Below are 55,884 nucleotides of genomic sequence, written 5' to 3' on the forward strand. Positions count from 1 at the left end.
TCAGCTTGCCGGCAGTGGCACGTTGATCAGTCCGGCTCACGCCGGAGAGCATGGGACCAGAGCCGTCCAGTTACACCACTGCAGTGGGCACGATCAACTAGAGCCCAAGATTACAATCCCAATCAACGAGAATGGAAGCGTAGATATCCACAAGACCGGACAGCCCCGAATGAGAAGGTTGGAAAGCTGGGTTCGAGAGTATCCCGGTCATTGGCTTTGCTATCATCACCGCTGGAAGCATAAGAAAGCAATATAGCGCTAATGAACACAATTTTAGCCTCAACAGGGAGCTGACGTTTCGACGCTTTTGGCACAGTCCCTGCCATCGGACGAAGCGATAGCGTTCGGAATGGCCCGATGCGCTTGGTCAATGTGTGGGGGAACCCGCGCTTATGCTTTACGTTCCCGCAATTTTTAATTTTGGCCACACTACTCTGGTTTGCCCTTCGATGGTGAAGCATTCTCCTCGCGCCAGCCCTCATGCCACGTCGTGAATTCCTCTCGAACATCGGTCGCTTAGTTTGCGATTAGTCAATGCGCGTGTGTGCCCTTCTTTCCAATCTGGCCCTGCACATGCTTGTGACACAGGAGTTCAGGAATGGCCGGAAGTTACGCTCTTTCCATGCTGAGAAGCATGGTATTTGCCGTTGGTATAATTGGTCTTGTGTTCGGACCGCTTGAGGTCACTGAAGCGGGGCAAGCAATAACACCTTCTCTCGCGCCAATGATTAGCCGTGTCATCCCGGCAATCGTAAGCATATCCGTGCGCGGAAAATCCAATGACGAGCAAGGTGACACTTTTTACCTTACACCGGGTGTCCAGAACAAGTCGCGTCCCTCCGACACCTCCGCCGGGCCGGTTTCTGAACTGGCTGGAACCGGGGTGATAGCTGACGCTGCGAACGGGTATATCCTCACGAACAATCATGTGATCGAAGGCGCCACATCGATCAAGGTGACACTTGCCAGTGGCGAAACATTTGACGCGGCCGCGATCGGGGTGGACGTTGAGACGGATCTGGCAGTGATCAAGATCCCCGTCGACGGATTGAGTGAGGCCGTGTTCGGAAATTCCAGCGACTTGAGAGTCGGCGACTATGTGGTTGCCATAGGAACCCCGTACGGCCTTGGCAAGTCGGTAACATTCGGCATCGTCAGCGCACTCGACCGGTCCGGACTTGGGCTGGATTCGCAAGAGGGGTTCATCCAGACCGATGCATCCTTGAATCCAGGAAATTCAGGCGGCGCCCTTGTCGACCTGGAAGGAAGAGTTGTGGGGATTAACACGGCAATCCTCGGGCCGTCGGGAGCCAACATCGGGATTGGATTCGCCGTACCCATCAATTCGGCGAGCGTGATTATGCGACAGCTCATCGCCCATGGTGAAATCCGCCGAGGTCAGCTTGGCGTGCAGGTGCAGGATAACAATTCTCGATGGCCATCCGCCAGGATGGCATGAGCTAGAACTGTCGACGTGCTGGTTCCGTCCCCAACGACCTCACCGGTCTTTTCCGCCGCCGAGCGTAGCATTCTGGCGCCCAAATTTTCTTCTGTATCCTTCAGGTCGAATTCTTTTGCGATGGTGACACCGTCGTTACATACAATCGGAGCCCCCCACTTCTTCTCAATGAGCACCGACTTCGACCGAGGGCCTAGCGTGATCCGCACCGCGTCGGCCAGTCTGCTTGCGCCTTGCAAAACCTTGCCTCGAGCTTCGGAATGGAAAAGAACCTGTTTGTGCGGCATGGAAAATCTCCTCGATTGTCCCCATACAATGACTGGCACATCGCGTACCAATGACTCGAATTGCCGCCAATGAAATTGATCCACCTCAAACGCCTTGTTTCATTTGCCAGCACTGAGTTTCTAAGTCGTCGGCCCGCCGAGCGGTGATCGCGCGCGGTTGGATATCCCAGTCGTTTGGTCAGTGCCTTCTGATTGAAGCGTAGCTACGCATTGCGGCAAGCAATGGGGCAATCAGCGACCATGGGCCTTGATGTACGCAACGAGATCCGCGATCTCGGACCGCGTCAGGGAAAAATTTGGCATACGAGAATTATGCTGGGCTGCGAGGAAGGTCGAAAGTGACTGATCATCGAAACGGTCCGACCGCCGGATTTGCGCGAAGGTCGGGATTTGATCGCTGCCTTGCTGCTGCTGCGGAGAGACGACGTGACATCCAGTGCACCAACGTTCGGCAATCTTTTGGCCATTCCCGCGATCGGCAGCCACACTCCCGCCCACGCACGCTGCCAAGAGCGTCGCTGAAGCGATAAAACATGTCTGTGCGGATCCTGACAACATCATTCCCTCGCTCTAGGTTAAACTCACCTGATCGCATCCCTGGCACAGCAAACTTTGGCGTGTCGCGGTCAATGGCCATTGCGCAGATGAAGTCATCGAAAGCCTCTTATTGATTGACGCGATGATACTGGAGAGTTGTTCAGGTGCCTTGATCTTCGTCAATGTCTGGAGCGAGACGCTATGTGTGCGGCGGTATCCGCGCGACTGCAGACGGATCCCGGCTTTCCTCCTCAGTGGTCGAGATCTCGGTCAAGGAAGGGTTCGTGACACTGAACGGAAAAGTTGACACCCCTCTTGACCGGGATGCTGCAAGGGTCGCAGCGGAAGCATTCCCGGCGTAAGAGGCGTCTCGACCAATATCAACATCGGCCACCACATGAGAGGTCGGATCGGGCCAGCGCCCTGAATTGACAGTTGTCAACAAGCCCACTTCGATTCTGGATCGCCTCCGAACACACAGTTTCAGGCCAGGATCCGGATCACAGCTGCTGCGGGAACGTTCTTGAAATCCCATTTTAACGGACATCAATGACCCGTTCCCAAGATACGGTAAGTTCTTAGCTATCCAAGAAGGAGTTCGGAGCCATGAGCATAAATACCGTCATGTGCGTCTTTAGCGTCGACGAATGGGAAACGGACGTTAAGACAGCTATCGAGTTCTGCGAGACCCAAGGCGCCCACCTGAATGCGGTCGTAATATGCATGTGCGCAGTTCCGCCAGTTGCGGTCTATCCTGTGACGACGACGTGGCTCGACGAACAACAAAAGGAAATTGATCGCCTTTCTGAAGCGGCAACAGCAATTCGCGAAGTTCTGGAACGGTCTGACTTGTCATTCGACATTCAAGAAATTTACACCGAGTTTGCATGGGCAGATCACGACATTGCCCAACATGCCCTCTATGCTGATATCATTCTGGTTGGCCCGGAGGCTGCCGGCAACGCGGCACTACAGCGGCGGATTATCGACGGCGCCCTATTCCAGTCGCCGACACCAATTCTCCTAAACCCTCGCCGGCAGGCAGTAAGCTCTTTCCCCTCCTCGGTCTTGCTCGCCTGGGATTCGAGTGATGAGGCAGCGCGTGCCACACGCCAGTCAATGGAGTTCCTGAAGGGATGTGAGGCGGTGCATGTAACGATGGTCGATCCGGTCGCTCGACGCTATGCGAATGGTGAGGAACCTGGAGTCGAGATCGCCACGTTTCTTTCACGGCACGGTATAAAAGCCGAGGTCGACCGAATTGCGAGCGGACATCTCAGCGTAGATACGGCCTTGCGCCAGCACGCCGTCGATGTCGGCGCCGACATGGTGGTCATGGGCGCCTATAACCACCCGCGACTTAAGCAGCGACTGTTCGGCGGCGTCACCCGTTCGATGTTAAAGAGTTGCCCTGTCCCGCTGTTCTTGGCACGCTAGTAAGCAATCGCCTAACTGAGACGGCCGGGAGGACCTCAAAAAACGGACGGCACCGTCAATTGAGAAGTTGGCGCAGTCGGCTCGAAAGCTCCTGCGCTGTATATGGCTTCTTAAGCCAGCTGGATATGGGCAGGGAACGTTTTGCTATACTCGGCTCTGCGTATCCGGATGTGAATAGCACTTTGAGGTCAGGCCTGTATAGCGTGGCCTGACGCGCAAGCTCGTCACCGGTCATTCCGCCCGGCATGACGATATCGGTAAATAGCAGATCGATCGGCTCGGTGCTTGAGAGCAGTTCGAGTGCACGCGTGGCATCAGGAGCTTCCAGAACTGAATAGCCAGCATTCACCAGCCGCGCGACGACGACCCGCCTTACACGCTCGTCATCCTCCACCACCAGAATGTGCTCGCTTCCGCCAGCCCCGTCTTCGCCGCCCGATGTCTTTCCCAACTGTGGAGTGACTTCAGCACCCACGGCAGGCAGATAAATTCTGACTGTTGTTCCCTTGTCCAGTTCACTGTAGAGCTGGATGTGTCCACCGAGCTGCTTCACAAAGCCATAGACCATGCTGAGGCCAAGGCCAGTCCCCGCGCCGATCCCCTTAGTGGTGAAGAAAGGCTCAAATGCGCGGTTCTTTACTTCCTCGCTCATTCCTTCTCCCGTGTCCGTCACTGCGACGAGAATATAGTTGCCGGGCTTCACTTCCGGATACATCTGTGCGTAGTCCGCATCGAGTTCAACCCGTGAGATGTCGAGCGTGAGACTACCACCACCCGGCATCGCATCTCGAGCGTTCAAAGCCAGGTTGAGCAAGGCGGCCTGAAGCTGTGACTTGTCCACCATGGCCATATGCTTGCTGCCCCTGATACTCGTTCGAAGCTCGATCGTTTCGCCCAGCGATCGTCTCAGGAGCTCAGAAAAACCCGACACAAGTGAACCGACATCGGTACTCTCCGGCTCGAGCGGCTGACGCCGACCGAAGGAGAGCAGCTGGCTCGTCAACTTTGCTCCGTCGTGTACGGCATCCTGAGCCTCGCGAAGCAGTTCGTGCTGGTAGTCGCCTTCCAACAGCGACTCGAGCATTTCGAGATTGCCACTGATCACCGTTAGGAGATTATTGAAGTCGTGAGCCAAACCTCCGGTCAACTGCCCTACGGCCTCCATCTTCTGAGACTGTCTAAGCTCTTCCTCGATGCGCTGCCGGCCGGTCAAGTCGCGAACAAATCCAGTAAATATTCGTGTTTCGTTCGAAACCGCTTCGCCGACCGCCAACTCCATCGGAAACAATGATCCATCCTTCTTGCGGCCCTTGACCACTCGCCCAAGACCGATGATCCTGCCTCTACCGGTGCGAAGGTAATCGGCGATGTACCTGTCGTGTTCCTCTCGGAAGGGCGATGGCATCAGCATGCGAACGTTGCGGCCGATGACTTCGCGAGAGCTGTAGCCGAACAATTTTTCTGCCGCACTGCTGAACGAGGTGATGGATCCGGACTCGTCGACCACGACCATTGAATCCGGGACTGTGTCCAGGATAGATCGAAGGTGCGCTTCGCGTTCGGCGAGATCGTCCTGGATTTTTCTGGTCTCCGAAACATCCGTATTCGTCTGAATGACCACCGGTGAAGAGGACTTCGCGTCGAAAACGACCCATCGCGTCGCGATCGTCATCGGGTGGCCATCCTTGTGACGATGCACAATGTCGCCTTCCCACGATAAGCCGGCAAATACGTCCCGGCGGATGTCTTCGATCGGCCGCGGCAGCTTCGTACGAAGCAGCCGGTGAACGACTTGCCCCACCGCCTCGGCACGCTTCCAACCATAAAGCCGCTCGCTACCGGACGTCCAGTGACTGATAACCCCATCCACGCCATGAATGATCACGCTCGTGTCATCGAATACGCGAGCAATGACATCGAGATCCTGCGCCGGAGCGAACGGAACGGTGGCATCCACTGGCATCGTGCCTTACCTTTCAATGACGGCAGCACCTTAGAGTATCATTGAGCTCATTATCGACGTCAGCATCGCCCTCTCCAGCCCGCAGTACAAGCGCCGACTTCTTCAATACGCGTATTTCGTGTCTTCGACCCGTCGAGAGAATGCCTTGTCCAGCCAGTTTCGTAACGGTCCGCGAGACCGTTTCAATCGTCAGACCGAGGTAGTCAGCAATATCCAGCCGGGTCATCGGGAGGCTGATCACGTCCCTGGCAAAACCCAGAGACGTGCTCTTGTGTAACTGGGCCAAGAGGAAGCTGCAAAGCCGTTCTTCCGCACTCTTGCAGGACAACAGGACCATCTGATCCTGCGCGGCGGCGACCTCGTCACAGAGTTGTGAGAGAAGTATGGGTCGCAGGTCAGGACGAGCCAGGAGTTGCTGGTCGAACGCCACTTTCGTCTGGCGCTGAAAGTGGACGTCGTCCAACGCCTCTGCACTGTAAAGATAGCGGTTCTTAAAAGAGACGCCCACGATGTCTCCCTTGGTCAAAAAGCCCGTGATCACACGACGTCCATCGTGAAGTTGCCGGCAGACGCGCAGATTTCCCTCGCGGATGGCAAAGAGATGCAGGGCGCGATCGCCTTCAAAAAAGACGATCTGACCAGCCGTTGCGTGCTCCAGGGGACTGCGGTCAAATAGTGTGGCCAGCGTGCAGGGCTCGCGTATCGCCGCAGCTTCCTGAAACAACGGTCTTATATTCGCCAGCATGATTTGCTCCCTCCAATCATGAGGCTGCAGTAAACAATGCTAGCGTTACGGCCGGATGCCTTTTCGGTGCCAGTTTGTCTAAGTTTTGTAACAATCTGTGACATATTGAGGACAGCGGACGTGGTGTTATCTTCTATACTACCCTGCGTCCTTTTTTAGCTTTTCGTTCCCGAACGATCAGTCCATCGCAGCGAGGCGCAAGCCGTGGTTGTGGGTGACGTTTGACGACGTTGTACCCTCTTCACGATTGTCTGCATCAACTCGAATACGTCGCTCGCCGCGCGAGTATCAACATTGCCTGTAGGCTCGCCAGCGAGAACCAGCGATGGCTCCATGGCGAGCGCTCGGGCAATCGCCACCTTGTTAACAGCCGCCCGACATCGCGACAATCGTCTCGCCATCTGGAAAGGCCAACCCAATCAAAAAGCTCGTCTACGCGCCGCGGCTGTCGCGCGTAGCGATGCAAGAGAGCGAGCGCGAACGCACCGAGGCCGGCCTCCAAGAGCGACCTGGCAAAGCCAAGAACGCCGCGCTGGTGTAACCGGCCCATGGCAGAATGAAAATTGCCTTCCGGCAGGAATGATTTGACATCGGTCAAAGTCTTTCTGGCAGATCAGCAATTAAGGTACGTCCGATATCCGGAGGAGCGTCGATGACCCTGCCTGCCCTAACATCGTCGGAGCTGAAAACACTATCGGTCGCCGTGCAGAACTGGTATCGCCACTACTGCGTACCCCTCGATACATCGGTATCTTGCCTCGTATGCGTGGCGGCGATTGAGATTTACCATCGCGGCGTCGTCAATGTTGACGATATTTCCGGGATCCTTATTGCGCGGCTTTCACCAGGGTCTGCCGCTACCCAAGCCGTTTCCGACACCATACACTAAGGGCTCGGCACGTTCGGCCAAGCCGCCAATGGACACTGGTTCCGTTCCAGGGCGTACTCGGCCGAGGCCAGCATTGCTGTTCTAGTCGATCTGCTTTGCCATTCGACCAGAAACATCATCCTGAAGATTCCATGGAAAAGATGCGGAGAGATATGCGCCGGTGGAACCTCGTCTAGCTTCAGCGAACCCATCTCCCACCAGTTTCTGTGCGCCGCAACAAAGTCCGTGCGTGGAGGTCGGCAAATTCCTGGCAACGTCCTTCAAGCACGACGCGTCGCGGGCATCGTTTCGATGGCCAGTCTTCCACTTGAAGGCAAACTTTGGGGTTCCGTCTCATCGAGTCGACTTTGCGCATTGAAAGACCCTAAAAGCGACGCTCGCCTCAAACGCGAAATAAACAGGAACGACGTAGGGCTGTTTTCATTACTACAAGCCAAGAGACCGAAGTGCGCACTTTTCAGCATGTCCAGGCATTCTCTATATGTCAGTTTTCCTAGGGCCGTCGACATTGCGATCGCTCCCGTTCACGGTCCATCTTTGATCGATCTTTGCAGGTGAAAGTCGGACCGGGCCACGTCGCTGGTCGGACGATACATAAGGACGCTGATGACCGCAGCGATCATCACAATGAGTACTAGCAGCAACGCATGGTCAATGAAGAGCCAACGTAGCAATTTCAAGCCATCCCGAGCGTGCATTGCAACCCCACCAATTCCAGCAGGGCTAGTTTCGGCCGTATTAATTTCTGTTGGCTCCTCCATCAACCGCGGACCGCGAGATTGTTGGTCACGCTTACGACGCCCGGAATCGACCAGGCCGCCCGTTCCGCGGCAGTCCGTTCCCGCCAACCCGTGACGCCGCCCTTCAGGGTCACGTTGCCATCCAGGACGGCGACTTCGACACGTTCCGCCTCGACGTCGGCATTGCGTTTGAGCGCCCCTTCAATGCGCTTCTTCACATCGGGGATTGAGGCGGAAGGTTTGATCGAGAGGACGTTCGTCACACCCACAACACCGCCGAGCTTCATAACCGCCCGCTCTGCCGCAACCCGCTGGAAATGCCACTGGACCTCGCCAGTCAGCGTCACCCAACCCTTCTGAACTTTCACGCCGATCGCGCCATTCGGCAAGAGCGCATCCCATTCGATGATATCCAGCGCGCGCGCCGCGATCTCGTCGTCTGCATGTCGCTTGTGGCCCTGGAACCTGACTTCAAGCGTCTCGGCGAGGGCACGCACGCCTTTGACCCGCTTTACCGCCATTTCTGCGGCGATCTTTTCGGCATAGCTACCGACATGGCCGGAAAGTGTGACGACGCCCTCTTCAACCGCGACGCCGATATTGGCCGCATCTATGCTCGGGTCGAATACGAGTTCGTCGATGATATTTTGGCGTAAGGCGAGATCGTTCATGACATTCCTCCATTGAACAATACTCATCGAGGGCAAGCCTCACGTTTTATGATCCTCTCACTTTCACCGCACTACATTGCGTGTGATCAAATCATCAAAAATAGCGCCTCAGCGAGCATCTGTGCAGCATTATGTGCCCGGAACCCGGTGCATGAAATCAGAGACTTACATGGCCGCGCGGACAATTTTCCGGTGCGCTGAGCAGCCCTTCTCAAATGGTCGAACCAGACAGAGCTCTTTGTTGGTTCCCCTCGCTATGGTGGTACGCCCGCGACAATTGTCATGCAGGACGTCACGTCGATCGGGATATCGTTCAGGATGGTTCCAGTTCAAACAACATCATGCGGGGGCTTGCCGATGACCTCTTTGATGCTGGATGCCGCTGACGAACGCAGGCGTGATCTCGACAAGAAGATAGCCGAACCATGTCGCGTGACCTCGGGCCTTTGAGCGACGAGCGCGTGCTCGAACCAGGACAATTGGCAGCGCAACTGTCAGCTGGTGCATGGGTAAGCCCTTGCCCCAAGAACGTAGGTCGTCAGGTGCCGCGTCCGCTCAGGATCTCATTCTCGGCCATTGCGCAAGCGCATGATTGTGGGCCCGTTTTTTGAAGCCCAACATGTCTAAATCTCGTGCAAAATAGCGCCACGCGGCGGCAAATGGCTCCTCACAGCCTCCTCATGCACACCTCAGGAGACCCGACCCTCTTGCCAAGCATGCACCAGCAGGGCCGACAGGACAGCGTGCAGGACGACTGCTGGCCAAAGCAGAACGCCCATTGGTCCGTGAGCGAGACCGAGATAGGCGAGGTACAGCGTCACGATCGTGCTGTAGAAGAGCATGCCTTCGAGGGGCCGACCCCGCCAGCAGGCGATCCCCAGTCCGATCAGCGCCATGCCAGCGACGCGCGCGGCGGCGACCGCGACGCCCACCAGCGCCTCCCCAAGCAGCAACTCACCGACGAGCGCGGGAATTGCGACCAACGCGAGACCGGTCACGATTTCACCGATGGCCGCGACAGCAATTGTGTGGTTGGTCACGCCGATCCTCCTCTCTGACACTCCGGTCAGGACGACGCTTCAGCACTAACATGGCGGCAGCGGATAATAGCCGCAGCCCGACGGAGGATAATAGGGTCGATAATAGGGGCGGTCGTAGGTGGCTGCGGCGGCGCCGGCGGCGGCCGCACCGTACCAGGCTCCCCGATACGCAGTGCGACGCGCCACGCCCGCAAAGGACATCGGCGTTCTCGGCATGCCAATGATGTCGATGAAGATCGATGCCGGGCCATTTGCTTCGGCAAGGTTGCCCTCCAGCACATCCACCTTGAACGTCAGGTTCGTGCCTTCGAGCTTCGGTTCCTTCAGAACGACGACGGCGTCCTCGACGCCGGACGCGTCCTTGTTCAGCACCGAGACGGTGGCGTTCGGCGGATCCTTTTCGAAGCTACCGCCCTGAGCCCACTCTTCCAGCAAGTGCGCGGTGAGCGCATGGCCGGCGGAGCGGACCGGCCGGTCGGCAAACAGAATTGAGTTGCTGGAAACGCTCGTCAGAGTCAGCGTGTCGCCCTTTAGGGTCGCGCCATCGGAATTCATCACGATCAGAGAGGGGACGAGTTCGGTCTTCTGTGTGCTCGATGTGCCGATGGACTTCGTCGCCGGAGCGGTGATGGCGTTTTCGGCTATTACTGTCGACGATGTGAGAACGCCGAGCGTCGCAGCGACCGCAAGGGTGCTGAAGGTGTGTTTGAGGCTCATTGGTTGCTCCTCCCTAGCTCGAACACTAGCTTGTCGATCTTGCCGGTGAACTTGAACGGCGTATCATAGCGATACTCCACGAGCGCGACGCCTGTGCGCGTGTCCTGGCCGACGTCGAAGGTCTCGTCCTCCGGGAACGTCACCGGGATGCCGTGTTCCAGCGAGTTGCGAGCTACTTCTTGTCCGTCAACGGAGAGGATGCCCATACCGCCTGTACCAAGATTGGTACCGTCCGCCTTGTAGTCGAAGGTGATCCGGTGCTTGCCTGCTTCCAGCTCGGGCCCTTCCCACATGGTCCGCTTCAGGTCGAGCAAGTTGTAGAGGAACACCACCTTGCCTCGTCCGACGCCAAAGTCGCCCTTGCTCAGGAACAGGCCGTAGCCGCCGAAGCGACCACCCTCCGTGACGATCATGCCCTCTCCACCGCCCTCGGGAATGTCGACATCGGCGGTGATAGTATAGGATTTGTTCCTGATGTCGGGCGCCGCAGTCGCAGGGACGCCACTCAGTTCGCCCGAATAGGAGAACTCGGTGCGCCCCGCCGTAAGGTTTGGGCGCAGCGTGTTCCAGCGAGCAAGTGTCGAGTTGTCGAGCGGCAACACATTGTACTTCTTTGCCTCGGAGTAGAAGAGGTCCTGCATCTGCTTCAGCTTCTCTGGCATGGCAGCCGCAAGGTCGTTGGCCTGGGTTGGATCATCCACTACGTTGTAGAGTTCCCAGTCGTAGCCGGTGATGACGTCAGGCGGCGTCTTGGTGCTGAGTTCCCACGGCAGCGTGGCCGGTGTCGTGGCAGCCACCCAACCGTCGTGATAGATGGCGCGGTTGCCGAGCATCTCGAAATATTGCGTGTCATGCCGGGTGGGGGCGTTCGCGTTGGCCTTGTCCCAGGTGTAGACCATGCTCACACCTTCGATCGGGCTCTGCGGAATGCCGTTGATCATGTCCGGCGCCGGAATGCTCGCTGCCTCAAGTATGGTCGGCACGATGTCAATGACGTGATGGAACTGGCGCCTTACACCGCCGGCATCAGTGATATGGCCGGGCCACGACATGACGACGCCCTGCGACGTTCCTCCGAAATGCGAGGGTACCTGCTTGACCCACTTGAACGGCGTATCCATCGCCCAGGCCCAGCCGGCAGCATAGTGCGGGAAGGTTCGTTCCGAACCCCAGAATGGATACCAGAGGAACTGGTCCTTGACCGGCACCGAGACACCGTTGAAGGTAGTGAACTCGTTCGGAGTGCCGTTGACCATTCCCTCAGCGCTCGCGCCATTGTCGCCGCCGATGTAGATGATCAGCGTGTTATCGAGTTCGCCGAGATCATCAACCGCCTGGACGACGCGTCCGATCTCGTGGTCGGCATAGGCGAGATAGGCACCGTAGATATCCGCCTGCCGGGTGAACAGTTTCTTCTCCTCGAAACTTAGTGAATCCCATTGCGGCAGGCCATCTGGCCAGGGCGTAAGCCTGGCGTCCTGAGGCATGATGCCGAGCCGCTTCTGGTTGGCAAAGATCGTTTCGCGCACCTTGTTCCAGCCATCGTCAAACAAGTGCATATCGCTGATCTTCTTGATCCATTCCGGCGTCGGATGGTGGGGCGCATGGGTGGCGCCCGGCACATAGTAGACGAGCCATGGCTTGCCGGGGGCAATCTCCTTCAATTGCTTGATGTAGCCGATCGCTTCATCCGCCATTGCCGTCTCCAGGTTCCAGCCGGGATTGCCGTCGAAGGGGTAGATTGCCGTCGTGTTGCGGTACAGGTTCGGTTGCCACTGACTGGCATCGCCGCCGACGAAGCCGTAGAAGTAGTCGAAGCCCATGCCATTCGGCCACTGGTTGAAGGGGCCGGCTTGGCTTGACTGGTAGGACGGCGTGTTGTGGTTCTTGCCAAACCACGACGTGGCGTATCCGTTCTCCTTCAGGATGGTGCCGATGGTGCCCTTCTCGATCGGGATAATGGAATCGTAGCCGGGAAAGCCTGTCGCGATTTCACCCACGACGCCGAAGCCGACCGAATGATGGTTGCGCCCGGTAATCAGCGCAGCCCGCGTCGGTGAACAGAGCGACGTGGAGTGGAAATTCGTGAAGCGAAGCCCCTCCTTGGCAATACGATCCATCGTCGGCGTGGGAATAACGCCGCCGAAGGTGCTGGGCGCTCCGAACCCCTGGTCATCCGTCATGATGAGCAGCACGTTGGGCGCACCCTTGGGTGGCACGACGCGTGGGGCCCACCATGGCGTCGATTCGGATGCCTTCTGGTTGATCACGCCACCGAATTTCGGGTCAGGTGGCGGCAACTGCTGTCCGGTAATCGTTGTCGTCGCGCCTGGCGAACCCAGCGTTCCGGTGACCTGCTGAGTCAGTCCCGTTGTGCATCCGAGACCAACCAAACCCGCACATACAAGCAAACTGCGAACGATTGTCATCTCGGCAGCTCCCCTCAAGCGTCACAACCGGATTTCTCGCACACAATATTTTAGGGACCGCTAAACTAGCATGCAGGCGGGCCCGCGTCGAGCGATGCTTGTGTTACCCTACAGCGTACGTCTTGCGCCAAAGACAAGCCTCTGCGGCTCGTTCCGTATTCCAATCGATCAAGGATAGGGTCTGCGGAGCGGCTGCTAAAGGTATGAAACGCGTAGATAGATTGGAATGGCTAGCGTGTCCGTCTTGCCCAGACCTTACTGCTTCGATCATCCTTCAGTGATCGGATGCTCCGCTCGTCGCGCTGCTATGGGAGACCCTTCTACACCCGCTAAACACGATGGGAAACCTCGATACATGACGGTCACCGTCCCCCGACTAACGACTAAGTTCCCGCAGGATGGCGCGCGTCAGTTCCCCGCTTCCGAAGATGACATACCGTTTCTGCGCCGCGTTCAGGTCGACAGTCTAGCCCAAGCAATGCAACACCCTTCTATCGCGTGGGTGTCGTTCTTGATCTCCGCAATTCGGTGGCCTAGGTGCTCCGCCTCGCAAAGAAATCGACCCTCTTCTTCAGAAGTCCGGAGATTGCATGTTCGAAGGTTTCGGTTCCGGCTAACCGAGTGCTTACGCACTCTTCTACCAAATAGCGCCTGAAGACAGACCACCTAAAATATAGCTACATGATGCCTCACATGTGAAAACAAGAATGTTGCACTTTGCGGCATGTCAAAGTTCGTCTTCGCGGTTGCTTTTAAGATTAGAACGTCGAACCGTAGAAGGAGGCTTCCCATGACAGATGTATTTCTGCGGCAATTTGTGTTAGACGAGCTCGAATTCGAGCCGAGCATAAACGCAGCACATATTGGTGTTACGGCCGAAGGTGGCGTCGTCACGCTCACCGGACACGTTGCAACCTATGCTGAAAAGGATGCCGCCGAACGTGCGGCGCGGCGCGTGACAGGTGTACATGCCATCGCTCAGGAAATAGAAGTTCGCCCCTACGGCACACACATCACGGCCGATGACGAGATTGCCAGACGTGCAGTCAGTACGCTCTCATGGCGCACGACGGTTCCAAGGGACGCGGTTAATGTAAGGGTACAGAATGGCTGGGTGACCCTCGAAGGCAAGGTTGAATGGCAGTATCAACGGAAAGCGGCAGCAGATTCCATTCGCGATCTCGCCGGTGTCGTTGGGATCTCCAACCTTATAACCGTCGCTCCACGGGCAACATCCGGTGACGTCAAACGACGGATCGAAGAAGCGTTCCGACGGGACGCGGAACTTGAGGCCCGAGCTATTCGAGTAAACGTCCTTGATGGCAAGGTCACTCTTGATGGAACAGTCAAACGTTTATCCGAGCGCAAGGCCGCCGAGAACGCTGCTTGGTCGGCCGCCGGCGTGAAGTCGGTGGAGGATCATCTTCGCATTGGCTAATGCGTCAGGGAATTCGGGGTATTGCCGTAAAGCATCGCGCCCCGTTTCCTGCCCCATAATCACAGAATATTAATACTGCAATCACGCCAATTCGAGCGTGAAGGCGATGCATCAAACCGTACCCTTTGCTGGCATGCCTTCTCCGGTGGCGCCAACAAAAAAATCTCGCCGTCTCTAACCGAAACTCCTTTTTACACGGACCCAAAGAAGCCACAGCGACTTGATGCCCTCGCCGTCCTTGGCGCCATCCTTGTAGACGGAATAGAAGTGACCACAGGGTGAAATTTTCGAGTTGGCAATTTCGTTGTCCCGCGCCTGGTAGCGATGCCGAACGCACCCGTCGCCGGTATTGCGGATGTCCTTTCAGATCAATCGCAGCCCGGAAAGTGCCGGACCCGGTGTGTTGCACATCATGTAGATAAGCTTGTCTCGGTAGCTTCCCTCCGTTTCCGCTGCCGTGAAATGACCGTCGACCACGAAATCATGTAGTTCGATGAAGCTGTGATTGATTTCAATAGCCCGTAGGCTCCCACCGCCATTGACCACAGAGGCACCGGCGCCTCGAATGACCACGGGCTTTCCCGTCTCGCCTGGACGAACAGACCTGATGTCTTGCAGGCAGAGCCCGGGAGCCAGAATAATGGTATCCCCCACTTTGGCCGTCGCAAGCGCTCGCTGGATGGTCAGCCACTCATCTTTTCCGTCGGATTATGGACCGCATTGATCGTTGCCGCCTCGGTGAAGCGGGCCTCCCGCCAGCGTCGCAAAGGTGAAAAGTCCCAATAAGCCCGGTCTTTGGGGCGATCTCGCTCCTGTGAGGATCGAGTTTCCTCGGTAGCTGGTCAGTCCGGTCCGTGAACGGTCCTGTCTGTGCCGACGAAACCCGCTATTGCCACGTCACTTTGCGCTCGGCCACCAAGATGGCCAGTTCCACTGCGAGTTCTTCGATGCTGAAAGGCTTCAAAAGACGCCGAACCCTGCAAAAACGGTCGGGAATGCCGCTTTCATTGCCGGCTGTAGCAAATACGAACGGCACCCGTGCTTGATCCAGCCTGTCTGCAACGGGGTATACCAGATCGCTACCGAGATGGATGTCCAGGACGGCGATATCGATATTTCTAGCCTCCAGGTTCAACAGGCTGCTTTCCAGATCAGGAAATGGGCCGATCACCTCGCTGCCCTGGTCTTCAAGCGCAAGGGTTACATTGCTTGCCTGTAAGTAGTCGTCTTCGACCACAAGAACACGCTTGCCGACTAGGTCGATGAAATTCATCTGGCGCTCCCCGGTCCGAACGAAATCGCCGTATGCATGAGTATCGACTTTATGCCTCGATGCAGGCACGAGCCTGAACGTTAAGTATGTTCATCTTTTGACAAGTTTGTCCGTCGGCTTTTCCGCGCCGGGACACGTTCGTCAAGCACGGCGCGGAAGCCTGGCATAGGCATGATGTCTGATCCCAGCCACCAGGCTTCCGCCCATCCTCTCAAGAGGACAGCTTCATATTAGGCTGCACTCACGTGAGCGCCAAGTTGGACTAAGGTCCATGCAATCAGCAACGCCTTGTTGACCAGGTTTCCCTTTATTCGTCTGGAGTTTCCGGAGCGGAAGTCTCCAGCGAACCTCGGATCTGGTCGATCTTCCCGTCCGCTTCGCCAACGCCGAGGATTGCCTTTGCCTGGTCAAGAACGGCAGGGCTGACTTGCCCTGTCTTCGTTGCGGATGCCAGAGCATCCTCCAAGGCCTCGTCACCCAAGATCGGGTCATCGACCGACGGCTCAGTTCCGTTATCGATCTCATACTGGGCATAGGCAACCGCGTAGGCCGCAATCGCGGTCATCTTCGGGTCAGACGTGTGCAGATAGGCCTTGTAGTTCCGTTTCAGCGAGTTGAGACCAGCAAGCTGTGCGGCAGTGTTTTTCTCCTGGGTAGCAGTGGTTGGCTTGTCAGCTTTTGCGGACTGCGATTTCCTACCAGCGTCACTGAAAGACTTACTCGCGTTGCCCTGAGATTTCGCGTTGCCATGAGTTGAAGCCCCGCTCTTGCTGCCGCTGTCTCCGTGTGTGCCGTTATTTCCCCGGCTACCGCTGCTTCCGTGGCTGCCGCCACTGCTGCCACCACCGTTTCCACCCCCGTTCCCGCCGCCGTTTCCGCCGCCTTTTGCCATCGCAACGGTGTCGAACCCACCAACGGCAAGCGGGAACGTTGCAACAGCGAGGGTGAGTACCGCCGTGGAGGCCAATGTGGTGATGCGCATCGTCTGGTCCAATCAATATATGCGAGTAAAATCGCGTGCTTCGCTTGTTTAAGATGATGACAATCTAAACGGTGGTTATTGATTGCACATCGGACTGAGGTCCTATCTGGATCGGACAATGGTCCTGTTTTGCCTTCTATCGTGACAATGCCGGACTCAAAGCATTCCCGCCCGGGATACTCCAAGAAACAGGTCGAGCGCTGGCTGGAGGGCATTCGCCGCCTCGCCCGCGAACTGGAGTCCGCATAACAGAGTAACGCCCGGCGTGGCTTGCCGGGCGCGGAAGGAAACAAGAGTAACATTGGGTCCGCTCAATATAGCCCTTCCGCCGCCCACCCTACAAGCCCGCCGGTAACGCCTTCGAAAGGCGGACCGCATGCAAGGCAGGTATTGATATGCGCGGCGGGCGCTCCATCCCCGCCAAAAATGCCCCATTGCCGGGGCCGCTCTCTCCCGCCGAATCTCAAAGCGTTGCCTTTTTGGAAATATTTCCCCGCTAACCGCGCATAGTCGCTCGTGCCGCCACCAAAGGAGGCGCGCCGATGGCCGATGACGGAAGCGGCATTGTTCAGTTCCCGGTTACGATGCGGGAATTCACGTTCGGCCCGCGCGAGGCGATACGGCGCCGCGAATGGCTCATCCCCGGCCTTGCCATGAAAAAGCATATCTCCGAGTTGGTCGCTCAGACGTCTACGGGAAAGACGAGCTTTACCGTGGCCCTCGGCATGCTCGCAGCCTGTGGGCGTCAGTTCGGGCCATTCAAGCCGCGCCGAAAATTGCGGATTGCAGCCGTCTGCGCCGAGGAGGACTACGAGGAAGCATACAGGAGGGTCGGGGCGACAGCCGATTGCTTCGATATCGAGCCTAGAAGGGATTTCGCGGATGGCACCTTCAAATACGTCCAGTTCGCGAATTCTCCGCCCCTTGCCATTGCCGACAAGCGCGGCAAGGGATCACCGACAAGGGCCGCCGATCCCCGTCGGCCCCGGACTGATCTGCGTTCACGGATCGATGAACCACGAGGCCTTGCAAATGAGGCTCGATTATATCGCCAGCGATCCGCGCCCGGAACGCGAGAAGGAGCGGAAATGGCTTTGCCGCTGTTTGGAGCGGGGCCAATGACGCTGTGGGCGGCTGGCCGCCATGCTCGCCGCCCTCCATTTCGGGATAGGATTAAACGCCATGTCCCCAGGTAGCGATATCATTGCCGACCTTGCCGAGCGCCGCCGATCAACGCCGCGCTGTTAGATGGATCGCACGACTAACGCGGTTGGCCCTTGGCCCCATCAGGCGGAGAAACGACGCGCTCCTCAAACGGTGCCGCGATGGCCGAAGAAATGGAGCGCGCGATTGCTGCCTCTACGTCAAGCATGCTTCGGCCATTCAGGTTGATGTTGTAGTCGCCGGACCATACGACGGCGCGGTCAGCCTGCCGCACGAGCCGGGCGAGTGATCGCAGGTCGTCTCCTTCGCGCTGGAGAGTTCCTTGCAGCAAATACACCGCACTGTCTTCGTTCGCCGCGCCATCTAGCACCGCAACTTTTGTGAACTTGCTGAGGTTGACGATAATGGAATTCCGCAGGCCGTTAAGATCGGGGGCTGAAAGCTTGCTGTCGCTATCGGATCTGAATTGCTCAACATAAATTGTCGACCTGCCACCAACCATCACGGGTTCTTTCAAGGCTGGGTTGTCCCGCTCTGCAAATGACGCAAGCACGACCGCAGCAAGAACGATTAGTCCCGCCACGACCAGAATCCATCGGAGAATTCTGCTTTCCCGTTTTGGCGGCTCGGACGCTTGCACGAGCGATGGCTCGGAAGCGGGTGCGGCAGAATCCACCTGCCGTTCACCTGCGACGTCTTCGATACCGGACACGCTCCCGGAGAACGTCATTGAAGGGGCGTACCCGCCGCGCGGAACCGTTATCAACACCTCGTCCGCCGCGCCCGCCGTAAGATAATATCGTTCGAGCGCGCTGCGGAGTTGGCTTGCTGCATCCTGACGCAAGGGTCGTTCTGTGGATTGAAATTGACCCCCCGTTCAAAAACGGCTTGTGCGATGGTGAAGGCCTTCAGATGGCTCGCTCGTCCCTCCAGTTTTTCGTGGACTATAAACTCCAAGAACCTCCGCCCTCGATCCGGTATGACAAAGTCAGAACTCGATAGGATCCGATCGAGCTGTTTAAGAACCTCAACAGGCGATGGTTCGGCGTGTACGCTTGGAGTGTGAATTCTCATCGGGTCCGCCTTCCGATAAAATACAACTAGAGGCGCAAGGGAACAGGCCACGGTAGCCGCGAAAAAGTGTCCCGAATTAACAATGCTAACCCACCCAAAAGGTTCAGCTAATTCAGCAGCCCCTCATTTGAGGCGGAGATAGAGCATACGGTAAGTTACTTCTTTAAAGGGCATCGCGGCGCTACCCTTGGCAGTGGGGTCGAGGGATTGCTAATGGCTAGCGATCAAGAGGAGATCGAGGGTAGTCGCGGTAACGCGCAATCTGGATTACGACGGTTGATGCTCAAGCTGCCTCAACACCGCGCAAGACTGGCGACATTGGCTGGACCTCTTGACCCGGCGCGTCTGCGCGATCTGTTCGAGATATATGATGAGGCGTGTATTGCGCTCGATGGCTTTAGGCGCAGTTCCGGGAGTGAACTTATTATCGAGGAATACGAGAGTGTCTGCGCCGAACTCGAAGCCGATGTCGTGCGGGAACTCGCATGAAGATACTGACATGCGAAGCGTCGCACCACGAATGGCGAGGCCAGACAAACGAAAGGCTCCAGAGGGATTTCACTTCTCGGAGCCTTACGTTGGATCGCTCGTGGTTCTAGCTTTTCGCTTCCGTCGCTTTCACGCCTTGGCTTGAGCTTGGAACGCTGCGAATGACCTTCAATAATATTGCTACTAAAGAAACCTGAAATCAAGCCAGCATGGCTGACCTATCTGCAGCTAATAGGCGTTGCGCATAATCTGTATTGAGTTGGATCCTCCTTGCTCGCAATCTGTGCGAGATTCGCTATCAATCGAGGGAGGGTCGCGTGGGTCGTGTCTTCCGATCACGCTGGATGAAAGAGGGCTGCGGCTATCAATCGTTGTCGGCTACGCCGGTGCCGCCTTGCATGCTTGGACGGTATGGAACCGCTTTCGGGATGCCTATGATCGCTCCATCAAGAAGGAAGTTACCTATCGGTGCGCCGCCCACCTAAGCGATGCACAGCTTCGGCCTTACATGAACGAGATGGGCAATATCAACGTTCAGAAGCTTTGCCTGACGACCGACGATTCCTACGTCGCGCCCTATGAACTCCAAGCGGTGCGCGATGGCACCATGGACTTCAAGCCCTACGCTCAGGGATGTTGAATTGGCGCCCCGTCCGCCCGTGAAAAGCAACTATGTTATCTTTCCGAGCTGACATCGATCGCCGGTCTCGGCCTAAACCGGGAATAGCTTGCCGTATAGGCGGGCCAGCGGGGTTGACGCCACCGCGCAAAGAGACCCCACGACATCCCTCAGACGAACCATCTGATCTCAGTCTGCCTAGAGCGGGGATGGAACTGCCGGGTGGCCACTTGCTGATTTGATCGAGCGCAATGAAATCTGATCAAAGAAAACTATCCTGTTGCAGCCTCAACGCACCTTGGAGGATACGATGAACGAACCTGGCTGGCAGGATCCGCTGATGGTCACACTTGGAGTATCGATGTTCGCGATCCAATGGTTGCTGCCATCCACGTTCGGTGACCCGATAGCAGGCGACCGATTGGCATGGGCACTCATTCTCACCGGTATTGCAATGTCGCTGATCGCGGTTGGAGGCATCCTTCTTCCGGGCCGGTGGGAGGCCCTGATCGAGTTTGCGCTCGGGATCTGGATGATGGTTCTCCCGTGGGTGGGCGACCCGTACGTCGATCCGGTCGCAGCGACCTGGATCATCGTCATCGCTGGAGCGATCACCACCATAGTATCCGGCGTCTCAGCGTTCTTTCCGGCTCCACCGCGCCGGAAGCAGGAGTAACCCATGAAGTCCATGCGTTGCGAGCAACACAAGCACTTTGGAACTAGGCCGTTCCTAGAGGTGATGAGAGGACGATCGCAAAGCCTAACCGAAAGGCGAATGGTCTGCATATTTTTCCGGACTTCATAGGTGGGTCGTCGGGATGAAGTCAAAATCGACATTCTCGACTCGACCGATGGCAGCGGACCTTGGTTTGGCGACGTCGGTGTCACCTGCGAGAGGAACGAAGACGCCGCCGAAACAAGGAAATCACGCGGGTCTTCGAACGCCGGTCGAAAATCGTTCAGGATGCAGACCATGGATAGCCGGGAAAATGAAGTCACCTAATGACGTCGAATGGCATACGCGTGAGGAACTGGAGGCTAGAGCCGCATGGCGGACCTGAGGGTGCAGGCGCGGTCTCTTAGCGCAATTCATTCCAACGGTCGTGTTTCCGATGACCTGAAGACGATCAGCGATAGTTCGCAAGAAAAGGCGTGTGAGTTGCTCCGGTCGGGCTTTTACGGCATTTCGTCTTCTGAATCTTTGCTCAGGCGCGCGCGATACGGTCCTAACCTGATCAGTCATGAGCAGCGCGCGCCGGTTCTCCGTGAAATCTGGTCGCGCGCAAATAGCCCTCTGAACGCCCTTCTGCTATCACTGTCACTCGTATCCTATTCCCTTGGAGATATCCGCGCCGCGATCGTCATATCGGCGATCGTCATTCTTTCCGTCGGCATGGCCTTCATCCAGGAACACCGCTCCAGCAACGCTGCCGCGAAGCTTCGCGCCATGGTGCGGTCCCTTGCGACCGTTCACCGTCCTGAGGGCGCGATCGACAGAACCGAGGAGATCGCTGTCGAGGATCTCGTTCCAGGTGACGTTATACAACTTTCGGCCGGTGATCTTATTCCTGCCGACGTGCGTCTTCTGACGGCGACCGACCTCTATGTGAACCAATCCGCCTTGACCGGGGAGACAATGCCTGTCGAAAAGCAGGCAATGTGTCGCCCTCATCGAATGGAAAGCCCACTGGATCGAAAAAACCTCTGCTACGTAGGATCAAACGTCGTGAGTGGGTTTGGTCGCGCGCTGGTCATCAAGACAGGTGCCAGCACATTCTTTGGAGCGTTGGCCGAAAAGGTTGTAGCGCAACAGGAGAAAACCGCTTTCGATCGTGGGATCAATCGCTTCACTTGGCTTATGATCGGCGTCACGCTCGTCCTTGCTCCCCTCGTCTTTGTCATCAATTGGGTGACCAAGGGGGACTGGCTTCAAGCCCTGCTCTTTGCGGTCGCTATCTGCGTTGGATTGACACCAGAGATGCTGCCGATGGCGGTGACCATCAATCTCGCCAAAGGTGCTTTGGCCATGGCCAGGTCGCGGGTCATCGTCAAGCGTTTGAACGCCATCCAGAATCTCGGCGCAATGGACGTCCTTTGTACAGACAAGACTGGAACGCTCACGCAAGACAAGATTATCCTGAAGCAGCACGTCGACATGCATGGGAGGGATTCACAGAAGGTCCTGCATTACGCCTATCTCAACAGTTACTTCCAGTCGGGCCTGAAAAATCTCCTCGACATTGCGGTTCTGGAGCATGGCGACGTGCACGACGCTCTTGGAGTAGACGAGCATTTCGAAAAAGTCGGGGAGATACCGTTCGATTTTTCCCGGAGACGCCTGTCGGTTATCGTTGCCGATCGGCAAGACAGGCATGTGCTGATCTGCAAAGGAGCCGTTGAGGAGATATTCAGCGTCTCGACGCACTACGAGGATGCGGGAACGATTGGAACCCTGGATGCGGGACACCTGGAGACAGCAAAGAAAGAAACTGTAGTCTTGAACAAGAGCGGCTTTCGCGTCGTCGCGGTCGCCTACAAGGAAATGCAAGCGATAAAGACGAACTACAGCGTAAAGGACGAATGCGCTATGGTGCTTCTTGGGTATATCTCTTTCCTCGATCCACCGAAGGAGAGTGCGCCAAAGGCCATCGCGGCGCTAAAAGCCAGCGGCGTACAGGTCAAAATCCTCACAGGAGACAATGAGGTCATCACGCGAAAGATCTGCGGTGACGTTGGTATCGAAGTCGAGGATGTTCTTCTTGGTCCCGACCTTGAAAAAATGGACGATCACGCGGCCAGGACCGCGGCGGCTTCAATTCATGTATTTGCAAAGCTGACACCGGCTCAAAAAGAACGCATCGTCAATCTCCTGCAGGCAAGTGGCCGTGTCGTCGGTTTCTTAGGGGATGGAATCAATGATGGACCTGCGCTGAAGCGGGCGGATGTGGGGGTTTCCGTCGATAGCGCCGTCGACATCGCCCGTGAGTCGGCCGACATCATCTTGCTTGAGAAGAGCTTGCTGGTGTTGCGCGACGGCGTACTGGAGGGGCGAAGAGTATTTTCGAACATCACCAAGTACATCAGGATGAGCGCAAGCTCAAACTTCGGTAATATGTTCAGCGTCCTTGGGGCAAGTATTTTTCTGCCATTCATGCCCCTGACGGCAATTCAGGTCCTGACTAACAATCTGCTTTATGACATCTCTCAAACGGCCATACCTACGGACAGGGTGGACGAGGATTATGTATCCTTGCCAAGGCGATGGGACATCACCGGTGTTTTCAGATTCATGATACTGCTCGGACCGGTCAGCTCGATCTTCGACTATCTGACCTTCGCCGTCATGCTGATTTCGTTCGGAGCGTGGACCAATCCGGCACTATTCCAGACGGGGTGGTTCGTAGAATCGTTGCTCACTCAGACCTTGATCATTCATATCATCCGAACCGCGCGCATACCATTCCTTGAGAGCGTTGCCAGTCCAGCCCTTATCGTTACAAGTCTTCTCATAGCAGTGGTGGGTATTGCCTTGCCTTTCACAGGCCTCGGCGCGGCTCTCGGTTTCGTATACCTTCCGCTTCTTTACTGGCCATTGCTCGCAGTTATCCTTCTCCTCTACGCACTCCTTGCCCAATTGGTGAAGGTCTACTTTGTCCGCAGATGGGGCCCTTAAGACAGGAATGATCGTTGAAAACGCAATGACACCGTCGCCGATAACGATAGGCGAGTCCGCCACGGTCTTCGTTGCAGCGAGCCTCATGCTCCCAAATCGGATTAGCGGCCTTCCTATCGTGGACGATGACGGTGTGCTGATCGGTATGATCAGCGGAAGCGACTTCCTGAGGCGCCACGAACTCAAGACCGACCGCAGAAGATCATGGTTGCAGATTTTTCTGACAAGCCCAGGCAAAATGGCCGATGAATACGTTCGCACCCACGGCCGCCTTGTAAAGGAGGTGATGAACCCGCACCTGCTCGTCACAACTCCCACGGCAGCTCTTTCTGACGCTGTGCTCCTAATGGAGCGAAACTGCGTCAAACGGTTGCCAGTTGTTTCGGAGGGCAGACTGGTTGGCATCATTTCGCGATCCGACCTGTTGCGCGCGCTAGCGAGAACGCAAAACCCCTCCGTGCCGTCGGTCGAAGACACGAAGATCCAGGATGCCGTCGAGGCCGAGCTTGCGAAGCAAACCTGGAGCAGAAACGGACTCATCCGCTGTCAGGCGAGAAATGGGATAGCCGAACTTGCCGGTACCATCTTTGACGAACGCGAGAGGCTCGCTGCCAAGGTCGCCGCCGAGAACGTACCAGGCGTGAAATCGACAACAGATCACCTGATCTGGCTCGACCCCACTACGGCGTCGCCCTGCCACCACCGGCAGGCAACGAGGAACGGATTTAATGGTTGCTGTCGAGCGGGGCGCGAGGAGCCACGACTAAAAACGAACCAGGCTCCTCGCAAATGTCTCGGTATCTCATCCCCGCGACAGCGAGACTCTAGCAAAGGCGTGGTAAACAAACTCCTACTGCGCTGAGAAATCGGCGACACGGGCTGGAGCTTGGGAAAATTGCAGGGTCGCTCCGACCAGCAGCTGATTGGGCGAGGCGAGGTCGTCATCTCCACGAAATCAGCGCCCGACACATTCGGATCCGAAGCTGATCCTATGGTTACATTAGCAAAACACGATCTGCGAAATTACAAACGTTTGCTGTAAATGATATCCCAGATTGATCTCCATCAAGGAAGCCTTCGTTCCCTCCCCTAAACTTCCGCAGCTAGTATCGGTGAACCATTCAGGACCTGAGATCGTCTCTCCACGTCGATGCTGGTCCTGCTTTCGAGGCGGATTTTGCGAATGCTCATTGGCTGCAGCATGTTTGAGAGAACAAGGCGCGATAAGGAATTGAGCGATCGGCCTTTCGCGCATGGACTTGCGGCAGTGTTGTCGACCCATGAGCAAGCCGGTCAATCCGGTGTCCTTTTTAAAGCTAGCTACGGGACGCTTTGGATACGCAACCCACGACCCCGACCGTATTCATTGGCTCGAAGTCAAAAAGCTCGACTGCTGCAGCCGGATCGTCTTCCTTCGGAAAGGTGAGACGGTCGCTCGATCAAGAAGAAGAGCGATAAAGAGGGAAGGAGACAGACAATGCTGTCCACTGATCGGGATTCCAAACCGGGCGGCGAGCATTTCGCCGTTCCAACCCAAGGGGAAGTCGAAGGAAAGCTCATGGTGTCAGAATTGGTCGCTGTCGCCTGTCTCCAGGAACTCTTGAGGAAGGAACGTGCGCCAGTCATCGAAAGGGTTCGGCGTCGGATCCTGCGTGATCTGAAGCACCGCTGCCGCACGCTGCAACTCACCGCGGATGACGAAAAGACGACCGGTGACTATGCACTGCAGATTCTGGCTGCAGCTGTGGATGAAGCGAGATCCAGATAGAGTTACGGACAAGCGGGGATCCCCATGAGCAAGGACGTGGGCGTTGCTTTCAATGTCGGTTCATCGAGCGTGAAGATTGGCATGTTCGACATTGGCTCCGGGTGCGCGGAGCGTATTGGTCGCGCGACGTTACTCTTGGGTCAGCATCCACGGCTTAGATACCAGGTAGCCGACGAGGTCGAAGATATCGCACTACCTGCGGCGGAAAGCAGCTTCGGCACCAGGGCAACTTCAACCGTTCTTGATCGATTGTTGAACGGTGATTTTCACATTGGATTTGTCGGCCACCGTGTCGTGCACGGCGGGTTGGCCTTCAAAGGACCTGTGCTTCTGAACGGCAGCGTCATATCGCAAATCCAAAACTTGGCCCCCATGGCACCCCTTCACCAGAAACAGGCGCTGGATCTCATCGACGCTGTCTTTTCCCTATACCCCCGTGTGGTGCAGACAGCCTCGTTCGACACGGCCTTCCATGCCTCTCAATGCAGCCTCGCGAGCCGGTTGGCCATTCCCAACGCTATGCACGAAGCTGGCATACGGCGATACGGATTTCATGGTCTCTCGTATAAATATGTCGCAGGGTTCCTCAAGAAATTTGCGCCTTACGCCGGCGGCGGCAGAGTTGTGTGCGCCCATCTCGGATACGGCGCCAGTCTTTGCGGCATGGTCGATGGGGTCAGTATTGATACCAGCATGGGCTTTTCCGCTCTCGACGGCATCCCGATGGCAACGCGCCCAGGAGCGCTCGATCCAGGCGTGTTGATCCATCTGCTCAGATCGCAATTTCCCGATGCCGACAAACTCGAAGATTTTCTTTATCACCGGTGCGGCCTTCTTGGCGTCTCGGGAATAAGCGGTGATACCCAGGTCCTGCTAGAGGACTTCCGGCCGAGCGCCAGGGAAGCACTTGATCTGTTTTGTTTCAGAATTGCCGGAGAGATCGGTCGGCTTGCCGTATCGATCGGGGGCATTGACGCGCTGGTCTTTACAGGCGGCATCGGCGAACACCAGCCCGAGATCCGCAAAGGCATCGAAAGACACCTGTCATGGATGGGGCTTACGCTGAACGAAGCGGCCAACAGAACAAACGCACCCGTCCTTAACGCCAGGGACAGTGCTGTTGCAGCGTTCGTCGTCCACACAGACGAGGAGCAGGTCATCGCCGACGAAGCACTTGCTGTCATCAATCAACACCGACTTCGTTGAAGGAGTTCGAAATGGGAGACAACATCGCAATGCTCGACCAGGAGCTCGGGCTCATTGACCGCTATTGGCGCGCCGCAAACTATCTTTCGGTCGGTCAGATCTATCTCATGGACAACCCGCTTCTTAACGAACCACTGAGGCCCGAGCAGATCAAGCCACGGCTCCTTGGGCATTGGGGAACGACGCCGGGCCTGAACTTCATTTACGCTCACCTTAACCGCATCATCAAACACCGCGGCGCAGATATCCTTTACATATGCGGCCCGGGTCACGGCGGACCGGGAATGGTCGCAAATACCTATCTGGAAGGGACCTACAGCGAGGTGTATCCGGAGGTAACGGAAGATGCCGACGGCCTACGCAGGCTCTTCAAGCAATTCTCGTTTCCTGGCGGGATTCCGAGCCATGTGGCGCCAGAAACGCCCGGTTCGATCCACGAAGGCGGCGAGCTTGGCTATGCTCTCGTTCATGCTTTTGGGGCCGTCTTTGACAATCCGGGCCTGGTCGTAGCCTGCGTCGTTGGCGACGGAGAAGCCGAAACCGGCCCTCTGGCTGCCGCCTGGCATTCCACCAAGTTTCTCAATCCAGTCCGCGACGGGGCGGTCCTACCGATCCTGCATCTCAACGGTTACAAAATAGCCAATCCGACAGTCCTCGCCCGCACACGCGATGGCGACCTCGAAAGCCTGTTCTGGGGCTATGGCTACCAGCCGATATTTGTCGAGGGACATGACCCGGCAGAGATGCATCGGAAAATGGCAAAGGCCCTCGATGAAGTTTTTGATCTCATCGAAGCCCTCCAAAGGGATGCCCGCTCGGCCAGTGAGTATGAAGGCGTCCCACGATGGCCAATGATCGTCTTACGCAGCCCAAAAGGCTGGACCGGTCCGAAAGAGGTCGATGGCAAGAAGGTGGAGGATTTCTGGAGAGCCCATCAGGTTCCCGTTTCAAACTGCCGCGCCGACGAAGGCCATCGCAAGATCCTCGAAGACTGGATGCGAAGCTATAAGCCAGAGGAATTGTTTGACTCCCGCGGCCGCCTGAAGGAGGAGCTGCGCGAGCTAGCACCCAAAGGCGAAAAGAGAATGGGTGCGATAACATTTGCAAATGGCGGGCGACTGCGAACGGAACTCATCCTCCCGGAAATTGCGCAACACGCAGTCGAGCTCGGCGATCGCGGGTCGAACCTGATGCAGTCGACGGAGGTTCTGGGACGGTATTTGCGTGACGTCCTTCGCCTCAACGCCGCCCACAGCAACTTTCGTATCTTCGGACCTGACGAAACCGAGTCCAATCGTCTCGGGAGCGTTTTTGAGGAAACGGACCGGGTCTGGATGCAAAAGATCGAGGACTACGACGTTCATCTTGGCCGCGATGGAAGGGTCATGGAGGTCCTCAGCGAGCATCTCTGCCAGGGTTGGCTCGAGGGCTACCTTCTCACCGGACGCCACGGATTCTTTTCGTGCTACGAAGCGTTCATCCATATCGTTGACTCGATGTTCAACCAGCATGCAAAATGGCTAAAGGTATCTCGCGAACTGCCGTGGCGAAAACCGATCTCATCACTGAACTACCTTCTTACGTCGCATGTCTGGCGGCAGGACCACAATGGCTTCTCCCACCAGGACCCCGGCTTCGTGGATCTCGTCGCAAACAAGAAATCTGACATCGTTCGAATTTACCTTCCTCCTGACGCCAACACCCTCTTATGGACCGGTGATCACTGCCTTCGCACCTTTAATCGCATCAATGTGATCGTGGCTGGAAAACAACTGCAAGCACAGTACTTGTCGATGGATGAAGCCATCTTGCACTGCGAGGCTGGCCTTGGCGTCTGGGACTGGGCGAGCTTCGAAAACGATACCCTGACCCCTGACGTCGTGATGGCATGCGCCGGCGACGTGCCAACGATGGAAACGCTTGCGGCGGTCATGCTTCTCCATGAAGCGATTCCTGAACTGAAGATCAGGACCGTCAATGTCGTGGACCTTTTGAGCCTGCAAGATCCGGATCAACATCCCCATGGGATGGACCATCAGAGGTTCGATGAAATTTTCACGGCCGACAAGCCCGTCATCTTCGCTTATCACGGCTATCCGAGTCTCATTCATCGCTTGACCTATAGACGGACGAACCACGAGAACATCCATGTGAGAGGCTTTATAGAGGAAGGAACGACGACCACGCCGTTCGATATGGCTGTTATGAACGAAATCGATCGGTATCATTTGGCACTGGAGGCGATCAGACGGATTCCAGGTCTCGCCGTTAAGGTGCCGGACGAGGTGCAGGCGCTGAATGCCAAGCTTGTCGAACATGCTGCTTTCATCAGGCAATACGGCGAGGACATGCCAGAGATTGCTGGCTGGAGATGGCGGCGTGTGGAGCACTGAGGCTATACGCCGCGGTTACCGTCACTGATCTGAACCGTTCAAACTGTATCGCTTTGGTAGAGGTTTCCGCTGCCTTTTCCTGGCTAGAAAAGGCACGGAAGAGGCTGAAACGAAGTCGGCTCAGTACGACTGACAAATGTGACAGTCATCGGATTGTAGATGCCCACAAGTTCGTAGAGTTCGCGGGTGATGTCGTCCGCCTCGCCGGCGCGTATGGCAATCACCCCCTTCCTCGTGGCCAGTCATCGCGGCTAGGATGACGCTCCGCCGTGTTTCGATATGCCGCCGCCTCCCTCCGCCCGACCTCTGTTTGCAGTCGCGGCTGTAGCAACTGGAAGCTCGACGACGGACAAGCCGCCAAGCCGACAGGCAACCTTAGTGTGGTGCAAAGCCGATTCTTGGAAAATGATCACGAGGAGGTTTTTCCCGTCCCAGCTTCAATTCTATGTCTTAGCGTGTGAAGCATCTTCCACTGCCCCACTCGCAGCAAGCCAGATGGTCACTGCCGCTGCCCCTGCGTCAGGACTGCCGACTACGCGCCCACCGATATAGCTGGCCCGCCCAAGCTTTGGCCGCATGTCAATCGTTCGTCGCATGCCCCCCTCTGCCGCCGTCACGGCTCGTTCCCATGCTTCCTTCAGAGGAAGTCCCGCGGCGATTTGCTCCTCGAACGTTGAGGCCGCGGGTTGCAATGCGTCTACCATTGTGCGGTCGCCGGGCCTTGCTCCGCCCAGTTCGGATATCGCCTGGACGGCGGCCGCAAACGCAGCGGCGACATCGCTCGCAGACGGCTCGTCGATCGTAGCCAGATGCCTGGACGCCCGCATCAGTCCGGCAGCGTAGAAGGGACCTGAACTCCCAGCGATTGCTCTTCTGACACGATCGGCGGCTGTAGATAACCCTTTTGAGACGGAAGAGAATGCGCCCTCCGGTAGGTCCAGGATGGCCTCAGCCCCGCGACGCATGCTCGCCCCGAGATCGCCGTCACCCGAAATTCCGTCCAGCGTGGCAAGGTGATCTTCCGCTGCAATCAATGCGCGTGCGGCGGAGGCAAATATCTCCTGCAGACGCCGGCCGGCGGGTGAGACGTTTGCTTGATCTTCCTGCGCCACAATCGGGAGATCGTGCGGACTGGGCACTGCCACCAAGGGCTCCGCGTTCACAAGGCCGCCGCCCGGCCAGGCTTGCGCTTCGACCGGCATATCGAAAAACGGCAAGTCTCGAGATGTCACAGGCATGACCGACAGTGAAAATCCTTGCATATCGAGCGCTGATAGGAACGTGCCAGCCCAGGCCCGTACAACCGTCACCCCACCCTTGGCGAGGCTTCGTAGTGCGCTTCTGGCGAGGATTGCAAGCTCTAGCGGCGGCGTTGAACCGAGCCCGTTCACGAGCAGAACGGCCTCGTCTCCTCTCCGGACCTTGCCGTCAACCAGGATCGTCTTCAAAGTCAGTTCGACCAATTCATCGGCGCTCGCAATCTCCATGCGGAAAACTCCCGGCTCGCCGTGAATGCCGAGCCCAACCTCGACTTCCTTCTCTCCAAGGACAAAACCAGGTTTCCCGACGGAGGGGAGGATGCAGGTTCCGAGCGAGATTCCCATCGAGGAAACCCGCTGTGCTGCATCTCTCGCGATTGCGGCCACAGCCGCAAGGCAATGTCCTTGAGCCGCTGCGGCTCCTGTTATCTTGTGAACGAGAACCGTGCCGGCGAGGCCGCGCCGTCTGTCTGGAGCTACCGTATCGCGCAAAGCGGCATCGTCAGCGACAACAACAATCTCGACCGGAATCCCCTCTGCCCTCGCGATTTCGGCTGCAAGTCCAAAGTTCAGCCTGTCGCCGGTATAGTTCTTGACGATGAGCACAGCACCGGCCGGCCCACTGACGGCCCTGATGGCAGACAGTACGGCGTCGGAACTCGGCGACGTGAAGACGTCACCCGCAACCGCAGCCGTCAACATGGATCGGCCCACGTAACCTGCATGTGCCGGTTCATGTCCGCTTCCACCACCAGAGATCACGGCAACGGGACGAGCCGCTGCGTCTGGCAGGCCGGATTGTATGACGATGTTCTCGTCGGAAAGAAGGGCAGTGCCAGGCGATAGCGCAACGGCACCCTCCAGCGCTTGCCGGACGACCTCTTCCGGGCGATTTATCAGTTTCTTCATCTGCACTCCTGATTGACTCGACTTTTGATTTCCGTGGTGATTGGGACCTGGCTAGTACCTACGGACAGGTTCTGGCAAGAAGACTTGGCAGGGCACTGCGGTGGGCTCGAAGCCGCGCGCGTCCCTGTAACCGGTGCTCGATAATTCGGGCGGCAATAGAAGCCGGCCATGCAAGGCTGAAATAGAGCAATGCCGTAAGCGCGAAGACGTGCAACGGAAGGAAACTCTCAGACATCAGTTCGCGTGACACCAAAGTCAGCTCAGGAACAGATATTAGGGCGCAGATCGAACTGTCCTTCATAAGAGACACGAGATTGATCAACAAAGGTGCTACCGTCTGCCGGATGGCCTGCGGCAATAGAATAAGCCTGAAGGCTGCCAGTGGCGTCAGACCGGCAGCAAGAGCAGCCTCGCGCTGACCAGCGGAAATTGCACAGAAACCGGCACGAAAAACCTCCGCCAGGTAGGCCGCATAGACCGCGGAAAGCCCGAGCGTACCGGCCATGAATGCCGACAAGGTAACGCCCGCTCCCGGAAGAGCGAAATAGAGCAGATAGAGGATCACAAGAATGGGCACGCCGCGAGCAACCGTAATGTAGACGCGCGAGACCAGTTGCGGAACAAGTGCACGCCGCGAGCGCAGGTACTCGATCAACATGGCCAGCATGACAGCCAGACAGAATCCTGACGCGGTTAAAGAGAGGGTCAGGTGAAGTCCGTGAAGGAGACGCGGACCCCAGTCAGCGATGTTGTTGGAAATGATTTCAATGAACATCATCCAATCCCCAGTTTCTGCTCGATCAGGGCGACGGACCGCGCAACGACGCTGGTCAGGATCAAATAGACAGCGGCAGCACCGGCGTAGATCAGTGTCGTCTCGAAGGTTTCGTTGACGAGCTGTCTTGCATTGAAGAGGATCTCGGGCGCGGCGATGGCCGCGACCAGGGACGTATCTTTGACAAGCGAGACCGCGTAGTTTCCGATGGAAGGGAGCGCCAGTCTCAACCCCTGCGGGACCACGATCAGCCGGAATGCAGCGAACGGCGTGAGGCCGATTGACGCCGCTGCCTCGCTTTGCCCGACCGGGACGGATTGAAATCCCGAGCGGAAGATATCGACGCAGATAGCACCGCCGATCATGCCTAATCCGGCGACGCCCGCTGCGATTGAGGACAGCCTGAGCCCGAGCGACGCCAGACCGAAGTAGAGAAGAAAGAGGAAGGTCAGGCTCGGAATGTTGCGCAGGCTCTCGACATAGAAACGGATGGCGATCCGCAGCAGGCTGTTGTCTGACAGAAATTCACTGGTTGCCAGAGCGACGCCGATAATGAGAGCCACGATGAGCGATCCAGCGGTCACCTCGATAGTTACTGCCGCTCCTGAAACGAGTGCTCCTGCAAGCGTGCCAGCAAAAGTGTCATCCATGATCCCGTCCCCCAAGCTGCAGGCTCGCAAGAAACTGCTTCAGGCGGGGCGTTTGCGGGTCATCCAGAACCGTCTTGGCCGGACCTTCCTCAATGATACGGCCGCCATCCATGAAGATGATGCGATCGGCAACCTCGCGCGCAAAGGCAATTTCATGCGTGACGAGCACCATCGCCCGACCTTCTTGCGCGAGTTCCTTTATGACTGTCAGGACCTCCCCGACCAGTTCCGGGTCGAGCGCGGACGTCGGCTCGTCGAAAAGCAGCAACTTCGGCTGCTGGGCAAGCGCGCGGGCGATCGCAACACGCTGCTGCTGTCCGCCAGAGAGCCGATGCGGCATATCATCGGCCTTCTGCGAAAGATGGACCTTTGCGAGCAGTTCGCCAGCAAGCTTGTCCGCCTCTCGATGCTTCAGCCCCCTAACTTTTATCGGCTGCAGTGCCACGTTGGCGCGAACTGACAAATGTGGCCAGAGATGGAAGTGCTGGAAAACCATGCCTATGTCGGCTCGTTGCGGCGCCATCTCACGTTCACTCATCAAACGCCCGTTCCTGCGACGACCGATCAGTGTCCCTTCCAGGCGAATTTCGCCTTCGCTTGGCGGCTCGAGGAAATTGATCGCTCTTAAACAGGTCGATTTGCCCGATCCACTGGGGCCAATCAGCACAACGCGCTCTCCCCGACGCAAATTAAAGGAGATGCTGTTGAGAACCCTCAACGGTCCAAATGACTTTCCGAGGTCTTTAACCTCAAGAAGCACGTCGGCGGCCATCGTGACCTCCTTTTCTGTGAAGAGCGGCCGTTTTACCGGCCGCTGATGTTCAATGGTTACAAACCGGTGGTTTCCAATCGGCAGGTCGGTCGACGCCTGCCCTGAAATTCTCTGCAGACGGTGTGTAGTTTGCCTCGCTGATATTGCCGTAGAGCTTGCCGATCGACTTGATCTGGCACGAGGCCCATAGGCCACGGATCTCCTTGCTCAGTGCCGCCGCCAGGTCTGCATTTTCCTTGGATAGACCGAACACATATTGACGCCCGAGGCCGGTCAGGAGTGGGAAGTCAGGGTTGTTATCGGTGAAGGCCAGGTTGACGAGACCCCAATCAGGGTTCTTCGACAGCGCATAGTCGATGACCGGTGGGTCTCCGACCAGCGCTTCGACACGACCAGCCAGCAGGTCGCGCAGCGCAGCATCAGTGCTGTCGTAAAGCGATAGCTCCAGGCCCGGGATCTTCCTGAGCTCCGGCAGGAAGGAGAATCCCGTCATCGATCCGACCTTGCGGTTTTCCAGATCCTTGAGGCTATGCCACCCAGCGTCCTTCCTGGAGGTGATACCATTCTGGAAATAGCCGGTCGGGTCGCTCATCGACAGGGTTTCGGCCCGTTGCTTTGTCCAGGCGACATTGCCTCCGATGACATCCACACGACCTGTCTGCACCGCCGCAATTGCGCCTGACCACTCCATCGGAACCGGCCTTATTGTCAAACCCAGCTTTTCGGCAGCAATCTGCAGGATGTCGCCGTCATAGCCGGCAAGTTTTCCACCGCGCGCCACCAGCCCCGGCATATCACCAGTGATGGCGACAGAAAGAACGCCCGGTTCGGCAAGGTGATAAGCCGGCTCGGCGGCAAACGCAGAGCTCCATTGAAGGCTTGCCGTCAACGCAAGCGCTCCTCCAAGCAGTTGAACGAAGGAATATCGCACGTCTGTTCCCCTTTCTTTTCCTCTTTCAGGGTTGGCCCGCCGGCGTGAGTGCCGGCTGGAATCGTGTCATGGACAGGCCGGCAATCGAAGTCGGCGAGTGACCATCAAGACAAAGTTCGCTAAGGACTGCGCCCACGGCTGGCCCCAGCTGGAAACCATGACCGGAAAAGCCAAAGGCATGAAAAAGACCGCTCACGTTCGGACTTTCCCCTACAATCGGAAGGCCGTCTGGCATGCGCCCCTCGATGCCGGTCCAGCTGCGGACGAGGAGAACATTGGCAAGCTGAGGCACCATGGCGATCGCCTCGGCAGCAGCTTCCATTGTCACGTCAGCCAGAGGTCGGGCTCGTTGCAAGTCCCGATCGGCAGAGCCGAGACCTGCCCCGAAAATGACGCTGCCATGGGCTGCCTGGCGGATGTAAATACCGCCTCCGCAAATTCCGAGATTCGGTCCGATAAAAGGTGCGATGGGTTCTGTCACGCACATGTTCGGCGCCATGACTCCCTCTTCGACATGATCGTCGAATTGCGCAGCGAATGCCGAACCCCAGGCCCCCGCCGTATTAACGAGGCGCCGCGCCTTGACAGGAACCGGATCGTTTTCGAGATGTAAGACAAATCCTTCCGCACAAGTGGCCGCGGTTCTGACGGCTACACCCTCGCGAATGTGAGCGCCCCAGGCCCGGGCGGCGCGCGCGAAGGCAGGCGCCACAAGACGTGGATTTGCCTGCCCGTCCTCGCCGCAAAACGAACCACCCGGATAGTGCCCGGAAAGATAGGGGAAGCGGCGCTTCAGATCGCTGGCATCGAGGATTGCAGCATAGATGTCGTGCTCGGCAAGCAACCGCTGATGCGCGATCAGCTCCATCATATCCACGTCATTGCGGGCGAGTTTCAAATGGCCGGTCACCGCGAACTCACAGCTGGTGCCAACCAGTTGCTTCAGATTACCCCAGATGGCGCGGCTGCGCCTCGACAGTGGGAGCTCCGCCGGATGGCGTCCTTGTTGACGCACGCCACCATAGTTCACGCCGCTAGCCTGGGCGCCGCACCGCCCTCGCTCCAGCAGGACCACGGATGCGCCTTTCAAAGCCGCGTGCAGTGCCGTGGAGCACCCCGCAAGGCCGCCCCCGATAATGGCGAGGTCATAGAGACTGGTCATGACAGTCCCTTTGCAAGCTCGCAAAGTGGAACCGGCTTGATCGGAGCCTGAGCGCGGATGCGACCAACAGACTCGATCGGGACGCCACCGGTTGCCGCAATAAGCTCAGCCGTGGCTTGTCCGCAGATACGGCCCTGGCACCTGCCCATGCCCACGCGACAAAACGCCTTTATCCGATTGATCTCGGTCTCGCCTGACGCAAGCACTGCCTGCCGGATTGTGCCGGCCGTCAACTCTTCGCAACGGCATACCGTAACCTCGTCGGGAATTTCCGAAGCCTTCGCGTGCGGATACGCAAAGACCTTGTCCAGTGCCCTCCTGAATCGCGCCGATCTCTCCACAAGTCGACGATCGCGGCGCAAACGCGCGTGGGCACCATATCCAGCGTCGACGAGCAATGCAGAGGCAGCAATTCTTCCTGTTAACTCCGCAAGCCCGCTGCCTCGAACTGACATCCCATCGCCGGCAAGATAGACGTTCGATATCGTCGAGCGCCCGTCGAGATCTGCGCGTGGCAGCCATTGCCGTTGTCCCGTGTCGAAATCGAATTCAGCGCCGAGCAGATCCGCGATTTGAGACTCGGCTTTTAAACCATGCCCGATCGCTAGCGCATCGCAGGCCAGGATCCTCTCGCGCCGGCGGTGCCTGAAAACCAATGCGGCGACTTTTTCATCAGCGCCACAGATCACTTCGATGGGTTCGGCGCCCTGATGAATGGCAACGCCTCGTGCCCGCAGTGCAGCCATGTAGTAGAGACCTCTGACGAAGATGGCCTTGCCGCTCGCCAGTGCTGGAACATGGCGCCAGGCACGATGCGGTCTGCCCGTCTCGAGAACGGCAACTACGCACGCGCCTGCCAAGGCATATTGGTAGGCGACGAGATAAAGTAACGGACCAGTACCCGCAAACAGGACGCGGCGGCCAACGAGGGAAGCATCTGCCTTTAGGGCGACCTGAGCGCCGCCGAGACTGTAAACTCCGGGAGCAGTCCAGCCCTTAACCGGAAACAGGCGATCCATCGCCCCCGATGCGATGACGAGGCTCGACCATGGTTGCACGGAAGCCCTGCCGGCATTGACGACGTGGAGCATCCCAACGGCCGCGCCCCAGATCTGGGTGTTCGGCCGGTAGTCAATGTCGCTCCTCAATGACGCGACTGCGTTGAAATTTGCGAGAGCTCTTGCGGTATCGAACCCATAGAGCTGCCTTGTCGGTCGCATCAGCTCCGGTTGCGGTTGCCGAAAGACCTGCCCGCCAAATTCAGGTGCCTCATCAATGAGGACTGGTTTCACACCGGCCTCAACGAGTACGCCAGCTGCCGCAATGCCCGCGGGACCGGCGCCTATGATCACGATCGGCGCAGTCATGGCAGGTCCTCCCGTGTTGTCATCAGCTGCATTCCCTCCTCGACGCGGGTCGTACAGGCCCGCAATCGACGACCGTCCGCCTGCCAGATCCAGCAGTCCTGGCAGGCGCCCATCATGCAGAAACCGCCGCGCCTTTCTTTCGAGAACTCGGAGTTGCGCACGTAGCCAATCTCGGAGCGGAGAGCGGTCAGGACGCTCTCGCCCCGCCTTGCTGATACCGGGCGCCTGTCAACGGTGATGTTGACTGGCGCAGCCACGGCTACGACCAGCCGTGGCGGCCCGGAATCCTGCTTTCTGGCCATTTCGAACCTCACTTCCGCATTTGTTGTTGACAGGCTATGCATCCACATTATGGATGTCAACGCGTGTAACTATCCACTTTCAACTTGTTCTTACTGGGGATGTTCGAAACTTGAGTACTACCTTGAAGAGTATTGGAGCTTTTGGGGATTCCTACGCCCTGATGGCGTTGGCAAATTCCTGCAGAGCGGCAACGAATGTGCCCGAACCTGCTCTTGACGCCGCCCGCAGAACCCTCCTGGACACCTTGGGTGTTTCGGCAGCGGGTTCCGCGACTGCCGGCGGCAATGCCTCCCATGCTGCCGCCCCGACCATCTGGGGCAGCGGAGGCTCTTCCGTCTGGTTTTCCGCGACGAAACTGCCGCCAGCGGGAGCGGCGTTCGTGAATGCGACCTATGCTGCTGCCCTGGATCTCGATGATGGTCATCGAGGGGCATCCGGACATCCGGCGGCTGCAATTATCCCGGCCGTCCTTGCGGTCGGCCAAACGACAAATGCCAGTCCGGCACAGCTGTTGACTGCCATCGTGCTCGGCTACGAGGTCGCCGTCAGGGCCTCGGCCGCGCGTGACATCGCAAGCCTGCGCACGACCGACAGCGGGCTATGGTGTGGTCTTGGCGTCGCAGCGGCTGCAGGGTGGCTAGCCGGCCATTCCACGCCAGTCATTGCGCATGCGATGGCGATCGCCGGGCAGACGTCGACATCTCAGGCCGCGACCGGCTGGACACAGCTTGGCCACACCGTCAAGGAAGGGATCCCCTGGGCTACGGCAAATGGTCTCCAGGCCCTTGCTCTGGCGGCTAGCGGCCACAGAGGACCATTGGATCTTCTCGACGATCCTGTTGCTTACGATCGTGCCGCGCTCATTGAAAACTTTGGACGCGACTGGGCGATCGAGCAGGCCTATTTCAAGATCTACAGCTGCTGTCGGTGGGCTCATGCCGCAATTGATGGTGCGCTCATCCTCAAGAGTCTGATGCAGGTCTGCGACAGTGAGATTGAAAGCATCGTCGTCGAAACCTTCGATCGGGCGTTGACACTTCCCAACCAGAGCGAACCGCAATCGAGCGAGGCCGCGCAATACAGCATCCCCTTTTGCGTTGCTCTTGCCTTGATCCATGGTCCCGAGGCACTGCTGCCGCTCAAGGACGATCACCTCAAGGATCGGTCCGTGACCAATCTTGCTGGGCGAATTCGATTGACGAGCGCAGATGACTATATCGGCGTCTTTCCCGCCGCCACGCCAGCACGTGTCACCATGATCGCCAACGGCCGCCGCCACAAGACAGTCGAGATTTGTTTGCCCAAGGGTGAACCTAAAAATCCGCTATCGGATGCAGATCTGAAGCGAAAGTTTGAAAGGCTCGCTTCCATGGGGGCTCTGACCGCGGACGTCGCGCAAGAGATCTTCGATGTTGTGAACCGTCTCCGCTTTCATGACGCGACCGATCTTTTCGCCGCGCTTGGACCGCGCGAGAGCAGCAAACTGGACGCGCTACGGACGTCGGTGGTCGGCGACTGACGCGGAACGGACAAACGAATCTACATCTGCGACCGAGCGGCTCGAACAGGCTGCACAACAGCCTGACTGTTGCACAGCTCCGTTCTGCTCGGGCATGGTTGCCCGGCCGATCGGAGTTTGGAGCGAAACGGAAGCGCTGGCAAATCTTTCGGGTCATCCGGTCTGCATAAGAACTTACTTGGAAGTCGGGCCGGCGCGGCCTTGCGACCAACAACGCTTTCTGCCATTCATCGAAGGACATGACGCGGAAAAAGCAATCCAAAAATGGGCGCACGGCCAGACCAAAATCGCTCTTGAAACAGCTGGCAGCCGTCCCGGAGAAGCTCTTCACGGGAAAGTTTAGGCAGCAATTCGCGGCCATATGCTTTCGATACAAGGCCGATCGGCAAACGATCGAGATTCTGATGGTCACATCCCGCGACAGTGGACGCTGGATCATCCCCAAGGGTTGGCCGATAGAAGGCAAGGAGCCTTACAAGACGGCTGCAATCGAGGCATTTGAAGAAGCTGGTGTGCGTGGGAAAGTCAGGAAGAAACCGATCGGCAGATACACCTACCTGAAGCTGCTGGGAGATGGCGACGTTGTGCCTTGTATCGTCGATGTCTTTCAAATCGAGATCAAAGAGTCGCACGGAAACTTCAAGGAGCGTGGCGAGCGAACGATTGTCTGGGTAAGTCCGGACGAGGCAGCTCGACGCGTTCGCGAGGTAGAGTTGAAGTCACTGCTAGTGGAATTCAAGCCGCAACGGCGTCGACCCACGCCCAAGTGACGAGCGAACGAGCGAGCTGCCGCCGATTTGAGCCCAGGCTCGCCTGGCTTTCGATCAGCCAGCATCATAAGGAGCGGCGAGCGCCTTCTGGTGTAAGGAGACGGCCCATCGCGCAACTCCGGCAAGAGTCGTCTCTTTGAATCCAACTTCAGAAATCCTCCTCAGGCGCGGCCATGCCGTTTACATTGTCGTCGCGATGTATATGGAATCGCACCAAAGAAAATGCGGAAACGACATGGCCAAGGAAGAGATCGCGGGAACCGGCACGCAATTACTCGATCGAGCGGTCGCAATCCTGAAATATCTGGGAGAAGTTGGGCAGAGCGGCGCCTCGATGGCGAGGATCGTCGAGGCTATGGAACTCAAGCAGCCGACTGTCCATCGCATTGTGACCGCGCTCGAACGGCACGGATTGGTTGATCGCGAACGTCAGACCAAGAGATATAGGTTGGGGCTGGCCCTCTTTGCCATGGGCGCTGCAGCAGCTGACGGAACCGGGCTGCGGCAGCTCGCCCGCCCGGCGCTGATGCGTCTTGCTGCAACGACCGGCGATTCCGTGTTCCTCATGGCGCGCGCGGGCTTTAACACCGTGTGCGTCGACAGACAGCAGGGTACATATGTGATCGACAGCCTCACCGGCCATATAGGCGGACAAATCCCGATGGGGATCGGGCCGGCGAGCCAGGCGATCCTGGCCTTTCTGCCACAGGCCGAAGCAGACGTCATCCTCGACCAGAATGCTGCGCTCTATAAACAGTATGGTACGTTCACAGCCCGCAAGATCAAGGACGCGATTAAGAAGATAAGGACCGACGGCTATGCGCTCGATAACGGCGAACTGGTCGCCGGCATATCGTCTATCGCGGTTCCTGTCTTGCCGCCCGGTAGAGACGCGATCGCCTCGCTCGCCATCAACCTGACGAGCCCACGACTAACCGAGGGCCGCCTGCCAGAGCTCGTTGCGTTGCTGACGACTGAGGTGCGAAAGATCGAGGCGCAGCTCAACCCGCTGGCGGAGTAAGCCGTGCAAGGCCAGGGCGGGACTGGATCTGTTATCCAGCGCTAGGCCAAGTTCTCGAAGCCGGCATCGAGGGCCACCTCCTTCAGGCCAAGAGATGAAAGAATGAGGCTCGGGCGGGAGCCGTGCTTCTGGCAGAGCTGTTCAAAGGCTGCCCTGTCGAAGCCATGTCGGGACCTGAAATAGTGATGGTGAATTCCGCTCAGCACCAGAGCGGACGAGATATTTGCCTGATTGGCGCCAGTTATATCCGTTGCGAGGCTGTCTCCGATCGCAAGCACCCGATTGGGCGGCAGCTGTAGCATTCCCAGCGCCTTTTGATAGGTCGGCAAAGCCGGCTTCCCAAACCGATAAACTCTACCTCCGAAAGACTCATACTCCGCCGCCACCACTCCAGCGCAGGCAACCTCCCGGTCGCCGATCAATACGCTCAGATCCGGATTTGCGCAGATGAGCGGCAAGTTGCGCGCTGCCGCCTCTTTCAATGCCGCAAAGCCCGCAGTTTGCCCCGATGTCCCCGTAGCGAGAACAAAGTCCGCATCCGATACATCTGCCACTCTCGCGAAAGCCAGACCGGTCAGAAGCCCTGATAGCTCGTCGGGTCCAATGTGGAAGAACCTCGACCCCAAGGTTGGCATGAAGGAAGGTTCCCGCTCCGATAAAGATTCGAATACGAGCTCACCCGAGGTAATCAATGCGTCGTAATATCCCACGTCGATTTTCATCGACTGAAGCCGAGTTGCCACCTGCTGTGTCCGTCGCGGTGAATTCGACAGCAGGCAGATCCTTTTGTTAATCGATCTAAGGTGGCGAAGCACGTCAAGCGCCGGCGGAAATGAGCGGACGCCGTCATGGAGGACACCGAAGAGATCGATGATAAAACCTTCAAAGCTCTCCGCAATGTTCCGGAATGTCGGCTGGTCGCCGTTAAAATTCCGCATCATCTTTCCCTTTCACCGAATGGCACTGCGTGGTGTGGCGAGGTGGGCAACGACCGCGCAAAGCACAAGGCTTCCGCCGCAGGCAGTTTGCCAGGACGGACGCATGCCATATGCAAGCCAGACGGATATGATCGAAAGCGGCATTTCAGCCAGGGAAAGCAACGCTGTCTCTGCTGGCGGGAGCTGGCGTGCGCCTTTGGCATAGAAGACCAGGCCAAGCGTCATCTGAAACAAAGCAAACGCCGCAAGAAGACAGGCCTCGCGACCTGTCACGGCAAGGTGATCGCCAATGGATGCTGCCACCACCATCGAAATGGCGTTGGAGAGCGCTACCATCCCCAGAACCGTTGGCGTCTTCGACATCCTAAAGGCAATGGTCATTACTGCCATGCAGCTTGTCATTGCCAGCGCCAGTGCGTCTCCCAAAATGCGCAAGCCTGACGACACCGAACCTGAGAAGATGAATATGGCACCCGCGGCAGCAAGAACGCCGAACGCCGTCGTTCGGCTCGATGCGGTTTCATTCGAGACCACAACAGCAATCATGGTTGTCAACAATGGAAGAGACGCATGAATGACCGCGACATTGGCTACCGATGTGAGGCGCAGAGCAGCGATGAAAAACAGTGTTGCCAATGCTGACATTGTGCTTGCCAGCAACGCATGGCTGTCAAAGCCAATCAAAGCGCGGAGATCACGTTGATGGACGAGAAGCAAAACGGTAAAAATTAGGGCAAAGGCGCTGCGCCAGAAGACAACCGCTAAAAGCGGCGCCTTCAAAAGACCCATGAACAATCCCGCCGTGCTGAACATGGCGGCTGATACCAAGACGAAGAGCGAAGCAAGGTGACGAGGTTTCAAGTCTGCTCTCCCGCGCTATTTGTGCGATAACGGCGCTGGCTGGACTGACCGAGCCTTGTAAGCAATTCCTGCGGTATCGTTGCTGCAGGGCCAGCTAACTTTTCCACCGGCTGACTTGTGCTTATGAGTTCCACCCAGAGACCCGGTCGCCTGAGTGCGGCAGGAATATCCGTCACGTCGATGGCAGCGTATTCCATTGACACCCTGCCAACCACGGGTGCGCGATAGGAGCCAACCTCGACCGACATCCGGTTGGCAAGCGACCATGGGAAGCCATGCGCATAACCTGCAGCAATGACTGCGATCCAGGTCGGACGCGACGTGCGAAACGTCGCCATGTAACCGACTGTTGCTCCAGCCTGAAACAAACGCGTATCAACAATCCGGGCGCGTAGCCTTATGACGGGCAGGAAGGGATCGGTCTTGAAGTCGGCATTGCCGATCCCGAAAATGGCCGAACCGATACGCACCTGATCAAAACGATAGGCCGCGCCGAGCAACAATCCGGAGGATGCTGCAAGACTGCGCCGTACATTTCCAAGCAGGCCGGCAATCCCGATGAACCGGTCTCGCTGCAGAGCGTTCAGCGGATGTCGTGGATCATCTGCGCAGGCAAGGTGGCTCATCACCAGGACTGGGGAGCGTTGATTCAGATGGATGAAGCGGCAGACATCAGACTGGTTCAGCCCCAACCTCGAGAACCCCGTTTCGAGATTCATCGCATATGAGTAGCCCATAGATGTGATCGCTCTGGCCTCACCAAGCGTATTGCAGACCGGAACAAGGCGATCGTGCCGGTATTGTGCTTTGCGTCGCGCGCGATATCCCGAGAGCACGAAAATATCGGCATCCGGAAGCCGACGTCTGATCCGCACTGCTTCGTCCACATCGGCTGCAAAAAAGCTCTTGCATCCGGCGCTTGCAAGGGACGAGACAACGGGGTCGACCCCCAACCCGTAGGCGTCGCTCTTGACCACCGCGCTCACATCGACCTTCTCGCCAACCAGACGCTTCACTGCCTGGAAGTTATGTTCGATAGCCTGGAGATCGACGAGAAGTCGGGGCTTTGATGCGTTCGACATGCGGCGCTCGCATTAGCTGTGTCATTATGCGTTCCAATTTTCGGTTGCAGTTTAGATCAAGCTAATGCACAATGCAATCTATTGATGTCTTGAGAGAGCAATAACCGCATCACGAGCAATGGAGGGATATGATGACACCCAATCGTCAAACGAAGATTCTCGTTATCGGACAGGGCGTGCTTGGCGGCGACGTTCTGGATCTGCTGTTGCAGAGTGGCGCGCCGCTTGCGCTTACGGTTGGCGCACGCAACCAGGAAAAAGCGTTGCAGCGGATCAACCTTGCGCGCTACACGGCTCTCAACCTTGGTCAATCGCAACCCGTCGATCTGGTGACCGTCGACCTCATGGAGGTGGAGCAGACGGCTGATCTCATCGAAAGGTTAAAGCCCGACATCATCTTCAATGCCACAACACTGCACAGCTGGTGGGTAATAACCAAGCTTCCGCCGGCAGCCTTCGCACGTCTTGATGCTGGTCGCGGCGGTATATGGACGCCAATGCACCAGGTGCTGATCCGCAAGCTCATGAAGGCAGTTCGCCTGGTCGACAGCAAGGCCGTTGTTGTCAATGCATCCTATCCTGATGTCGTCAACGCTTCGCTTGCCGGCGAAGGGCTGGCGCCGTCGGTCGGCATCGGCAACATTGCCAATGCCGTTCCTGGCATCAGACTTGCCGCGTCGCACATGCTTAACCTGCCACCTGCAGAAGTCGACGTGCGCTTCTTCGCCCACCATTATTTGAGCTACCGGATGCCAAGCACCGGGGGGACCGATGGTGCGCCTTATCATCTGAGCATCTATGCCAACGGGATGGAGGTTCCAGCCGGAGAGATCGACCACGACGCGCTGTTCAAATCCGTGGCCAGCCGGTTTCGTCGCGTCAAGGGCCTGGCGGGCCAGTCTGTTACCGCCTCGTCGGCGACAGCCATGCTGCTGGCCCTCGCAAACCCGGCCGGACATGTCGTCCACGCGCCGGGGCCGCTGGGCCTTGTTGGTGGATATCCGGTGCGCATAGCCAAGGCAGGCCTTCTTGTCGATCTTCCCGGCAAGCTGACACTAGACGAGGCAATCGACATCAATTGCCGATGCCAGCACTACGATGGCATCGAAAGTGTTGATGATGACGGTACCGTTCGTTTCACGGATGCCTCATCGGAGGTTCTTCACGAAGTCCTCGGCTTTGATCTCAAATCGTACAGCCCCGAAGAGTGTGAAGAGCGCGCAGCGGAACTGGCCGCTCACTTTGCGCACTTCGCACGTATCAATGGGATGCCTTCTGCTGTGGCCAGCTAGGCCAGCAAACCAACACGTTGGGGAGAGGATCCGTCTGGCTGCCCAGGCCATATCGCTGCCTCGCGCTGACCACAGTCGAAGATGACTGAAAACGCAGTCGCGGTCGGCTCGCGTGGTGAAAACGACTTGCAGATCGCATCCGGGGCTCCCGTTCGATCGCGCAATAACGCCGCCAGGCTTGCCGCATCCGTCAAAGCGAACCGGCGCGCAGCCCTTAGCCTTTCGCGGCTCGACGGATAGTGGCGCGCTTCAGCCTCGATATTTTCCCATACCGAGGCATCGGGAAAGAGAGGATGGTTCGTATGCACGATGGAATCAACAATGCGGCGAGAAAGACCGATCGATGGGCCAACCTCGGCGAGTTGCAATCGACCGGCGGCGTCGCCAAGAATGAAAGAGCGGCCGGACATGTGGTTCTGAGACATCAAAACGTCGAGAGCGGCTTCGACGCTTGGCCGCGCAAGCATCAGTCGGCGAATAACAAGGCTTGGCAGGCTGTCCTGCTTCTCATCAAGCATGAGGTCGTTGTTAACAAATGCGAACCCGCTCTCGTTCAGCCCGACCCAACCCAGAGTCCCGGCGGTTGCGATCGTGATCAGGCGCTTGCCCGGAACCTCGTGCACCAGAACGGCAAGATGCCGGTCCGCGCCTTCAGGTCCATCCCAATTCTGCGCAACAAGCGCACCGGCTGGCGTGGAAACCGCCGCAGACGTGCATCCTGTGCGCCTGTCCGAAAAGTACTCGAAACAGGAAAGCAGATAGATATCGATGGCAGAGATTCCCGTCTCCGCGGCCATTCCTTCAAGTTCCGAGTGAAGATCAGAATCGAGCGCAGAAACCTTTTCCAGAGAGGCTGCCGCTTTCGCGCATGCGCGGTTCCAGTCGGTGGTCTCAGCCGAGCGCCGCAAACGATCGTAGTCAGCGACAACGAGACCGCGCAAATGAGAACCATGTTGTTGGCCGCGCTCGAATGCTGTCCCGCGCAGGACGATGACTGGGATTTGCAATTTCGCCATGAATCACCTGAGCCTCCTTAGATCAGTCATCCATAATGTGGATAGCTTGGGTTCTCCAGCTACTGCTCGTGTGGATTGTGTGAAACTTCCATACACCGCGACCTAAGCAATGGTGTAAGGTTCCCTGGGAATGCCGCATCCAGCTGTATGGATCGGGCTGATGGAAAGGTAGACATGCAAGGTTTGGATCATCTGCCACCGCGCAAGCAGGACGAACTTGCAGAGGTCGCGCGCATCCTGTTTGAGGAATTCGAGGCTGCGCGCAGAACCAAGTTGAAGGACGACGCAAACAACGCTCGCATCCTGAAGATTATTTTGTTTGGTTCATACGCGCGCGGTGGCTGGGTCGAGGACCGAAAAAGCGGCTATCGCTCCGACTACGATTTGCTGATTGTCGTCAATTCGCACAGAGCGACGGAAGCCTCCGATTACTGGGAGAATGCCTCCGAGCGACTCGTTCGCGAACTGACCGTTACCAAGCAGCTTGAAACTCCGGTCAATTTCATCGTTCATTCCCTTCATGAGGTGAACGATCAGCTTGCTAGAGGGCGACCATTCTTTATCGATATAGCCCGCGACGGCATTGCCCTATATGAGGCCCCCGGTCACCCTCTCGCCTCGCCCCGGCAGCTTTCTACAACGGAAGCGCGGGACGAGGCACAGGGTTATTTCGATCAATGGTATCCGAGCGCTCAACGGTTTGCAAAACTTGCTGACGTGGCAATCGTCGATGGTTTTCGGAATGAGGCAGCTTTTCTCCTCCATCAAACCATCGAACGCCTGTATCACTGCGTGTTGCAAGTTCTGACGCTCTACAGTCCGAAATCACATCGGCTGTCAGTCCTGCGGTCGCACGCCGAGCGGGCCGACAACCGCCTGATCGCCTGGCCGCGTGACACGAAGTTTGCGCGGCGTTGTTTTACCAGCATCGATCGAGCTTACGTCGAAGCAAGGTATTCGGCGAACTATTCTATTGCGGATGACGAACTCGCCTGGGTGGTGAACCACGTCACCGGTTTGCAGAAGATTGTCGGCGACATCTGCCGCGAGCGTCTCTCCTGAAAAAGATTGCCTTGCCTGATTATCGGTATTCGCCACTGCTAGCCTGCAGCCGCGGTAGCCTCTATCCAGCCTGCCTTTCGCGGCGGCGGTACCTTCTTCGAACGCCGCTAGCAGGTCCTCCTCCTTGAGGGCAGAATCTGGCGTTCGCGTTTCGTCGCCGTAGAATTCCTTGAAACGGCCTCGACATCTATTTGCAAGCACTGCTCCAAACCTTCTGTCGTCGCGGCTAATTGCTCAAGATTTTCGATAAAGAAGCTGAAACCGCTGAACAGGCTATCCGTTCCGATTTGGTCAAAGCTGCCCTAACAAACGTGAATTGGGCGACCATCGAGGGCTGCAGACCTGCCGACGCTGATCTGTTTGCCTACCTGAAGGACAGCTCTAAAACCTCATCGGCAAAGGCGTTGGTGTCCATCGGCCTTTGATAGAAGGGGATAGAGGAATACTCGTGGGGGATAACGCAGTGGTCGTAGCCCGTCACGAAAGCGAATGGTATGCCGCGTTCGACTAAAAGTCGGGGCACCTCGAAAGACTTTCCCTTACCGAGATTGATATCGATCACAGCCAACGTCGGCGAGCACGCGCCCAACTGCAGGGTGGCGTCCTCCGTTGTGGCACAAGGTCCAATGACAATCGCCCCTCGATCTCGAAGGCGGCGGCCAATTCCCGCGCGATCAGGAATTCGTCCTCGACTACGAGAACGCGCGGCACTGTCTGGCCAACCTCGTCTTCACCGCCAGCTTCCACAGTGTTGGCCAATATTCCCCAGAGGTCGTCCACAGACCCCGTCGCCTCAATGATTGATCGCGATAACCATTGCGCGACGGCCGCGAGGGCCGTCGATGTCGATACTATGAACTGCACACCATCCACGAACCGCATCAACGATGGCGTCGAGATCGCGATCATCGAGGCAAGTTAGTGATAAGAACAATTGTGTGCCCTCCGTTCAACGGCAAGAGCACGAAAAATCTCTCAAGCGGTCCCGCCGAAAGCAGTGTGGGCCGACCTCCGGATTCTACTCGCGTTGCAGCCCACGGCAAGTGGGCGAGAATGCCGTCAAGTCGACAGCGAGGAAGCACACGCGACATGGGCTCGAGTGCCATCCGAATGAGGTCCAGACGGCTTCGGGCAGGAGAGTACGTGTGCTTCCCGGCCTCAAACTTCCCGTGGGTTCAGAAGTTCCAGCGTTTCCTGATTGTATACCGGCGGACGCGTCAGTGCACGGAGACGGAAGACGATGCGTTGACGCGAGTATCAGCCAACCCGACGTAGGTCTCGATCAACGTCGTCGCCATATCCTCAACCGATCGGCAGCCGTGGTCGTAAAGATCGATAGCTGCATCGCAGAGAAACGACGATGCCTGATCGTCCCATCGACCTTATAATATCGATACTATTCCCGGACAGCCTGTGACATGATCCGGTGGTCGGTCCTGGCCTTTGTCATGAGCTCCCCCGGAAAGCCAGCCTGCTCCGATAGAAAAGGGTGATCCGAGAACTGCTGAAAAGGATCAGCGACGCCCGATTTCGGCTTCAACTTTCTTCCGGGAATTGCCAGCACTTTTGACCGCTTTCTTGACGGTATCCTTGGAAACACCTTCCTTCTTCGCTTCGTATGTCACCTCATGATCCTGGCCGCCAGCGACGCGCGCACGATCCTGCGCGCGGCCTCTTGGTGTCTGTGTCTTTGCCATACAGTTTCTCCTTTATCGGATTTCCAGGGAAGAAACTCGGGACGATTCCAGTTGTTCCTTGGAAAGGGTGAAGCACTTCGTGCTGCGCTTGAAGCGACAGCCGAATCCGCTATGCAGGGCCAAACGAACGGAATCAGGATGACCATGCAGCACCTCTGGACTCTGGAGCGCGACGGGCGGGAACCACGCGGTGGTCTTGATGCCGTCGATGTATTGATCGAAGTCCTGCGTACCGAGGAACTGCCTGGGGTCACGCCGCCGGACTGGATCGTCGCCACCCTCCAGATGGATGAAGACGACGACGGCGTGGCCGTTCATACCTCGCCTCATGGCTGGAGGCTCCGTGTGAAGCGGATGGCGTAGCCCCTGCTCAATCGTCGAGACAGGGTCTCATGCGGAATCAATCTCTGAACGCGATTCCGTAAGTTATTGAAAAATGATTCGTTTCGTGTCGGAACGAATCACCCTGAGACGTCTTTGATTCGCGACGAAGTGATTCGGAGTAGGCGTCATGGCAACAGGGCATCGCGCGCAGTGGAAGGGCTTCATAAAGTTCGGTGAGGTCGCCACGGCGCTCGGAACGCGCGGCGGCGGACGGAGCCTGAATTCTTACAACGCGGCCAGCAACGGCAATTTCGACGACGACCAGCCGCTGATCGACACCCGCCATTACGGCTCGCATGCTTTTTCGGCGGGGACGCCGCCTCGGCTTTTGCGTAGGCAACTCTTACCGTCGCTTGGCACGTTCAGGAGACTGCTGCGTCGGCCTAACGAGATACTCTGCGGCGGCTTCTCATAGCTTCTCGCCGCCGCCGTTCGGGCTTCAGAGATCCTCTGCCTGCGTTTTCCCACCTCATTCCGAAAAGTTGCTTCCGCTTGGCGATGATCCCCCGAGAACGAGTTCACATGCGGCCAAGAACAAGTTGTGGCCGTTGCCGTACCGACCGGCGTGTGCTGCTCAATAGTCTCCATCGTCTGAACATATAATTCAGCACCGAATGTACGATCAAAGACCATCCTGAACCTCGGTGATCAAATACGGAACCATCCTGAATCGTCTTCGTTTGGCTCCCGGAAGGTGAACAGATGCACGGAAACAAACGCAACCTGCAGGTCATCGAGGAGAAGCTCTCGGTCGACAAGGAGCTCATCATTGACGGTAGCGTCGAGGTTCGGACGAGGACATGCAAGGTTCACGAGGACCTGCTACTCGATCTTCCCCGAGACGACGTAGAGGTCGAGCGCGTCCGGATCGATCGTTTCGTGGACGACCTTCCCGAAGTCCGGACGGAAGGCGACACCACCATAGTCCCGGTCTTCGAGGAACGCATCGTCAAGCGGCTGTTCCTCGTCGAGGAAATTCACCTCCGTCGCACGACCGCCTTCCAATCCCAACGCGTAGAGGCTGACCTGCGGAAGCAGCAAGCGACGGTCGAGCGCACATCGAAAGACAAGCACACCAAGGAGAAATATCGTGGCTAACCTGTACAACGAGAACGCCCCTGCATCCGTACCGGGCTCTTCCTACAGCACACTGTCGGCATTCTTCGACACACGGTCGGAAGCGGAGGACGCTATTTCGCGCCTGAAAGACGCTGGAATTGGTGACGATTCCATTCGTTTCCTTTCCGGATACGAAAGCGATAACGACCGCGCAAACGTGGCAAGCGACGACCGATCCGGCTTCTGGGCAAAACTTGAGGACTGGTTCTTTCCAGATGAAGATCGCGCTACTTATGCCGAAGGCCTTCGCCGCGGCGGATTTCTGGTTTCGGTTCACGTAGACGATGCAAACTACGAAACGGCCCACGATATTCTTGATGACGAGGGTTCGATCGACATCGACGAGAGAGCTGACCAATGGCGTAGCGAAGGCTGGCAGGCTCGATCAAGCGAAGCCTATGGCACTTCCACCTACGACCGGAACGCAGCCAATGAACGCCGGACTAGTGCGGGCTCCGGCCTTTCTGAACAGCGAAAGTTCAATGACGATCTCGACCGCGTCGTGCCACAAGCGAACGCATCCCGTGAGGATGCCTTTGATGCCGGTGACCGCGACCAGAGCATTCCAGTCGTTGAGGAAAATCTTCGCGTCGGCAAGCGTGACGTGAACCACGGTTCCGTTCGTGTTCGAGCCTATACGGTCGAGGAGCCTGTGCAGGAAGACGTCCGCCTCCATGAGGAAAACGTCGAGATCGAGCGCCGAATCGTTGATCGTCCGGTGAGTGACGCTGACGACGCCTTCCGGGACCGGACAATTTCCGCCGAGGAACATCACGAAGAAGCTGTCGTGCAGAAGGAAGCTCGCGTGGTCGAGGAGATCGGCATTCGCAAGACCGCGTCCGAGCAGACAAAGACGATCGATGACACCGTACGCAAGACGGAAGTCGAGATCGATGACGGACGCAGCCGTCAATCACAGTCCCAGAATAGTGTTGGACAGTCTCAGACCGGACAGAACAACTCGTTCCGTCAGGACTGACGCGACGAAGCGTGCACGAGAGCCCGGCCCAAGCGCCGGGCTTCTCTTTTCACGTCTAAGGGACACTTTCAGACATCGCTATTGTCTCCGCCATCGGAAGTGCTACGACCCAAAATTACCTGACCATCACTCGCAATCGCTTGGGGCGCTTACCGCCCAGAGCACAAGTATCAGCCGATGCCACAAAATGAATCTGAACAAAGCCCCGATTCGTTATGGCAAAAATAATCATTACACTATTGATTTCTAGCGAATGATCTTATCTGCGAGGGACCGTACATAAAATCTGGAATTTCGAGCCGCAGCAATGAATGATCTTGGTCGAACTTCAACTCAAACCGCGAGAGAGATAACACATCTACTCAAACTGATAGCGCATCCGACACGAGTCTTGATCTTGGTGTGTCTGTTGGATGGAGCGAGGACCGTTGGTGATATCCAGGAAACTCTTGGCATCCCGCAGGCGATGGTCTCCCAGCATTTGGCTCAGCTTCGAACTGCGAATGTCCTGTCTCGTCGAAAGGTTGGGCGCTTGGCATACTATGAGGTAGTCGATCCGAGGATAGAGCCCCTCCTACGACTCCTGCAGGGTCACCCGGGCGTCTATTGAGTTTTCGATTTCGCGGCCCTTCGTGCTCGGGACAAGGCAGACTGCCAAGGCCTGTCAAATCGCAGAGAAAAGTTAGGTCGCAGTTGTTGGCGTTGGTGAAAGCCTGCGCCCAATAACATCAGGTGGAAAATTCAGTGAAGGGTACTATTGGTGGCGGAGCTATCGACCTTTGCGTTGGCGAATATGAGCTTAATTGCCTGCTTCATCACATCCGCAGCTAGATTTCCATCACCCTCTAGGAGCAACGGCAACGCACTGCGAACCGCGTGGAGCATTTCGTCCAACGCCCTGACCAGGTGTTCGCTTCCTTGATCTGCCGCATCTTGGCGCATCCTGTGAAGGAGACAAATCAGACGGCCAAACGCCTCTTGTCTCTCGATGACCGTCATTTCGTCAAAAGACTTACTCAACGCACGCCCCGATTATCAGGCCTTTTGCCAGTCTCACGTTCCGGCAGCCAGCATTGGAGCACCGACAGTTCAGCACGTCGTCGCCGCCGCCAGCGCCCGTATCCGAACGCTCGGATTAAGGGCAATTGTAGGTCGATGAACCATACCTGCCAACGGACCAAGGTCCTAAGCGTCACAATCGTTGCAATCGAAGCCGTAATTTTTGCAAACGCCAATCATCCCACAAGGTCCAGGTCACTATGTCCACAACGCTGGTCGTGTCGCCGCGAAGGTCAAGGCGATCGGCCGATCGGCAGGTCATTCCAACCGAATACGCTGACGTCCCCTTTCATCAAAAGCCTCTGGACGTTGCGAGCTTCGTCGACGGTCTTTTGTTCGACACCCCAAAAAGGCCTAGCCTTGGCATCGAACCGGCGAGCTTGGACGGAAACCTATGCTCTCGCCTTTCGCCCCACCCTGGTGATCAAGCTCTCCAGTTCCGGCTCTTTCACCAGGACCGCCGCCTCTCTCGGGTGCCGCCACGTCCGTTCCCGCTCGCCTCGTTCGGGAAACCGCGGGCGCTCGCGTCTAACCTCGAGCAGATAGACGCCGACGACTGGGTAACGCTCTCGCTACCCTTGAGAAACTTCGCATAAGCGTAATGCCCGAAAACCTTCTCGTTGATCTTCCCTTGATGCCAGCCTCTTCCCAGGCCCCGCGTTCGGCGGCCTGGTACGGCTTCAGACCTGCATCGGCCAACCTTTCGGAATAGTCCAGCGCTTCGAATGATGGTGAGCGCCCCCCCAAGTTCGACGGTTGGTTGTTACTGGATGACCTGGATCACCTTGCGGGTGGAGGGTTCCACGATCACGCGCTCGTCGTTGACGATAGCGTAGGCGTAGCCTGTCTCGTCAGGGATAGGCGTCACGACGACGGTGTCGGGAAGCGGCTGGCCGACGACGACCTTCTCCTTGACCACAATGCGTTCCTTGGGGGCCGGAGCCTTCTGCACAAAGGTGATCACCTTCTCGGGTGCCGTCGCCGATTGTGCGAACGCTACGCCCGATGCCATGACGACCGCGGTTGCGATACCTACTGTTCGAAGCTTCATGATGTTTTCCTCCTTTTGAGCGGACTATTCCGCCGGCGGTGCAAACATTCATGAACCGAGTAATGTTCCAGACCACGGACCTCAGTCCGGGGTCCGCAGGACTTTAGTCGCAATGCCCGAGCGGCCCTCATTCGCGCAGCCGAATGATTGGGATCGTCCGCATCTAGGACCTAAGTCCCGCCCTGTGAACCAAATCAGCTTTGCGCCGTTCTCTTGGCATCACAAGGAGCTTGCCATGAACGTCGAACTGGAATTCCTCGCCCACGATCAGCTCGCTCGTGTACGGACGGCCATGTCTGCGGAACCAGAGCTGGAAGCCTCGTCCATCGCGGTAAGTATGGTCGGTCGAAACGTTTTTCTCCAGGGCTATGTCTCGGATTACGGCCATCGCGTAAAGGCGACTGCCATCGCAGCGATGATTGCCGGCCCCGAGAACGTACATGACAGACTGCGAGACGTCGAAGAGGTGGCGTTCACCTCACTGGTGCTGGAACTATCGTTGCCGGAAGGCCGAGCTCATTGATGCGATGCCTTTTCCGGTCATTCGTTCAGCTGTCGAGCACAATCAAGGAATCAAGCATGTCCGATAAAACCCCGCCTCTCGTTGTCGTCGGAAGCGCTGGACCACAAGTAAAACAGTCCCAAGATGGCCACGCAAAGCCGGCACAGCAAGCCGATGATGCCGACCTGGAGGCCGAGCTGACAATTGCCTCAACAGACACCGAGAAGGCGTTCAGCGATCTTATGACAATCATCGGCCTCTCGACGGCCGTTTGGTCTGTCGGAATGTCGGTCGCCTGGGCGACTTGGCTCGATCCCCTGACTTTCGCAGGTGAACGGCGTGAGTGATCACCGCACATTTAAAGCGACCTCGACAAAAACCGTTTTTTAGCGGTACCCGAGACCAGTCGCCACGCTTGCGATCGTCCAACCAAGAAAATACCCCTCGCATGCATCCTCGAACGTCAAAGAACTGGTTTCCAGTGCGCTCGATGAGCTTATCTGTGGGCGCGCAGACGTCGATCTGGTGTCACTTGAACACTGCATGCATGGTGCTTCGAGGGCTCATTCTGACGGAGCTTTTCGCACCAAACCCGGATTAGTCCCATTGGCAAGGTACCCTCGAATGGTATCGCAGTTGCCTTGAAAACGTACGGACTGTCGCGAAGACATGCTTGCGCAGCGCCATTCGCGATCGCCGGTCCAAAGGCAGCCCCACGAGGTTCGGCATGCCTCCGCCTTCGTTGCGCAGGAAACTGATACCTTGCACGGCCGTACTCGATGCCCTGAGCGGACCAGCCGCTTTTCAACGTGAAGATTTTGTGACAATACAAACAGAGGATGCATCCTGATGAAGTGCAGCCTGGCGGATATGCTGCCCTTGTTGGAGGACCCCGATGAGCGCGTTAGTCTCCGATGTATTGTATGAGTTCCTGGTCGGTTGCGAAGAGCCGGCTGACCTGCAGCAAATCTTTGGCACGATGGAGAAGGTGAGCCATCAGCTTGGGATCGATTATTTCGCAATGGCTTTTCTTCCACTAGCCCATGAGCGACTGGACTCTCTCGTCTGGCAGCGTTGGCCCGACGGCTGGCTCAACCGTTATCTTCAGAACAATTATTTTCACGCCGATCCCGTCGTCAGCCTCGTCCGAGCAACAGCACGGCCGTCTGTCTGGTCCCAGTCGGTGCGGGCCGGCCATCTTTCAGGGCGCCCGAAGCGTATTATGGATGAAGCCCGTGACTTCGGGATGCTCGATGGCCTGACCATTCCGCTTCATTCTCGCTCCGGGCTCGCTGGCCTTTTCTCGGTCGCGGGAAGGCGTGTCCCGGTGGCGGCACCGGAAGTGGCCCTTCTACAGTTTGTCGCGGAGACTACCCACCGGCGTATCATGGATCTCAACACCCCTCCGGAGCCTTGTCTGCGAGATGATCTGCAGATCACCCGAAGCGAGAGTGAGTGCCTGACCCTTTGCGCAGCAGGCAAGACCGACAGGGAAATTGGCAGCATTACCTATCGCTCGCAGCGCACCGTTCAGCAACACATCCGAAACCTGCAGCAGAAGCTCGGGGTATCCAACCGGGCACAGTTGATCGCGGAATCCTTTCGCCGCGGTTTGCAGCGTTAAAAAATACGACATTTTACGGATAGATTTTCGGAGTCTCCGGTTGCATGCTCAAAATATGCACGCGGGGTTCAAACATGCTCACCATCCTCTATGAAGATGACGATCCATTGCTGATGGAAAAGGTGTGGTCGTTCCGGCACCGCCGTTTCGTTGAACAGATGGAATGGAACGAACTGCGGCGTCGAGACCAGCGAGAGAGGGACCAGTACGACAGGCCGGATATTGTGCACGCTGTGCTCGTGCACAAGAAGGAAGTGATCGGCTATTCGCGCCTCCTTCCAACAACGGCACCTCACTTTGCCCGAGATTACAGTCAGCTGGCACCCGGGAGCCTTCCTTCCGGGCCTGATATATTCGAGTGGAGCAGGTGCGCCACCGCACTCAATGCTCCCTTCATCAACGGAATAGCTGCCTCCGATCTCTTGATGACGGGCGTCCTTGAATGCCTCGTTCGTATGGGGGCGAAGGCAATTCTTTTTCTGACCTACCCCCCTCTCGTCATGATGATGCGCCAACGAGGCTATCCTGTTCAGGTGCTTGCCGACGTCACGCTACAGGGACATCGGGTAGAGGTTGCCTACTCGATCATTCCCGACGACCTTCTCTCACGTCACTACAAAGACTACGGCATCGCCGGAGAAGTCCTTTGCTTGAGGACAAGAAACCGGAGCGGTCTGGTGCACAGCGGATAGACGGGGGTGTCTTGTGGCTCGGCGCGATAAACCGCTCATCGATGCTCCGACTGCGCGCCGCCTGGCCTTCGCGACAGTCCGCACGGATGCCGCCA

General features: G+C 57.3%; 57 protein-coding genes and 3 pseudogenes (1 of these 60 only partly in view). 30 read left to right on the forward strand and 30 right to left on the reverse strand.

What is annotated here, in order from left to right; all coding sequences use genetic code 11:
* Window positions 1-724 precede the first annotated feature (724 nt).
* Window positions 725-1,459, forward strand: a complete 735-nt coding sequence (locus FHX16_RS27140; RefSeq protein WP_259131469.1) for a S1C family serine protease — start codon at window positions 725-727, stop codon at window positions 1,457-1,459.
* On the opposite strand, the pseudogene FHX16_RS27145 reads toward FHX16_RS27140, so the two are convergent.
* Both FHX16_RS27145 and FHX16_RS27150 read right to left on the reverse strand, forming a co-directional pair.
* Window positions 1,420-1,746, reverse strand: a pseudogene (locus FHX16_RS27145) (TCP-1/cpn60 chaperonin family protein); the annotation flags it as partial. The gene FHX16_RS27140 and the pseudogene FHX16_RS27145 sit on opposite strands and share 40 nt — an antisense overlap.
* Before the next feature lie 231 nt (window positions 1,747-1,977).
* A complete protein-coding gene (locus tag FHX16_RS27150) occupies window positions 1,978-2,307 on the reverse strand; it encodes a c-type cytochrome (protein ID WP_310503156.1) in 330 nt (109 codons plus the stop codon).
* Window positions 2,308-2,465: 158 nt separating this feature from the next.
* Here FHX16_RS27150 and FHX16_RS31695 point away from each other — a divergent pair, with 158 nt between their 5' ends.
* Together FHX16_RS31695 and FHX16_RS27155 are read left to right on the forward strand one after the other, a co-directional pair.
* A complete protein-coding gene (locus FHX16_RS31695) occupies window positions 2,466-2,645 on the forward strand; it encodes a BON domain-containing protein (RefSeq protein ID WP_183864909.1) in 180 nt (59 codons plus the stop codon).
* A gap of 244 nt (window positions 2,646-2,889) precedes the next feature.
* On the forward strand, window positions 2,890-3,720 hold the full coding sequence (locus FHX16_RS27155; protein WP_183864910.1) for a universal stress protein: 831 nt from the start codon (window positions 2,890-2,892) through the stop codon (window positions 3,718-3,720).
* A gap of 55 nt (window positions 3,721-3,775) precedes the next feature.
* Here the strand turns inward: FHX16_RS27155 and FHX16_RS27160 are convergent, their stop codons facing one another.
* The 3 genes and pseudogenes from FHX16_RS27160 to FHX16_RS27170 all read right to left on the reverse strand — a co-directional run.
* On the reverse strand, window positions 3,776-5,683 hold the full coding sequence (locus FHX16_RS27160) for a PAS domain-containing sensor histidine kinase (protein ID WP_259131388.1): 1,908 nt from the start codon (window positions 5,681-5,683) through the stop codon (window positions 3,776-3,778).
* A 13-nt stretch (window positions 5,684-5,696) separates the two neighbouring features.
* On the reverse strand, window positions 5,697-6,428 hold the full coding sequence (locus FHX16_RS27165) for a Crp/Fnr family transcriptional regulator (protein ID WP_183864912.1): 732 nt from the start codon (window positions 6,426-6,428) through the stop codon (window positions 5,697-5,699).
* 133 nt (window positions 6,429-6,561) lie between these two features.
* Window positions 6,562-6,882 (reverse strand): annotated as a pseudogene (locus tag FHX16_RS27170) (hypothetical protein); the annotation flags it as partial.
* Between the two features lie 198 nt (window positions 6,883-7,080).
* On the opposite strand from FHX16_RS27170, the gene FHX16_RS27175 reads away from it, so the two are divergent.
* Complete coding sequence (locus tag FHX16_RS27175; RefSeq protein WP_183864913.1) at window positions 7,081-7,317, forward strand: hypothetical protein; 237 nt, start codon at window positions 7,081-7,083, stop codon at window positions 7,315-7,317.
* A 760-nt stretch (window positions 7,318-8,077) separates the two neighbouring features.
* On the opposite strand, the gene FHX16_RS27180 is transcribed toward FHX16_RS27175, so the two are convergent.
* From FHX16_RS27180 to FHX16_RS27195, 4 genes are all read right to left on the reverse strand, one after another.
* Window positions 8,078-8,728: a BON domain-containing protein gene (locus FHX16_RS27180; RefSeq protein WP_183864914.1), complete on the reverse strand. Its 651-nt coding sequence runs from the start codon at window positions 8,726-8,728 to the stop codon at window positions 8,078-8,080.
* Window positions 8,729-9,417: 689 nt separating this feature from the next.
* Complete coding sequence (locus FHX16_RS27185) at window positions 9,418-9,768, reverse strand: hypothetical protein (protein ID WP_259131391.1); 351 nt, start codon at window positions 9,766-9,768, stop codon at window positions 9,418-9,420.
* A 45-nt stretch (window positions 9,769-9,813) separates the two neighbouring features.
* Entirely contained in the window at window positions 9,814-10,485 is a 672-nt protein-coding gene (locus FHX16_RS27190; protein WP_183864915.1) for a hypothetical protein, read from the reverse strand.
* Window positions 10,482-12,914: an arylsulfatase gene (locus tag FHX16_RS27195; RefSeq protein WP_259131393.1), complete on the reverse strand. Its 2,433-nt coding sequence runs from the start codon at window positions 12,912-12,914 to the stop codon at window positions 10,482-10,484. The genes FHX16_RS27190 and FHX16_RS27195 overlap by 4 nt, the downstream gene beginning before the upstream one ends.
* Before the next feature lie 790 nt (window positions 12,915-13,704).
* Between FHX16_RS27195 and FHX16_RS27200 the strand changes: the two genes are divergently transcribed.
* A complete protein-coding gene (locus FHX16_RS27200; RefSeq protein ID WP_183864917.1) occupies window positions 13,705-14,352 on the forward strand; it encodes a BON domain-containing protein in 648 nt (215 codons plus the stop codon).
* A 363-nt stretch (window positions 14,353-14,715) separates the two neighbouring features.
* On the opposite strand, the gene FHX16_RS27205 is transcribed toward FHX16_RS27200, so the two are convergent.
* The 3 genes from FHX16_RS27205 to FHX16_RS27215 all read right to left on the reverse strand — a co-directional run bounded on the left by FHX16_RS27205 (window position 14,716) and on the right by FHX16_RS27215 (window position 16,607).
* A complete protein-coding gene (locus tag FHX16_RS27205) occupies window positions 14,716-14,925 on the reverse strand; it encodes a hypothetical protein (protein WP_183864918.1) in 210 nt (69 codons plus the stop codon).
* A gap of 313 nt (window positions 14,926-15,238) precedes the next feature.
* Complete coding sequence (locus FHX16_RS27210) at window positions 15,239-15,625, reverse strand: response regulator (RefSeq protein WP_183864919.1); 387 nt, start codon at window positions 15,623-15,625, stop codon at window positions 15,239-15,241.
* Between the two features lie 307 nt (window positions 15,626-15,932).
* A complete protein-coding gene (locus FHX16_RS27215; protein WP_183864920.1) occupies window positions 15,933-16,607 on the reverse strand; it encodes a hypothetical protein in 675 nt (224 codons plus the stop codon).
* A gap of 542 nt (window positions 16,608-17,149) precedes the next feature.
* Here FHX16_RS27215 and FHX16_RS27220 point away from each other — a divergent pair.
* Entirely contained in the window at window positions 17,150-17,803 is a 654-nt protein-coding gene (locus tag FHX16_RS27220; RefSeq protein WP_183864921.1) for an AAA family ATPase, read from the forward strand.
* Window positions 17,804-17,868: 65 nt separating this feature from the next.
* Here the strand turns inward: FHX16_RS27220 and FHX16_RS27225 are convergent, their stop codons facing one another.
* Complete coding sequence (locus FHX16_RS27225) at window positions 17,869-18,354, reverse strand: hypothetical protein (RefSeq protein ID WP_246712830.1); 486 nt, start codon at window positions 18,352-18,354, stop codon at window positions 17,869-17,871.
* A gap of 704 nt (window positions 18,355-19,058) precedes the next feature.
* Here FHX16_RS27225 and FHX16_RS27230 point away from each other — a divergent pair.
* The 8 genes from FHX16_RS27230 (at window position 19,059) to FHX16_RS27265 (ending at window position 28,993) form a co-directional block, all read left to right on the forward strand.
* A complete protein-coding gene (locus FHX16_RS27230) occupies window positions 19,059-19,334 on the forward strand; it encodes a nodulation protein (protein WP_259131398.1) in 276 nt (91 codons plus the stop codon).
* Window positions 19,335-19,728: 394 nt separating this feature from the next.
* On the forward strand, window positions 19,729-19,974 hold the full coding sequence (locus tag FHX16_RS27235) for a hypothetical protein (RefSeq protein ID WP_183864923.1): 246 nt from the start codon (window positions 19,729-19,731) through the stop codon (window positions 19,972-19,974).
* A gap of 289 nt (window positions 19,975-20,263) precedes the next feature.
* A complete protein-coding gene (locus FHX16_RS27240) occupies window positions 20,264-20,629 on the forward strand; it encodes a hypothetical protein (protein WP_183864924.1) in 366 nt (121 codons plus the stop codon).
* Window positions 20,630-21,001: 372 nt separating this feature from the next.
* A complete protein-coding gene (gene mgtA / locus FHX16_RS27245; RefSeq protein ID WP_259131401.1) occupies window positions 21,002-23,626 on the forward strand; it encodes a magnesium-translocating P-type ATPase in 2,625 nt (874 codons plus the stop codon).
* A gap of 7 nt (window positions 23,627-23,633) precedes the next feature.
* The gene (locus FHX16_RS27250; RefSeq protein WP_310503157.1) at window positions 23,634-24,488 is read left to right on the forward strand and encodes a CBS domain-containing protein; all 855 of its coding nucleotides are present in this window, start codon (window positions 23,634-23,636) and stop codon (window positions 24,486-24,488) included.
* Between the two features lie 615 nt (window positions 24,489-25,103).
* Entirely contained in the window at window positions 25,104-25,394 is a 291-nt protein-coding gene (locus FHX16_RS27255; protein WP_183864927.1) for a hypothetical protein, read from the forward strand.
* A gap of 24 nt (window positions 25,395-25,418) precedes the next feature.
* Window positions 25,419-26,600 (forward strand): acetate/propionate family kinase, encoded by a 1,182-nt coding sequence (locus FHX16_RS27260; protein ID WP_183864928.1) that lies wholly within the window; start codon window positions 25,419-25,421, stop codon window positions 26,598-26,600.
* 11 nt (window positions 26,601-26,611) lie between these two features.
* Window positions 26,612-28,993, forward strand: a complete 2,382-nt coding sequence (locus FHX16_RS27265) for a phosphoketolase (protein ID WP_183864929.1) — start codon at window positions 26,612-26,614, stop codon at window positions 28,991-28,993.
* 443 nt (window positions 28,994-29,436) lie between these two features.
* Here the strand turns inward: FHX16_RS27265 and FHX16_RS27270 are convergent, their stop codons facing one another.
* The 8 genes from FHX16_RS27270 to FHX16_RS27305 are packed head-to-tail and all read right to left on the reverse strand — an operon-like array spanning window position 29,437 to window position 37,120.
* Complete coding sequence (locus tag FHX16_RS27270; RefSeq protein WP_259131403.1) at window positions 29,437-31,161, reverse strand: dihydroxyacetone kinase family protein; 1,725 nt, start codon at window positions 31,159-31,161, stop codon at window positions 29,437-29,439.
* A gap of 58 nt (window positions 31,162-31,219) precedes the next feature.
* Window positions 31,220-31,939: an amino acid ABC transporter permease gene (locus FHX16_RS27275; protein WP_183759211.1), complete on the reverse strand. Its 720-nt coding sequence runs from the start codon at window positions 31,937-31,939 to the stop codon at window positions 31,220-31,222.
* Entirely contained in the window at window positions 31,936-32,586 is a 651-nt protein-coding gene (locus FHX16_RS27280) for an amino acid ABC transporter permease (protein ID WP_183759210.1), read from the reverse strand. The genes FHX16_RS27275 and FHX16_RS27280 overlap by 4 nt, the downstream gene beginning before the upstream one ends.
* Window positions 32,579-33,358, reverse strand: coding sequence for an amino acid ABC transporter ATP-binding protein (locus tag FHX16_RS27285; protein WP_259131406.1), 780 nt, complete (start codon window positions 33,356-33,358; stop codon window positions 32,579-32,581). The genes FHX16_RS27280 and FHX16_RS27285 overlap by 8 nt, the downstream gene beginning before the upstream one ends.
* Before the next feature lie 49 nt (window positions 33,359-33,407).
* Complete coding sequence (locus FHX16_RS27290; RefSeq protein WP_259131408.1) at window positions 33,408-34,289, reverse strand: ABC transporter substrate-binding protein; 882 nt, start codon at window positions 34,287-34,289, stop codon at window positions 33,408-33,410.
* A gap of 25 nt (window positions 34,290-34,314) precedes the next feature.
* Complete coding sequence (locus FHX16_RS27295; RefSeq protein WP_259131410.1) at window positions 34,315-35,451, reverse strand: FAD-binding oxidoreductase; 1,137 nt, start codon at window positions 35,449-35,451, stop codon at window positions 34,315-34,317.
* The gene (locus tag FHX16_RS27300) at window positions 35,448-36,818 is read right to left on the reverse strand and encodes an NAD(P)/FAD-dependent oxidoreductase (protein ID WP_183759207.1); all 1,371 of its coding nucleotides are present in this window, start codon (window positions 36,816-36,818) and stop codon (window positions 35,448-35,450) included. Before FHX16_RS27300 ends, FHX16_RS27295 begins: the two co-directional genes overlap by 4 nt.
* Entirely contained in the window at window positions 36,815-37,120 is a 306-nt protein-coding gene (locus FHX16_RS27305) for a (2Fe-2S)-binding protein (protein ID WP_183759206.1), read from the reverse strand. The genes FHX16_RS27300 and FHX16_RS27305 overlap by 4 nt, the downstream gene beginning before the upstream one ends.
* 197 nt (window positions 37,121-37,317) lie before the next feature.
* Between FHX16_RS27305 and FHX16_RS27310 the strand changes: the two genes are divergently transcribed.
* From FHX16_RS27310 to FHX16_RS27320, 3 genes are all read left to right on the forward strand, one after another.
* The gene (locus tag FHX16_RS27310) at window positions 37,318-38,640 is read left to right on the forward strand and encodes an MmgE/PrpD family protein (RefSeq protein ID WP_259131413.1); all 1,323 of its coding nucleotides are present in this window, start codon (window positions 37,318-37,320) and stop codon (window positions 38,638-38,640) included.
* 239 nt (window positions 38,641-38,879) lie between these two features.
* Window positions 38,880-39,410, forward strand: a complete 531-nt coding sequence (locus FHX16_RS27315) for an NUDIX hydrolase (RefSeq protein ID WP_259131416.1) — start codon at window positions 38,880-38,882, stop codon at window positions 39,408-39,410.
* Between the two features lie 235 nt (window positions 39,411-39,645).
* Window positions 39,646-40,431 carry an IclR family transcriptional regulator gene (locus tag FHX16_RS27320; RefSeq protein ID WP_183864937.1) on the forward strand — a complete coding sequence of 262 codons (786 nt, stop codon included), beginning with the start codon at window positions 39,646-39,648 and terminating at the stop codon, window positions 40,429-40,431.
* 41 nt (window positions 40,432-40,472) lie between these two features.
* Here FHX16_RS27320 and FHX16_RS27325 read toward each other — a convergent pair whose 3' ends face one another.
* From FHX16_RS27325 to alr, 3 genes are read right to left on the reverse strand one after another with little or no spacing between them, the layout of a single operon-like run.
* Window positions 40,473-41,372, reverse strand: coding sequence for a TIGR01459 family HAD-type hydrolase (locus FHX16_RS27325; RefSeq protein ID WP_183864938.1), 900 nt, complete (start codon window positions 41,370-41,372; stop codon window positions 40,473-40,475).
* Between the two features lie 9 nt (window positions 41,373-41,381).
* On the reverse strand, window positions 41,382-42,230 hold the full coding sequence (locus FHX16_RS27330) for a DMT family transporter (protein ID WP_183864939.1): 849 nt from the start codon (window positions 42,228-42,230) through the stop codon (window positions 41,382-41,384).
* Complete coding sequence (gene alr / locus FHX16_RS27335; RefSeq protein WP_259131420.1) at window positions 42,227-43,312, reverse strand: alanine racemase; 1,086 nt, start codon at window positions 43,310-43,312, stop codon at window positions 42,227-42,229. Before alr ends, FHX16_RS27330 begins: the two co-directional genes overlap by 4 nt.
* A gap of 131 nt (window positions 43,313-43,443) precedes the next feature.
* On the opposite strand from alr, the gene FHX16_RS27340 reads away from it, so the two are divergent.
* On the forward strand, window positions 43,444-44,604 hold the full coding sequence (locus FHX16_RS27340; protein WP_183864961.1) for a hypothetical protein: 1,161 nt from the start codon (window positions 43,444-43,446) through the stop codon (window positions 44,602-44,604).
* Here FHX16_RS27340 and FHX16_RS27345 read toward each other — a convergent pair.
* A complete protein-coding gene (locus FHX16_RS27345; RefSeq protein ID WP_259131423.1) occupies window positions 44,601-45,620 on the reverse strand; it encodes a C45 family peptidase in 1,020 nt (339 codons plus the stop codon). The two genes, FHX16_RS27340 and FHX16_RS27345, sit on opposite strands and share 4 nt — an antisense overlap.
* A 147-nt stretch (window positions 45,621-45,767) precedes the next feature.
* Between FHX16_RS27345 and FHX16_RS27350 the strand changes: the two genes are divergently transcribed.
* Together FHX16_RS27350 and FHX16_RS27355 are read left to right on the forward strand one after the other, a co-directional pair.
* Window positions 45,768-46,682 (forward strand): HEPN domain-containing protein, encoded by a 915-nt coding sequence (locus tag FHX16_RS27350; protein WP_405049329.1) that lies wholly within the window; start codon window positions 45,768-45,770, stop codon window positions 46,680-46,682.
* 230 nt (window positions 46,683-46,912) lie between these two features.
* Window positions 46,913-47,107: a hypothetical protein gene (locus FHX16_RS27355; protein WP_259131427.1), complete on the forward strand. Its 195-nt coding sequence runs from the start codon at window positions 46,913-46,915 to the stop codon at window positions 47,105-47,107.
* Window positions 47,108-47,240: 133 nt separating this feature from the next.
* Here the strand turns inward: FHX16_RS27355 and FHX16_RS27360 are convergent, their stop codons facing one another.
* The 3 genes and pseudogenes from FHX16_RS27360 to FHX16_RS27370 all read right to left on the reverse strand — a co-directional run bounded on the left by FHX16_RS27360 (window position 47,241) and on the right by FHX16_RS27370 (window position 48,379).
* Window positions 47,241-47,462 (reverse strand): hypothetical protein, encoded by a 222-nt coding sequence (locus FHX16_RS27360; protein WP_259131429.1) that lies wholly within the window; start codon window positions 47,460-47,462, stop codon window positions 47,241-47,243.
* 437 nt (window positions 47,463-47,899) lie between these two features.
* Window positions 47,900-48,132: pseudogene (locus FHX16_RS27365) on the reverse strand (hypothetical protein).
* Window positions 48,133-48,196: 64 nt separating this feature from the next.
* Window positions 48,197-48,379 (reverse strand): DUF3606 domain-containing protein, encoded by a 183-nt coding sequence (locus FHX16_RS27370; RefSeq protein WP_183759196.1) that lies wholly within the window; start codon window positions 48,377-48,379, stop codon window positions 48,197-48,199.
* Between the two features lie 138 nt (window positions 48,380-48,517).
* Between FHX16_RS27370 and FHX16_RS27375 the strand changes: the two genes are divergently transcribed.
* The 5 genes from FHX16_RS27375 (at window position 48,518) to FHX16_RS31700 (ending at window position 51,471) form a co-directional block, all read left to right on the forward strand.
* Entirely contained in the window at window positions 48,518-48,742 is a 225-nt protein-coding gene (locus FHX16_RS27375; protein ID WP_259131432.1) for a hypothetical protein, read from the forward strand.
* A 148-nt stretch (window positions 48,743-48,890) separates the two neighbouring features.
* A complete protein-coding gene (locus FHX16_RS27380) occupies window positions 48,891-49,178 on the forward strand; it encodes a hypothetical protein (protein WP_183864963.1) in 288 nt (95 codons plus the stop codon).
* Between the two features lie 287 nt (window positions 49,179-49,465).
* Window positions 49,466-49,861, forward strand: a complete 396-nt coding sequence (locus FHX16_RS27385) for a YsnF/AvaK domain-containing protein (protein ID WP_259131434.1) — start codon at window positions 49,466-49,468, stop codon at window positions 49,859-49,861.
* Window positions 49,854-50,861: a YsnF/AvaK domain-containing protein gene (locus FHX16_RS27390; protein ID WP_259131436.1), complete on the forward strand. Its 1,008-nt coding sequence runs from the start codon at window positions 49,854-49,856 to the stop codon at window positions 50,859-50,861. Before FHX16_RS27385 ends, FHX16_RS27390 begins: the two co-directional genes overlap by 8 nt.
* A 307-nt stretch (window positions 50,862-51,168) precedes the next feature.
* On the forward strand, window positions 51,169-51,471 hold the full coding sequence (locus FHX16_RS31700) for a metalloregulator ArsR/SmtB family transcription factor (RefSeq protein WP_210296803.1): 303 nt from the start codon (window positions 51,169-51,171) through the stop codon (window positions 51,469-51,471).
* A gap of 131 nt (window positions 51,472-51,602) precedes the next feature.
* Here FHX16_RS31700 and FHX16_RS27395 read toward each other — a convergent pair whose 3' ends face one another.
* Together FHX16_RS27395 and FHX16_RS27400 are read right to left on the reverse strand one after the other, a co-directional pair.
* Window positions 51,603-51,881 carry a hypothetical protein gene (locus FHX16_RS27395; RefSeq protein ID WP_259131438.1) on the reverse strand — a complete coding sequence of 93 codons (279 nt, stop codon included), beginning with the start codon at window positions 51,879-51,881 and terminating at the stop codon, window positions 51,603-51,605.
* An 802-nt stretch (window positions 51,882-52,683) separates the two neighbouring features.
* Entirely contained in the window at window positions 52,684-52,971 is a 288-nt protein-coding gene (locus FHX16_RS27400; protein WP_259131440.1) for a DUF1236 domain-containing protein, read from the reverse strand.
* A gap of 235 nt (window positions 52,972-53,206) precedes the next feature.
* On the opposite strand from FHX16_RS27400, the gene FHX16_RS27405 reads away from it, so the two are divergent.
* From FHX16_RS27405 to FHX16_RS27425, 5 genes are all read left to right on the forward strand, one after another.
* Window positions 53,207-53,494, forward strand: a complete 288-nt coding sequence (locus FHX16_RS27405) for a BON domain-containing protein (protein ID WP_183864948.1) — start codon at window positions 53,207-53,209, stop codon at window positions 53,492-53,494.
* A gap of 56 nt (window positions 53,495-53,550) precedes the next feature.
* A complete protein-coding gene (locus tag FHX16_RS27410) occupies window positions 53,551-53,820 on the forward strand; it encodes a hypothetical protein (RefSeq protein ID WP_259131442.1) in 270 nt (89 codons plus the stop codon).
* A gap of 548 nt (window positions 53,821-54,368) precedes the next feature.
* Window positions 54,369-55,097, forward strand: a complete 729-nt coding sequence (locus tag FHX16_RS27415; protein ID WP_259131445.1) for a LuxR family transcriptional regulator — start codon at window positions 54,369-54,371, stop codon at window positions 55,095-55,097.
* A gap of 74 nt (window positions 55,098-55,171) precedes the next feature.
* On the forward strand, window positions 55,172-55,789 hold the full coding sequence (locus FHX16_RS27420) for an acyl-homoserine-lactone synthase (protein ID WP_259131447.1): 618 nt from the start codon (window positions 55,172-55,174) through the stop codon (window positions 55,787-55,789).
* 13 nt (window positions 55,790-55,802) lie between these two features.
* On the forward strand, window positions 55,803-55,884 hold the beginning of the coding sequence (locus tag FHX16_RS27425) for a hypothetical protein (protein WP_183758722.1). 122 nt of this gene lie beyond the right edge of the window; 82 of the gene's 204 nt are visible here — the first part of the coding sequence; it begins with the start codon at window positions 55,803-55,805; the stop codon falls past the right edge of the window.

It is taken from the genome of Rhizobium sp. BK661 (assembly GCF_024808825.1).
GTDB lineage: Bacteria > Pseudomonadota > Alphaproteobacteria > Rhizobiales > Rhizobiaceae > Rhizobium.

Bases quoted from the DNA above. Each gene is read 5' to 3' on its own strand.
- FHX16_RS27175 (WP_183864913.1), top strand. From the start codon at position 7,081: ATGACCCTGCCTGCCCTAACATCGTCGGAGCTGAAAACACTATCGGTC.
- FHX16_RS27410 (WP_259131442.1), top strand. From the start codon at position 53,551: ATGTCCGATAAAACCCCGCCTCTCGTTGTCGTCGGAAGCGCTGGACCA.
- FHX16_RS27350 (WP_405049329.1), top strand. From the start codon at position 45,768: ATGGATCGGGCTGATGGAAAGGTAGACATGCAAGGTTTGGATCATCTG.
- FHX16_RS27160 (WP_259131388.1), bottom strand. From the start codon at position 5,683: ATGCCAGTGGATGCCACCGTTCCGTTCGCTCCGGCGCAGGATCTCGAT.
- FHX16_RS27400 (WP_259131440.1), bottom strand. From the start codon at position 52,971: ATGAAGCTTCGAACAGTAGGTATCGCAACCGCGGTCGTCATGGCATCG.
- FHX16_RS27320 (WP_183864937.1), top strand. From the start codon at position 39,646: ATGGCCAAGGAAGAGATCGCGGGAACCGGCACGCAATTACTCGATCGA.
- FHX16_RS27265 (WP_183864929.1), top strand. From the start codon at position 26,612: ATGGGAGACAACATCGCAATGCTCGACCAGGAGCTCGGGCTCATTGAC.
- FHX16_RS27140 (WP_259131469.1), top strand. From the start codon at position 725: ATGATTAGCCGTGTCATCCCGGCAATCGTAAGCATATCCGTGCGCGGA.
- FHX16_RS27165 (WP_183864912.1), bottom strand. From the start codon at position 6,428: ATGCTGGCGAATATAAGACCGTTGTTTCAGGAAGCTGCGGCGATACGC.
- FHX16_RS27255 (WP_183864927.1), top strand. From the start codon at position 25,104: ATGCTGTCCACTGATCGGGATTCCAAACCGGGCGGCGAGCATTTCGCC.
- FHX16_RS27220 (WP_183864921.1), top strand. From the start codon at position 17,150: ATGGCCGATGACGGAAGCGGCATTGTTCAGTTCCCGGTTACGATGCGG.
- FHX16_RS27230 (WP_259131398.1), top strand. From the start codon at position 19,059: ATGGCTAGCGATCAAGAGGAGATCGAGGGTAGTCGCGGTAACGCGCAA.
- FHX16_RS27190 (WP_183864915.1), bottom strand. From the start codon at position 10,485: ATGAGCCTCAAACACACCTTCAGCACCCTTGCGGTCGCTGCGACGCTC.
- FHX16_RS27270 (WP_259131403.1), bottom strand. From the start codon at position 31,161: ATGAAGAAACTGATAAATCGCCCGGAAGAGGTCGTCCGGCAAGCGCTG.
- FHX16_RS27380 (WP_183864963.1), top strand. From the start codon at position 48,891: ATGGCAACAGGGCATCGCGCGCAGTGGAAGGGCTTCATAAAGTTCGGT.
- FHX16_RS27275 (WP_183759211.1), bottom strand. From the start codon at position 31,939: ATGATGTTCATTGAAATCATTTCCAACAACATCGCTGACTGGGGTCCG.
- FHX16_RS27370 (WP_183759196.1), bottom strand. From the start codon at position 48,379: ATGGCAAAGACACAGACACCAAGAGGCCGCGCGCAGGATCGTGCGCGC.
- FHX16_RS27385 (WP_259131434.1), top strand. From the start codon at position 49,466: ATGCACGGAAACAAACGCAACCTGCAGGTCATCGAGGAGAAGCTCTCG.
- FHX16_RS31695 (WP_183864909.1), top strand. From the start codon at position 2,466: ATGTCTGGAGCGAGACGCTATGTGTGCGGCGGTATCCGCGCGACTGCA.
- FHX16_RS27280 (WP_183759210.1), bottom strand. From the start codon at position 32,586: ATGGATGACACTTTTGCTGGCACGCTTGCAGGAGCACTCGTTTCAGGA.
- FHX16_RS27325 (WP_183864938.1), bottom strand. From the start codon at position 41,372: ATGATGCGGAATTTTAACGGCGACCAGCCGACATTCCGGAACATTGCG.
- mgtA (WP_259131401.1), top strand. From the start codon at position 21,002: ATGGCGGACCTGAGGGTGCAGGCGCGGTCTCTTAGCGCAATTCATTCC.
- FHX16_RS27285 (WP_259131406.1), bottom strand. From the start codon at position 33,358: ATGGCCGCCGACGTGCTTCTTGAGGTTAAAGACCTCGGAAAGTCATTT.
- FHX16_RS27295 (WP_259131410.1), bottom strand. From the start codon at position 35,451: ATGACCAGTCTCTATGACCTCGCCATTATCGGGGGCGGCCTTGCGGGG.
- FHX16_RS27250 (WP_310503157.1), top strand. From the start codon at position 23,634: ATGATCGTTGAAAACGCAATGACACCGTCGCCGATAACGATAGGCGAG.
- FHX16_RS27150 (WP_310503156.1), bottom strand. From the start codon at position 2,307: ATGATGTTGTCAGGATCCGCACAGACATGTTTTATCGCTTCAGCGACG.
- FHX16_RS27210 (WP_183864919.1), bottom strand. From the start codon at position 15,625: ATGAATTTCATCGACCTAGTCGGCAAGCGTGTTCTTGTGGTCGAAGAC.
- alr (WP_259131420.1), bottom strand. From the start codon at position 43,312: ATGTCGAACGCATCAAAGCCCCGACTTCTCGTCGATCTCCAGGCTATC.
- FHX16_RS27195 (WP_259131393.1), bottom strand. From the start codon at position 12,914: ATGACAATCGTTCGCAGTTTGCTTGTATGTGCGGGTTTGGTTGGTCTC.
- FHX16_RS27200 (WP_183864917.1), top strand. From the start codon at position 13,705: ATGACAGATGTATTTCTGCGGCAATTTGTGTTAGACGAGCTCGAATTC.
- FHX16_RS27345 (WP_259131423.1), bottom strand. From the start codon at position 45,620: ATGGCGAAATTGCAAATCCCAGTCATCGTCCTGCGCGGGACAGCATTC.
- FHX16_RS27300 (WP_183759207.1), bottom strand. From the start codon at position 36,818: ATGACTGCGCCGATCGTGATCATAGGCGCCGGTCCCGCGGGCATTGCG.
- FHX16_RS31700 (WP_210296803.1), top strand. From the start codon at position 51,169: ATGAATGATCTTGGTCGAACTTCAACTCAAACCGCGAGAGAGATAACA.
- FHX16_RS27315 (WP_259131416.1), top strand. From the start codon at position 38,880: ATGACGCGGAAAAAGCAATCCAAAAATGGGCGCACGGCCAGACCAAAA.
- FHX16_RS27215 (WP_183864920.1), bottom strand. From the start codon at position 16,607: ATGCGCATCACCACATTGGCCTCCACGGCGGTACTCACCCTCGCTGTT.
- FHX16_RS27180 (WP_183864914.1), bottom strand. From the start codon at position 8,728: ATGAACGATCTCGCCTTACGCCAAAATATCATCGACGAACTCGTATTC.
- FHX16_RS27155 (WP_183864910.1), top strand. From the start codon at position 2,890: ATGAGCATAAATACCGTCATGTGCGTCTTTAGCGTCGACGAATGGGAA.
- FHX16_RS27260 (WP_183864928.1), top strand. From the start codon at position 25,419: ATGAGCAAGGACGTGGGCGTTGCTTTCAATGTCGGTTCATCGAGCGTG.
- FHX16_RS27405 (WP_183864948.1), top strand. From the start codon at position 53,207: ATGAACGTCGAACTGGAATTCCTCGCCCACGATCAGCTCGCTCGTGTA.
- FHX16_RS27305 (WP_183759206.1), bottom strand. From the start codon at position 37,120: ATGGCCAGAAAGCAGGATTCCGGGCCGCCACGGCTGGTCGTAGCCGTG.
- FHX16_RS27240 (WP_183864924.1), top strand. From the start codon at position 20,264: ATGAACGAACCTGGCTGGCAGGATCCGCTGATGGTCACACTTGGAGTA.
- FHX16_RS27375 (WP_259131432.1), top strand. From the start codon at position 48,518: ATGACCATGCAGCACCTCTGGACTCTGGAGCGCGACGGGCGGGAACCA.
- FHX16_RS27340 (WP_183864961.1), top strand. From the start codon at position 43,444: ATGACACCCAATCGTCAAACGAAGATTCTCGTTATCGGACAGGGCGTG.
- FHX16_RS27420 (WP_259131447.1), top strand. From the start codon at position 55,172: ATGCTCACCATCCTCTATGAAGATGACGATCCATTGCTGATGGAAAAG.
- FHX16_RS27415 (WP_259131445.1), top strand. From the start codon at position 54,369: ATGAGCGCGTTAGTCTCCGATGTATTGTATGAGTTCCTGGTCGGTTGC.